The sequence below is a fragment of the Allobosea sp. GW822-FHT05A11 genome, assembly GCF_058800455.1.
This window is the reverse complement of sequence record NZ_JBXAMI010000006.1, coordinates 55,116-111,917: the sequence shown is the minus strand read 5'-3', so window position 1 is coordinate 111,917 and position 56,802 is coordinate 55,116. Positions and strand designations below refer to the sequence as shown.

48 protein-coding genes, 1 tRNA gene and 1 pseudogene (2 of these 50 running past the window's edge) are annotated in these 56,802 nt (G+C 67.7%); 23 read left to right on the top strand and 27 right to left on the bottom strand.

The features are described 5' to 3' along the window. The 3 genes from cpaB to AC1RLU_RS20205 all read right to left on the bottom strand — a co-directional run. Window positions 1–668, bottom strand: partial view of a Flp pilus assembly protein CpaB gene (cpaB, locus tag AC1RLU_RS20215; protein WP_492797806.1) — the 5' portion only. Its footprint begins 106 nt before the window's first position; only the first 668 of its 774 coding nucleotides appear in the window; it begins with the start codon at window positions 666–668; the stop codon falls past the left edge of the window. Between the two features lie 124 nt (window positions 669–792). After that, a complete protein-coding gene (locus AC1RLU_RS20210; RefSeq protein WP_492797805.1) occupies window positions 793–1,305 on the bottom strand; it encodes an A24 family peptidase in 513 nt (170 codons plus the stop codon). 140 nt (window positions 1,306–1,445) lie between these two features. Next, complete coding sequence (locus AC1RLU_RS20205) at window positions 1,446–1,625, bottom strand: Flp family type IVb pilin (RefSeq protein ID WP_061971708.1); 180 nt, start codon at window positions 1,623–1,625, stop codon at window positions 1,446–1,448. Between the two features lie 415 nt (window positions 1,626–2,040). Between AC1RLU_RS20205 and AC1RLU_RS20200 the strand changes: the two genes are divergently transcribed. From AC1RLU_RS20200 to AC1RLU_RS20190, 3 genes are all read left to right on the top strand, one after another. Further along, window positions 2,041–2,544, top strand: a complete 504-nt coding sequence (locus tag AC1RLU_RS20200) for a pilus assembly protein N-terminal domain-containing protein (RefSeq protein WP_492797803.1) — start codon at window positions 2,041–2,043, stop codon at window positions 2,542–2,544. A gap of 218 nt (window positions 2,545–2,762) precedes the next feature. Next, complete coding sequence (locus AC1RLU_RS20195) at window positions 2,763–3,407, top strand: TadE/TadG family type IV pilus assembly protein (RefSeq protein ID WP_492797801.1); 645 nt, start codon at window positions 2,763–2,765, stop codon at window positions 3,405–3,407. A gap of 6 nt (window positions 3,408–3,413) precedes the next feature. Then, window positions 3,414–4,019, top strand: a complete 606-nt coding sequence (locus AC1RLU_RS20190) for a TadE/TadG family type IV pilus assembly protein (RefSeq protein ID WP_492797799.1) — start codon at window positions 3,414–3,416, stop codon at window positions 4,017–4,019. Window positions 4,020–4,141: 122 nt separating this feature from the next. On the opposite strand, the gene AC1RLU_RS20185 is transcribed toward AC1RLU_RS20190, so the two are convergent. The 3 genes from AC1RLU_RS20185 to AC1RLU_RS20175 form a co-directional block, all read right to left on the bottom strand. Beyond that, window positions 4,142–4,669 (bottom strand): retropepsin-like aspartic protease family protein, encoded by a 528-nt coding sequence (locus tag AC1RLU_RS20185; RefSeq protein ID WP_091857263.1) that lies wholly within the window; start codon window positions 4,667–4,669, stop codon window positions 4,142–4,144. Window positions 4,670–4,802: 133 nt separating this feature from the next. Next, window positions 4,803–5,723, bottom strand: a complete 921-nt coding sequence (locus AC1RLU_RS20180) for a ribokinase (RefSeq protein ID WP_492797797.1) — start codon at window positions 5,721–5,723, stop codon at window positions 4,803–4,805. Beyond that, entirely contained in the window at window positions 5,720–6,616 is an 897-nt protein-coding gene (locus AC1RLU_RS20175; RefSeq protein ID WP_492797796.1) for a 2-dehydro-3-deoxygalactonokinase, read from the bottom strand. Before AC1RLU_RS20175 ends, AC1RLU_RS20180 begins: the two co-directional genes overlap by 4 nt. Before the next feature lie 231 nt (window positions 6,617–6,847). Here AC1RLU_RS20175 and AC1RLU_RS20170 point away from each other — a divergent pair, with 231 nt between their 5' ends. After that, entirely contained in the window at window positions 6,848–7,732 is an 885-nt protein-coding gene (locus AC1RLU_RS20170; protein ID WP_492797794.1) for an aldose epimerase family protein, read from the top strand. A gap of 3 nt (window positions 7,733–7,735) precedes the next feature. Here the strand turns inward: AC1RLU_RS20170 and AC1RLU_RS20165 are convergent, their stop codons facing one another. From AC1RLU_RS20165 to trpA, 6 genes are all read right to left on the bottom strand, one after another. Beyond that, the gene (locus AC1RLU_RS20165; protein ID WP_492797792.1) at window positions 7,736–8,431 is read right to left on the bottom strand and encodes a L,D-transpeptidase; all 696 of its coding nucleotides are present in this window, start codon (window positions 8,429–8,431) and stop codon (window positions 7,736–7,738) included. Window positions 8,432–8,564: 133 nt separating this feature from the next. After that, window positions 8,565–9,407, bottom strand: coding sequence for an aldo/keto reductase (locus tag AC1RLU_RS20160; protein WP_492797791.1), 843 nt, complete (start codon window positions 9,405–9,407; stop codon window positions 8,565–8,567). Between the two features lie 14 nt (window positions 9,408–9,421). Further along, complete coding sequence (locus AC1RLU_RS20155) at window positions 9,422–9,844, bottom strand: hypothetical protein (protein ID WP_492797790.1); 423 nt, start codon at window positions 9,842–9,844, stop codon at window positions 9,422–9,424. A 41-nt stretch (window positions 9,845–9,885) separates the two neighbouring features. Further along, window positions 9,886–11,208 (bottom strand): bifunctional folylpolyglutamate synthase/dihydrofolate synthase, encoded by a 1,323-nt coding sequence (locus tag AC1RLU_RS20150; RefSeq protein ID WP_492797789.1) that lies wholly within the window; start codon window positions 11,206–11,208, stop codon window positions 9,886–9,888. A gap of 39 nt (window positions 11,209–11,247) precedes the next feature. Then, entirely contained in the window at window positions 11,248–12,144 is an 897-nt protein-coding gene (gene accD, locus AC1RLU_RS20145) for an acetyl-CoA carboxylase, carboxyltransferase subunit beta (RefSeq protein ID WP_091857255.1), read from the bottom strand. Window positions 12,145–12,247: 103 nt separating this feature from the next. After that, complete coding sequence (trpA, locus tag AC1RLU_RS20140) at window positions 12,248–13,093, bottom strand: tryptophan synthase subunit alpha (RefSeq protein ID WP_492797787.1); 846 nt, start codon at window positions 13,091–13,093, stop codon at window positions 12,248–12,250. A 78-nt stretch (window positions 13,094–13,171) separates the two neighbouring features. Between trpA and hrpB the strand changes: the two genes are divergently transcribed. Continuing rightward, the gene (gene hrpB / locus AC1RLU_RS20135) at window positions 13,172–15,676 is read left to right on the top strand and encodes an ATP-dependent helicase HrpB (RefSeq protein ID WP_492797785.1); all 2,505 of its coding nucleotides are present in this window, start codon (window positions 13,172–13,174) and stop codon (window positions 15,674–15,676) included. A gap of 2 nt (window positions 15,677–15,678) precedes the next feature. On the opposite strand, the gene AC1RLU_RS20130 is transcribed toward hrpB, so the two are convergent. From AC1RLU_RS20130 to aroA, 3 genes are all read right to left on the bottom strand, one after another. Further along, window positions 15,679–16,485: a DUF1194 domain-containing protein gene (locus tag AC1RLU_RS20130; protein WP_492797783.1), complete on the bottom strand. Its 807-nt coding sequence runs from the start codon at window positions 16,483–16,485 to the stop codon at window positions 15,679–15,681. 115 nt (window positions 16,486–16,600) lie between these two features. Further along, entirely contained in the window at window positions 16,601–17,254 is a 654-nt protein-coding gene (cmk, locus tag AC1RLU_RS20125; protein WP_492797781.1) for a (d)CMP kinase, read from the bottom strand. Then, window positions 17,251–18,594 carry a 3-phosphoshikimate 1-carboxyvinyltransferase gene (aroA, locus tag AC1RLU_RS20120; protein WP_492797779.1) on the bottom strand — a complete coding sequence of 448 codons (1,344 nt, stop codon included), beginning with the start codon at window positions 18,592–18,594 and terminating at the stop codon, window positions 17,251–17,253. Before aroA ends, cmk begins: the two co-directional genes overlap by 4 nt. Window positions 18,595–18,810: 216 nt before the next feature. On the opposite strand from aroA, the gene AC1RLU_RS20115 reads away from it, so the two are divergent. From AC1RLU_RS20115 to AC1RLU_RS20100, 4 genes are all read left to right on the top strand, one after another. Next, a complete protein-coding gene (locus tag AC1RLU_RS20115; protein ID WP_061971736.1) occupies window positions 18,811–19,209 on the top strand; it encodes a TIGR02300 family protein in 399 nt (132 codons plus the stop codon). 165 nt (window positions 19,210–19,374) lie between these two features. Then, window positions 19,375–19,450 (top strand) — tRNA-Ala (locus tag AC1RLU_RS20110). Between the two features lie 317 nt (window positions 19,451–19,767). Continuing rightward, window positions 19,768–20,049 (top strand): hypothetical protein, encoded by a 282-nt coding sequence (locus AC1RLU_RS20105; protein ID WP_061971738.1) that lies wholly within the window; start codon window positions 19,768–19,770, stop codon window positions 20,047–20,049. Next, window positions 20,046–21,050, top strand: a complete 1,005-nt coding sequence (locus AC1RLU_RS20100) for a pyridoxal-phosphate dependent enzyme (RefSeq protein WP_492797777.1) — start codon at window positions 20,046–20,048, stop codon at window positions 21,048–21,050. The genes AC1RLU_RS20105 and AC1RLU_RS20100 overlap by 4 nt, the downstream gene beginning before the upstream one ends. 24 nt (window positions 21,051–21,074) lie before the next feature. Here the strand turns inward: AC1RLU_RS20100 and AC1RLU_RS20095 are convergent, their stop codons facing one another. The 9 genes and pseudogenes from AC1RLU_RS20095 to AC1RLU_RS20055 all read right to left on the bottom strand — a co-directional run bounded on the left by AC1RLU_RS20095 (window position 21,075) and on the right by AC1RLU_RS20055 (window position 31,650). Continuing rightward, window positions 21,075–22,220 (bottom strand): Gfo/Idh/MocA family protein, encoded by a 1,146-nt coding sequence (locus AC1RLU_RS20095; protein ID WP_492797775.1) that lies wholly within the window; start codon window positions 22,218–22,220, stop codon window positions 21,075–21,077. Between the two features lie 84 nt (window positions 22,221–22,304). Beyond that, the gene (rocF, locus tag AC1RLU_RS20090; protein ID WP_492797774.1) at window positions 22,305–23,279 is read right to left on the bottom strand and encodes an arginase; all 975 of its coding nucleotides are present in this window, start codon (window positions 23,277–23,279) and stop codon (window positions 22,305–22,307) included. Between the two features lie 107 nt (window positions 23,280–23,386). After that, window positions 23,387–24,211 (bottom strand): iron uptake system protein EfeO, encoded by an 825-nt coding sequence (gene efeO / locus AC1RLU_RS20085; protein ID WP_492797772.1) that lies wholly within the window; start codon window positions 24,209–24,211, stop codon window positions 23,387–23,389. A gap of 1 nt (window position 24,212) precedes the next feature. Then, entirely contained in the window at window positions 24,213–25,532 is a 1,320-nt protein-coding gene (gene efeB / locus AC1RLU_RS20080) for an iron uptake transporter deferrochelatase/peroxidase subunit (RefSeq protein WP_492797771.1), read from the bottom strand. Then, window positions 25,529–26,437, bottom strand: coding sequence for a cupredoxin domain-containing protein (locus tag AC1RLU_RS20075; protein ID WP_492798215.1), 909 nt, complete (start codon window positions 26,435–26,437; stop codon window positions 25,529–25,531). The genes efeB and AC1RLU_RS20075 overlap by 4 nt, the downstream gene beginning before the upstream one ends. 90 nt (window positions 26,438–26,527) lie before the next feature. Next, window positions 26,528–27,343 (bottom strand): annotated as a pseudogene (efeU, locus tag AC1RLU_RS20070) (iron uptake transporter permease EfeU); the annotation flags it as partial. Window positions 27,344–27,645: 302 nt separating this feature from the next. Then, window positions 27,646–29,028 carry an aldehyde dehydrogenase family protein gene (locus AC1RLU_RS20065; protein ID WP_492797770.1) on the bottom strand — a complete coding sequence of 461 codons (1,383 nt, stop codon included), beginning with the start codon at window positions 29,026–29,028 and terminating at the stop codon, window positions 27,646–27,648. Window positions 29,029–29,063: 35 nt separating this feature from the next. Further along, a complete protein-coding gene (locus tag AC1RLU_RS20060; RefSeq protein ID WP_492797768.1) occupies window positions 29,064–30,719 on the bottom strand; it encodes an acetolactate synthase large subunit in 1,656 nt (551 codons plus the stop codon). A 142-nt stretch (window positions 30,720–30,861) separates the two neighbouring features. Continuing rightward, the gene (locus AC1RLU_RS20055; RefSeq protein WP_492797766.1) at window positions 30,862–31,650 is read right to left on the bottom strand and encodes a class II glutamine amidotransferase; all 789 of its coding nucleotides are present in this window, start codon (window positions 31,648–31,650) and stop codon (window positions 30,862–30,864) included. Window positions 31,651–31,911: 261 nt separating this feature from the next. Here AC1RLU_RS20055 and AC1RLU_RS20050 point away from each other — a divergent pair, with 261 nt between their 5' ends. The 3 genes from AC1RLU_RS20050 to AC1RLU_RS20040 all read left to right on the top strand — a co-directional run bounded on the left by AC1RLU_RS20050 (window position 31,912) and on the right by AC1RLU_RS20040 (window position 35,779). After that, window positions 31,912–32,511 carry a TRAP transporter small permease subunit gene (locus AC1RLU_RS20050; protein ID WP_492797765.1) on the top strand — a complete coding sequence of 200 codons (600 nt, stop codon included), beginning with the start codon at window positions 31,912–31,914 and terminating at the stop codon, window positions 32,509–32,511. Window positions 32,512–32,669: 158 nt separating this feature from the next. Then, window positions 32,670–34,343 carry a TRAP transporter large permease gene (locus AC1RLU_RS20045; RefSeq protein ID WP_492798214.1) on the top strand — a complete coding sequence of 558 codons (1,674 nt, stop codon included), beginning with the start codon at window positions 32,670–32,672 and terminating at the stop codon, window positions 34,341–34,343. A 14-nt stretch (window positions 34,344–34,357) separates the two neighbouring features. After that, entirely contained in the window at window positions 34,358–35,779 is a 1,422-nt protein-coding gene (locus tag AC1RLU_RS20040; RefSeq protein ID WP_492798213.1) for a sodium:proton antiporter, read from the top strand. A 145-nt stretch (window positions 35,780–35,924) separates the two neighbouring features. Here AC1RLU_RS20040 and AC1RLU_RS20035 read toward each other — a convergent pair whose 3' ends face one another. From AC1RLU_RS20035 to AC1RLU_RS20025, 3 genes are all read right to left on the bottom strand, one after another. Continuing rightward, entirely contained in the window at window positions 35,925–36,935 is a 1,011-nt protein-coding gene (locus AC1RLU_RS20035; protein WP_113586319.1) for an Lnb N-terminal periplasmic domain-containing protein, read from the bottom strand. A gap of 36 nt (window positions 36,936–36,971) precedes the next feature. Further along, complete coding sequence (locus AC1RLU_RS20030) at window positions 36,972–38,606, bottom strand: phosphoenolpyruvate carboxykinase (protein WP_061971760.1); 1,635 nt, start codon at window positions 38,604–38,606, stop codon at window positions 36,972–36,974. Between the two features lie 232 nt (window positions 38,607–38,838). Next, a complete protein-coding gene (locus tag AC1RLU_RS20025; protein ID WP_492797764.1) occupies window positions 38,839–39,600 on the bottom strand; it encodes a HugZ family pyridoxamine 5'-phosphate oxidase in 762 nt (253 codons plus the stop codon). 142 nt (window positions 39,601–39,742) lie between these two features. Between AC1RLU_RS20025 and AC1RLU_RS20020 the strand changes: the two genes are divergently transcribed. From AC1RLU_RS20020 to addA, 11 genes are all read left to right on the top strand, one after another. Further along, the gene (locus tag AC1RLU_RS20020; protein WP_061971764.1) at window positions 39,743–40,444 is read left to right on the top strand and encodes a response regulator transcription factor; all 702 of its coding nucleotides are present in this window, start codon (window positions 39,743–39,745) and stop codon (window positions 40,442–40,444) included. A gap of 67 nt (window positions 40,445–40,511) precedes the next feature. After that, complete coding sequence (locus AC1RLU_RS20015) at window positions 40,512–42,311, top strand: sensor histidine kinase (protein WP_091857241.1); 1,800 nt, start codon at window positions 40,512–40,514, stop codon at window positions 42,309–42,311. Continuing rightward, window positions 42,301–42,783 (top strand): HPr kinase/phosphorylase, encoded by a 483-nt coding sequence (locus AC1RLU_RS20010; RefSeq protein WP_492797762.1) that lies wholly within the window; start codon window positions 42,301–42,303, stop codon window positions 42,781–42,783. The genes AC1RLU_RS20015 and AC1RLU_RS20010 overlap by 11 nt, the downstream gene beginning before the upstream one ends. Before the next feature lie 109 nt (window positions 42,784–42,892). Next, window positions 42,893–43,294: a PTS sugar transporter subunit IIA gene (locus AC1RLU_RS20005; protein ID WP_061971766.1), complete on the top strand. Its 402-nt coding sequence runs from the start codon at window positions 42,893–42,895 to the stop codon at window positions 43,292–43,294. 18 nt (window positions 43,295–43,312) lie between these two features. After that, window positions 43,313–43,627 (top strand): HPr family phosphocarrier protein, encoded by a 315-nt coding sequence (locus AC1RLU_RS20000; protein ID WP_061971768.1) that lies wholly within the window; start codon window positions 43,313–43,315, stop codon window positions 43,625–43,627. 222 nt (window positions 43,628–43,849) lie between these two features. After that, window positions 43,850–45,256 carry an adenosylhomocysteinase gene (ahcY, locus tag AC1RLU_RS19995; protein ID WP_413813555.1) on the top strand — a complete coding sequence of 469 codons (1,407 nt, stop codon included), beginning with the start codon at window positions 43,850–43,852 and terminating at the stop codon, window positions 45,254–45,256. Between the two features lie 402 nt (window positions 45,257–45,658). Next, a complete protein-coding gene (locus tag AC1RLU_RS19990; protein ID WP_492797760.1) occupies window positions 45,659–48,139 on the top strand; it encodes a sensor histidine kinase in 2,481 nt (826 codons plus the stop codon). Further along, window positions 48,136–49,692: a tRNA (adenosine(37)-N6)-threonylcarbamoyltransferase complex ATPase subunit type 1 TsaE gene (tsaE, locus tag AC1RLU_RS19985; protein ID WP_492797758.1), complete on the top strand. Its 1,557-nt coding sequence runs from the start codon at window positions 48,136–48,138 to the stop codon at window positions 49,690–49,692. Before AC1RLU_RS19990 ends, tsaE begins: the two co-directional genes overlap by 4 nt. Window positions 49,693–49,756: 64 nt before the next feature. Next, window positions 49,757–50,464, top strand: a complete 708-nt coding sequence (locus tag AC1RLU_RS19980; protein ID WP_492798212.1) for a nucleotidyltransferase family protein — start codon at window positions 49,757–49,759, stop codon at window positions 50,462–50,464. After that, on the top strand, window positions 50,457–53,564 hold the full coding sequence (gene addB / locus AC1RLU_RS19975) for a double-strand break repair protein AddB (RefSeq protein WP_492797756.1): 3,108 nt from the start codon (window positions 50,457–50,459) through the stop codon (window positions 53,562–53,564). Before AC1RLU_RS19980 ends, addB begins: the two co-directional genes overlap by 8 nt. Beyond that, window positions 53,561–56,802, top strand: partial view of a double-strand break repair helicase AddA gene (addA, locus tag AC1RLU_RS19970; protein ID WP_492797755.1) — the 5' portion only. It continues 271 nt past the right edge of the window; only the first 3,242 of its 3,513 coding nucleotides appear in the window; the start codon lies at window positions 53,561–53,563; the stop codon falls past the right edge of the window. The genes addB and addA overlap by 4 nt, the downstream gene beginning before the upstream one ends.

Below are 56,802 nucleotides of genomic sequence, written 5' to 3'. Positions count from 1 at the left end.
GCGAGCGAGAGCGTGCCTGTCTTCTGGGCCTGGACCAGGTTCTCGACCTGCCCGGGCTCGACTTGCAGCGTGGCGGTTTCGCCGACCACGACCTTCTCGCCGTTGCGTTCCTGCACGTTCTGGCCGATGGCCAGCACGCGGATGTTCCGCAGGATGACTTCGCTGGCGTAGGATTCCTGGCCGCCCGCTGCTTCGCCGCGCTCGGTGGAGATCACGTCGACGCGGTCGTTGGGGAGGATGAAGCCGCCGGCGGTGTTGGCGCCACGGCTGTCGGTCGAGATCGCGACGGCGCGCATGCCCGCCGGCAGGACGGCCGAGAGAAAGCCGGTTCCGTCCGTCTTGATCAGCTTCTCGCGGCGGATCGGCTCGGCGCCGAGGGTGGCGTAGCGCGACACCTGCCCGATGATCTCCTTTTCGGCTTCGGGCGCTTCGTCCTTGCGGATGACGCCGGCCGGTACGCTAGCCAGCGGCCAGTCGAGCCAGCGCAGGTCATTGGCCGTCACCGTATTGCCGACGGGAATCTCGGCCGCCGCGACCAGGACCGGTACTGTCGGCGCCGGCTGGATCTTTGCGACGGGTGCGGGGGCCTTGGGGCCCTGAACGAGCAGCGCTGCACCCAGCCCTGCCAGGAGTGCGACCACGAGAATGATGATGCGTGCGGGACTCATTTGACGGTCGACCCTCAGCCAAGCGTGATTGGCTCTCGTCCCGGATCGTCGTCTGGAAACGTCAACTTATGGTTAACTGGGCGTATATTTTTGAAATTCGCTTCCGTTACGTCCGCAGCGCGCCTCAGAGGCCGATCGCGGCGTGCCAGATCGTCGTATCCGGCAGCACCAGCAGCGCGGCGAAGGCCAGCGCGATGCCGTAGGGGACGCCCTCGTTGGCGGCGTGCAGCCGGCGCATCCAGCTCCAGTTCTCGGCGAAGGCCGGCAGGGGGCGCGATCGCAGCCGCAGGATGAGAATGGTCAGCAGGCCGCCGAGGAAGGCTGCCATAAGCAGATAGGGCATCAATTGATCGAAGCCGAACCAGAGCGCGGTCGCGGCAACGAGCTTGGCGTCGCCGCCGCCGATCCATCCGGCGGCGAACAGGCCGAAGGCGATCACAAGGACAAGCCCACCCGCTGCGAGATGCCAGCCGATTGCGGCCGGGCTCAGGCCGAACAGGACGCAGCAGACCGCGAAACCCGCGACAAGGAACAGGCAGAGCCGGTTCGAGATCGTCATCGAAACCAGGTCGCTGGCGGCGGCATAGGCCATGGCGAAGGGAAACACGCCGAGCATGACGATGTGGGGCAGGGTCATGACACTTCCTCCGCTACGGAACGATGATGCCGCAAATGCCTCACCAAACCCTTACGGCGACCGCATAAAACGCAGCATGAAAAGAAAAACGCCCCGGGATGACCGGGGCGTTTGCCGACATATCGGTAAGGTACCGACGATCAGGAGACCGTGGTGTTCTGCAGCTTGTCCGCGATACGCTGGAAGATGCTGCTGAGCTCGGTGCCGAGATTGGTGGCGGCGATGATGATGCCGACGGCGATCAGAGCCGCGATCAGGCCGTACTCGATGGCGGTGGCGCCGGACTCGTCCTTAACGAAGCGAGCGAAAAGATTGGTCATGCTGGATCTCCTTTACACCACGGTTTGACGGCTGCCTGTGCTCTGAGGTGGCTTCGGTCAGCGACAGGAACGACATTAGCCCGCTCGCCTTGCTGATCGGTTAAGCGGATCGAAGAATTGGCTTGTTTCTCCCTCGGTTTTTTCTGTGGTTAACACTCGCTTTAGCAGGCTTAAGACCGCAGTGAGCTTATGAATAAAGCCAGGTGTGTGGGTTTTTATCGGTAAACAGGGTGTTTAATTGATTCCGCTCCGTTGATTTATTTTTGAGGCGTTCGGCAATCGACGCTGGCGTGGGTCGCTATTCCGTTGCGACAAGTTGTGCCTCGCGGCGTGAAATCGCTATTCGTCCCGCGCTTAGGATTTGATTCATCATTTTCCGCTTTATTGGCACGGTCGCAGAGCTTGAGGCGCCGCCATGTTGATCATCCGTGCTCCTGAAGGGTGCCGCCGGCTTACGCGCCGGGTGGCCGCGACAAGCCTCGCGATCATCCTATGCGGCGCTGGTGCTGCTCACGCCGCGCCGCGCGCGCCATCCGAGAGCGTGGTCGTCATGGTCGATCACGCCAAGGTCGTGCGGCTCCCGGAGAAGGCTCAAACGGTCGTCGTCGGTAATCCGGCCATCGCCGATGTCTCCATGCAGCGCAACGGCGTCATGATCGTCACCGGCAAGAGTTTCGGCGTGACCAACCTGATCGCGCTGGATGCCAACGGGACGCTGCTGGCTGAATCAATGGTTCGGGTCGGTTCCGCCTCCGACGCGGTTCTGACGGTCCAGCGGGGCATGGAACGCGAAAGCTATGCCTGCAGCCCGGATTGCCAGCCTTCGGTCCAGATGGGCGATGCGAAGGAATACTTTGCCGGCGTCGCCGGGCAGGCCGCCGCGCGCAACGCGCTCGCGATCGGGGGCCCGAAGAAATAGGGCAGCCGCCCGAACGCGGCGCCTGGCTCTCGGGAAAAGTCGAGGTTTCTCGCGCGGAAGCTTAGCAGGTACGCGCGCGAGACCTCCGTGACGCGCCAAACCCATGGTTAGCGAAAGCTTCACGCCGATTTCGGCTGGCCGGCGACGTCCCTAACCGATCTGAAATTCTTTTGCCGTAGAGATTTCCGGCCTGGGCCGAAGCTCGATGGGGCAAACGGATGTTCGACCGACCGAAAAAAACGCCCCTGCCGAAGAACGGATTGCCGCGCCGCGGCGTGCATCGCCTGCTGTTCCGGCGCTTTCGCCGCTCCCAGGACGGGGCGACTGCCGTAGAGTTCGCGTTCGTCGTCGTGCCGTTTCTGATGATCCTCTTCGCCATCTTCGAGACGGCCTTGATGTTCTGGACCAGCCAGGTCCTGGAAGAGTCGCTGTCGCAGGTCTCCCGCTCCCTGGTCACGGGGCAGTCGCGGACCCTCTATACCGGCTCAACCGGCGCGGTGAACGCGAAGAAATTCCGGGACAATATCTGCGAACTCGCGCCGATGGGACTGATCGACTGCTCGAAACTGTACGTCGACGTGCGGGTCTACAACAGTTTTGCCTCTACGGCATCCGCAAGCGATCCGCTTGCGGGCGGGAGCCTCGACACCTCCGGCTTCACCTACGTCCAGCCGCAGGGCAACGACATCGTCGTCGTGCGCGCAGTGCTCGACTACAAGCTCTTCCTGACGAGCTGGGCTTCCTCCGCGCTTGCCAATATCAAGCCCGCCGGATCGGGCCGGCGGGGTATCGTCGTGAGCATGGCTTTCCGGGCCGAGCCCTTCGTCTCGTCGGGCGCGACCCCTCCTCCGGCAGGTTCTTGATCGGGAATGACGGACATGCCGAAAAACACAGGTCTCCGTTTCTGGCGCCGCTTCTGCCGCAATCGGGACGGCGTGGCTGCGGTCGAGTTCGCTCTGCTGCTGCCGGTGATGCTCATCACCTATACGGGGATGGTGGATGTGGTGCAGCTCGTGATGGTCAACCGCAAGGTCACTCAATTGACCTCGGCTCTCAGCGATCTCACGGCGCGCGTCCAGTCGGTTTCGCCCACGGATGTCCAGAACATCTTCAATGCCGCGCGGTCGATCCTGATGCCATATGACAGCGGCAAGGCCACGATGGTGATCGCCAGCGTCGTCATCGATTCGGCGGGCGTTGCGAAGGTCTGCTGGAGCGAGCCTCGCGATGGCACTGCACCGGCCCGGGGGACCTCGATCACCATTCCCGACACCTACCGGGTTCCGGGCACCTCCGTCATCATGGCGCGCGCGAGCTACGAATACACGCCCATCGTTGGTTATGTCCTGACCAAATCCTTCACGCTCGGCGACAGCCCGATCTATGCACGCCCGCGTAACGGCGTGCCTGGCGGCACCAACAATATCGAACAGGTGGTGCGGACCGGCACCAATCCCTGCCCGCTCTACAATTGACGGTCGGGCGATCATGCCGGCAGGGGGCTTCGCGCCTGGGCCGGCGCTCCCCGATGTTACCGGTCTTTGCCTTATCGCCTATTCGCTGACGCGGACCGGTGTCCGGTTCGCTCAGAAATGCTCTAGCCGCGCAGCACCATGCGCCCGGTCTGGACCTCGTAGCCCTGGAGCTTGCTGAGGAAGGAATTCCCGAGCAGGCTCATCGAGAGCGCGCGTTCGGGCAGGACGACGGCATCGACATTCCGCACGACGATATCGCCGAGCCGGATCTCCCGCAGGACGGTGCGGAAGCCCGTGACGGCGCCGTTGGCGGTGCTGAGCACGATCTTGCGTGACGAGGCATCGTTCTTGACACCGAGCGCGCGGGCATCGGCAGCCGTCAATGCCACGATGCTGGCGCCGGTATCGACCATCATCTTGATGCGGTAGTTGTCGACCGAGGGGTGCACGATATAGTGCCCGCGATAATCGGCGGCGACGGCGAGCGTCGAGGGCATGCGGGGGCCCGGCGGTTTCTGTTCCGTCGCGGCCATGGCCGCGGAAGGCGCCTCGTCCGCCATGCGCGGGGCAAGAAACTGCGTATAGGACAGCGCTCCGGCGATCGCGACACCGGCGACGCTCAAAGCCCAGATCAGCGGTGGTGTCGTCACGGCGCTCCCCAACCCTTCCACAGCCCTTCCACGATGCGGAAGCGAGCCCTGACGAAGCGTGAAGAGCTTGCACGCATTTGCGTGCAAGCGGGGCGGGGAAGGCTGCCCGATTGCGGACAGGCTTAATCGAGGCTTACCGGCGCGGTCCGTTTGCAAGCGTGGTGGCCAATGCCGCGATCTCGGCTGCGCGGGGGATGCTCGGCTGGGCGCCCGGCCGCGTGCAGGCAAGCGAGCCGGCGGCCAGCCCGTCGTACAGCGCCGCCGCCATGCTCTTCTCGGCCGCGAGGGCTGCGGCGAAGGCGCCGGTGAAGCTGTCACCGGCCGCGACCGTGTCGACGACCGCAACCTGCGGCGCTGCGAGGCGATGGCGGATGCCGTCGATCCAGGCGACGACTCCGGCTGCCCCCAGCGTCGCGATCGTGGCGATCTGTCGCTCGCTGTCGAGCCGGCGCGCGATGGCGTCGGGATCGCGGTCCGCCCATCCGAGCGCCTGTGCCAGCACGATCGCTTCGTGCTCGTTGACGATCAGCATGTCGAGCTGCTCCAGCAGCGCGGGCGACGGCGCCTCGGCCGGAGCGAGGTTGAGGATCACCCGCCCGCCGGCCTGCTTCATCCTTCGGGCGGCCTGCAGGCAGGCTTCTTCAGGCACTTCGCGTTGCAGGAGCAGGATATCCTCCGCCGCGAGCTCGAGCTGCCGCAAGGCATCCGGGCGGACAGCAGCATTGGCGCCGGCTGCGACGATGATCTGGTTGGCGCCCTCGCGATCCGTCGCGATGAAGGCGGCGCCGGTCGGTTCGTCGACCTGTGCGACGTGATCGAGATCGACGCCGTCGGTGGTGAGCAGCGCCAGCGCCGCGTCGCTGAATCGATCCCGCCCGGTCGCGCCGACGAGCACGACATCCGCGCCGGCGCGGCGGGCTGCGAGAGCCTGGTTCGCGCCCTTGCCGCCCGGATGCAGGGCATAGCCCGGTCCGAGCACCGTTTCGCCTGGCCCCGGCAGGCGCTCGACCGGTGTGACGAGGTCGATATTGATGGAGCCGAAGACAACGATCATGCAGGAAGATCCGCCGCGAGCCGCCTCACGCCGGCGACGAAGGCCGCCTCGGGCGAGACGAGTTGAATGGCATGTCCCCGCGCCTGCAAGCCGGCGCCGTAGCTCTCGGCCAAAGCCCCGTCTGCGACGAGATGGACCGTCTGGCCCTTGCCGAACAAGGCTTCGGCCCCGGAGATTTCCTGCCCGACCAGCAGCGCCGAGAGATAAGGCCCGACCGCACCACCCGCCATCCGCCCGGCGAGAACTTCGGTACGTGCGGCGAAGGCCGTGTTGAGCAGCCCTCCCGGCCGGCCGGCAGCCAGGCGACCGCGCGCGGCGCCATCAACCGTGTCAGCGTCCGAAGGCGCTTCGGCGAGCCGGGCGAGGATCGAGTCGTTGCGCAGCAGCCCGTAGATTTCGCCGGTCATGAAGCTGGCGAAGCGGGTGATGCGACCTCCCTTGATCTCGGCCCATTTCGAATGGGTGCCGGGCAGGCAGGCGATGCCATCGCTCAGGCCGAGGCCGACGATCAGGGTCTCCTCGCCGCGCATCACGTCGAAGGCGCTATCGTCGCAGCTCAGGCCCGGCAGGATGGTCGCCGTCGTCCCGGCATCGAGCGCGACCTGGATCGCGGCGGCCGCGATCTCGGCAGGGGAGGCCGGACAGGCGACGTAGCGCGCCTCGATCCAGCCGTTGCGGCTGCCGACCATGCCGGCGAGCACGATCACGGCATCGGGCGCAGTCTCGCGGAAGTCGCCGGCGAGCTCGGCAAAGGCTTCAGGATAGCCGCCCGCCGGAATCGACTGGATGCCGCGATCGGCGATGCGCCGCTCCAGCACCTCCCCCGTCTCCGAGATCAGGAAGGCGCGCGCGCGGGTCGTGCCCCAGTCGAGCGCGATCAGAGGTTTGGGCATGGCAGGCTCCGGCAGCAGCATCGGACCAAAAAGTGGGAGCCACTTTTCGGTCCGATGCGACAGCAAATGTATGGATCACTGCACGTCCGATAGGGCGCGCGGTGAACCAAGGCTGGCGACTGTCTCCGCCGCATTCCATCGGGTCAAGGGCCGGCGCCGAGGCCTTGTATATGGCTGGCCTTCGCGGCAACCCTGCTGGCCTTGGGTGCGAGAACGAATCGGACAAGCCGGATGCTCGAACTGCAAGTGGGGGGCCTCGACGCCGCCATCTCTCCCGAGGCGGGCGGGATCGTCTTCTCTCTGAGCTGGCGCGGGCCGGACGGGCGCAGCCATGACGTGCTCTATCCGCCGACCGGGCGGCAGCCGGGCACGGCCTCGCCGAACTTCTTCGGGACCTGGGCACTCCTGCCTTTCGCCAACCGCGCCTTCGGCTGCGTCGTCGACGATGGCGAGCAGCGCTTCCTCGTTCCGCAGAACGATCCCGGCGGCACCATTCACGGCTTCGGCTGGCAGGCGGCTTGGGATGTCCTGCGGTATGACCGCAGCCATACCGTCCTCGAACATCGCCGCATGGAGGGGACAGACCCTTATCGCTACCGGGCGCGGCAGGAGATCAGTCTCGACGAGTCCGGTATGACCATCCGATTGGCGATCACCAACGAGGCGCAGGTGGCACTACCGTTCGGCATCGGCCACCACCCCTGGTTTCCCTGTGCTGCCGATACGAGCCTCGTGATGCGCAGCAAGGGCGCGCTGGTCTTCGGCGAAGCCTTCCGCGCCACCGGTCAGCAGGATTTCGCCGATGGCGGCCCCTATGCCGAGACGCATCCCTTCCGCGCCGAGACGGTGACCGCCTGGAGCTTCCTCGGCTGGGACGGCACGGCCCGGATCGAGACGCCCTCGACCGGCCTGGCCATCACGCTCACCGCGAGCGACAATCTCGACTGCCCGGTGGTCTGGGCGCCGGCCGGCGCGGATTTCCTCTGCGTCGAGCCGCAGAGCCATGCGATTGGCGCACCGAGCGAGCCGGCAGCGCGGGCCGCCGCGCCGCTCAAGCGTCTGGCGCCGGGCGAGACGCTGGAAGGCTGGCTCAGGATCGCGCCGGAAGCTCTCTAAAGCTTAGCGCCAGCCGTAGCCGCTCGGGTAATAAGGCTGGTAGCCATAGGCGCCGGCCGGCAGGGCGGGGCGCAGCAGGATTTGGCCGCGCGCCGCTTCCCAATCACCGCCGCGGCGCTGCTGCGCGACGCTCATGGTGTTGCTGCGATGCTTCGCCTTGGCGATCTTGTGCTTGGACGAGCCGGCCTTCGCGACCTTGTGCTTGGAAGAGGTCGTCTTCGCGAGCTTGGCCTTCGACGGCGAGGAGGCCTTGGCGAAGCGCGAGAGATTGTCTGGTGCGGCACCGTGCAGCGCGATCCGGGTCTGGCTGGAGCCATGCTTCTTCACCAGCGCGAAGAGCTTTGCGGCGTTGGCGGGGTGCAGCCGGATGCAGCCATGCGAGGCCGGGCGGCCGAGCGCGCCAACGGCCCCGGTGCCATGGATTGCGTAGCCGCCGCGGAAGAACACGGCATGGGGCATCGCGCCGCCATATTTGCGCGAGTACCAGTTCTTCTCCAGCCGGGTCGGCCGATAGACGCCGTTGGGCGAACGGAAACCCTTGCGGCCGGACGAGATCTTCCAGTCGTAGACCTCGCCATCGGTCGTGGTCACCGTCATGCGCTGGGCAACGATGTCGACATTGACGCTGACGCCGGCATGGGCGGCGCCGGCGAAGGCCGACAGGACGAGGGCGGCCAGGAGGCCGAGAACGCGACGCATCACACTCACTCCGAAAGACGCAAGCTGCTGAATGAGGCGTTGTCGAGCTCTGACGGCCGCCGCCCTTGACTCTAGGAAAGCGCCGACGGCCCCGGCTTGTAAAGCCGGAAGGCGGAACGTGGTTTCCGGCCGTTCAGATCATCGGCAGCGAGGCGGGCTTGCGGCCGCGCGGGAAGGCCGCGTCGATCCGGGCGATCTCGGCATCGGAAAGCGCGAGGTTCAAAGCCCCGGTATTGTCCTCGACATGGGTGACCCGGCCGGCCTTCGGGATTGCGAAGACGCTTTCGCGCCGCGTCAGGAAGGCGAGCGCGACCTGCCGGGGCGTCGCGCCATGGCTCGCGGCGATCTCGGCCAGGACCTTGCCCGGCGCGCTGCCGGCAGCCGGGAAATCGTCATGGCCGAAGGGGCTGTAGGCGGTGACGGCGACGCCATTGCGTTCGCACCACGGGATCACCGCATGCTCGATGGCGCGCTCGCGCAGATGGTAGAGCACCTGATTGCAGGCGATCTTGCCGGGGCCTGCGGTCGCGAGCGCCTCGTCGAGATCGTCCTCGTCGAAATTGCTGACGCCCCAGGACAGGATCTTGCCCTCCTGCTTGAGCGCCTCGAAGGCGGAGAAGGTTTCCGCTAGAGGATGCGGACCGCGCCAGTGCAGCAGGTAGCAGTCGAGCCGGTCGGTCTTGAGATGCTTCAGCGAGCGCTCGCAGGCGGCCTGCACGCCGCGTCGCGAGGCGTTATGCGGCAGGACTTTCGACACGAGGAAGACCTCGTCGCGCCGGCCTTCGATGGCCTCGCCGATCAGCGCTTCCGCGCGGCCGTCGCCATACATCTCGGCCGTGTCGATATGCGAGAGCCCGAGATCGAGCCCGCGCCGGAAGGCGGCGATCGCCTCGCGCCGGTCACCCTGTTCGCTATACCAGCTGCCCTGGCCGATCGGCGGGACAGATGGCCCTGACGCTCCGAAGCTTCGCTGCATGACGTTTTCTCCAGCTAGTCGACGGTAATCTCAAAACGCTCGTAGCGGAGCTCGCCGTCATTGTAGCGGATGCGCACGAGGAAGCTGTCGGCGCCGCGATAGCCGCGCTTCGAGGTATACTCGAACGCGAGAGACGGCCCGACCCTGCCGTTGCAATGCCGGAATGGCCCCGGCCCGTATTCGGCCGCGGCCTTGCGGGTCGCCAGCCTGACCTTGCCATGCCGGGGCGGCTCGGTCAGCACGCCCTTAGGGCGCGGGATCGGCCGGCAGCGCTCGTCCATCGTCATGAAGGTCTTCTGCAGGAAGGTGCGCTTGCCCGATGCGACCCGCTCCGTGCCTTCACTCTGCCCCTGTGCTGTTCCTTCGGTCGTGACGCAGCCGCCGAGCAGGCTGCAGAGCAGGGCGGCGGCGAGGACGGTCAGTCCTGGAACGGGCATGGCTTTCCTCGATGGCAAGACAGGTCGAGACGCGGAAAGACCTAGGTCGGCGGCGTGCCGTTGGCCGAGAGCACTTCGCCGGCGAGATAGAGCGAGCCGCAGATCAGGATGCGTGGCGGCGCCGGCCAGTCCCGTGCTGCGATCGTCCGCAACGCCTGTTCCACCGAGCTGGAGGTTTCGGCGGCGAGCCCGGCGCTGCGGGCGGCCTCGGCGACCTCCTCGGCCGGGCGCGCGGCCAGCGAATTCTGGATCGGCACGGCGTAGAGCGCCTGCGCCAGCCCCTTGAAATGTCCGAGCGTCGCAGCGGCGTCCTTGGTCGAGAGCAGGCCGGCGATCATCACCAGCGGTGCCGGATTGCGGTCGGCGAGGTCGGCCATCGCCTGGGCGAGGACGCGCCCGCCATCGGGATTATGGCCGCCATCGAGCCAGAGCTCGGCACGATCAGGCACGATCTCGGCCAGCGCGCCGCGCGACAGGCGCTGCAACCGCGCCGGCCAGTCGGCGTTGCGCATGCCGTCCTCGAAGGCGCGCGACGGCAGGGCGCCATAGCCGGCGGCCCGCAAGGCCGCGATCGCCGTGCCGGCATTGATGTGCTGGTGCCGGCCGGAGAGGCGCGGCAGCGGCAGGTCGAGCAAACCGTCCTGGTCTTCATAGACCAGCCGCCCGCCGGCCTCGTGGACGTTGAAATCCTGCGCGCCGATCAGGATCTTCGAGGCGCCGGCGCGCTCGGCGGCAGCTTCCAGAACCGCGGTCGGCTCGGGTTCCTGCGGTGCGATCACGGCCGGCGCGCCGCGCTTGAAGATGCCGGCTTTCTCGCCGGCGATCTTGGTGACGGTGTCGCCGAGATATTCGGAATGATCGAGCGAGACCGGCGTCACCACCGTGCAGGCCGGATGGGCGATGACATTGGTCGCGTCGAAGCGCCCGCCGAGCCCGACTTCCAGCAGCAGGACATCGGCCGGATGCTCGGCGAAGAGCAGGAGGCCTGCCGTCGTCGTCATCTCGAAGAAGGTGATGGGATCGCCGGCATTGACGGCCTCGCAGCGCTCCAGCGCCTCGACCAGCTTGTCCTCTGGGACGAAGCGCCCGCCGCCGGGGGCGCCCAGCCGGATGCGCTCATGGAAGCGCACCAGATGGGGCGAGGTGTAGACATGGACCGACAGCCCGGCTGCCTCGAGGATCGCCCGCATGAAGGCGATGGTCGAGCCCTTGCCGTTGGTGCCGGCGACATGGATCACCGGCGGCAGCTTCTTCTGGGGATCGCCGAGCCGTTCGAGCAGGGTCAGGATGCGGCCGAGCGAGAGATCGATCAGCTTGGGATGCAGCGCCATGAAGCGCGCGAGCAAGGCGTCGGAAGACCCCATGACGTGACGGCCCCCAGCCGTGAACTAACTCGAACCGCCTCAGACCGCCTCGGCCACCGGGCGCGCGGGCGCAGCCTCTTCCTTCGCGGCCGGCTGCTTCGTCAGCAGGCGGCCGAGCCGGGCGAGCGTCTCCGGCAGGTCGCGGCGATGCACCACCATGTCGACCATGCCGTGATCCTTGAGGTACTCGGAGCGCTGGAAGCCTTCCGGCAGCTTCTCGCGGATGGTCTGCTCGATCACGCGCGGGCCGGCGAAGCCGATCAGCGCGCCGGGCTCGGCGATGTGGATGTCGCCGAGCATGGCGTAGGAGGCGGTGACGCCGCCGGTCGTCGGGTTGGTCAGCACCACGAAATAGGGCAGGCCCGCCGCCCGCAGGCGCCTGACCGCGACCGTCGTGCGCGGCAACTGCATCAGCGAGAGGATGCCTTCCTGCATGCGGGCGCCGCCCGACGCCGCGAAGACGACATAGGGCGTCTTCTTGTCGAGCGCGGTCTCGGCGCCCTTCACGAAGGCCTCGCCCGCGGCCATGCCGAGCGAGCCGCCCATGAAGTGGAAATCCTGCACGGCCAGCGTCATCGGCAGGCCCTTGACCCGGCCATAGCCGATCTTGAAGGCATCCTGCGCGCCGGTCTTGGCGCGGGCATCCTTCAAGCGGTCGACATAGCGCTTCTCGTCGCGGAACTTCAGCGGGTCGACCGCGACCTCCGGCAGCGCGACGTCGAGCCATTTGCCGTCGTCGAAGGTCAGGCGCAAACGCTCCGGCGCGGTGACGCGCATATGGTGCTCGGAGCCGGGGATGACATAGCCATTGGCCTCGACATCCCTATGGAACACCATCTGCCCGGAATCGGGGCACTTGATCCAGAGGTTCTCGGGGCTCTCGCGCTTGAACAGCGTCTTGATGCGCGGCCGGACGACTTCGGAAATCCAGTTCATCGGATGAATCCCTGATGGGCTTTCAGCACTTGCGCGCCGTCAGGCCTGAAATAGGTCGCGCCGGCCGATGGGCAAGCGGCGCGACCGTCGCATGAAACCGGGCTCAGGCCGCCTTGGCGGCGGAGCGGATGCCCTGGGCGAGTTCGCTGACCAGCGAGGTGACAGCCGAAACCGTCTTTTCCGTGGCTTTACCTTCGCTGTCGAGCGAAAGGCGGACGCGCTCGACCAGCGCCGAGCCGACGACGACGCCGTCCGCCCGCTTGGCGATGGTGGCCGCATCCTCGGCAGTCTTGACGCCGAAGCCGACGGCCACCGGCAGGTCGGTATGGCGCTTGATCCGAGTAACCGCATCGCCGACCGCACCGTAATCGGCGATGGCGCCGCCGGTCACACCGGTGACCGAGACGTAATAGACGAAGCCGGAGGTGTTCTGCAGCACCTTGGGCAGGCGCTTGTCGTCCGTCGTCGGCGTCGCCAGCCGGATGAAGGAGACGCCGGCCTTGAGCGCCGGCAGGCAGAGCTCCTCGTCCTCTTCCGGCGGCAGGTCGACGACGATGAGCCCGTCGATGCCGACGCGGCGGGCATCGGTCAGGAAGGCTTCGACGCCATAGGCGTAGATCGGATTGTAATAGCCCATCAGCACGATCGGCGTGTCATGGCCGGCCTTGCGGAAGCTCTCGACCATGGCGAGCGTCTTGCGCAGCGTCTGGCCGGCCTTGAGCGCGCGCTGGCCGGCGAGCTGGACGGGAACGCCGTCCGCCATCGGATCGGTGAAGGGCACGCCGAGCTCGATCACGTCGGCGCCGGCTCCGGGCAGGGCCGCGAGGATCGCGCTGGAGGTCTCGAAATCCGGGTCGCCGGCGGTGACGAAGGTCACGAGCGCCGCCCGGCCCTCGCGGGCGCAGGCCTGGAAACGATTCTGGATGCGGGTCTGGCCGGTCTCAGTCATGCCGCAGCGGTTAGCATGATGAGCGCCGGCTGGCGAGTGGCTTGCGTGCGGCACGCGCCTGCGCCACATCGGCCTGGTATGCGCGCCTTCGACACGCCCCTCCCGATCGATGCCGTCCTCGGCGATCTCGCCGCTTCCCTGCGCGCGAGGCCGAATGCCGTGCTGGTCGCCCCGCCCGGCGCCGGCAAGACCACGCGCGTGCCGCTCGCCCTGCTCGACGAGCCCTGGACGCAAGGCGGCAAGCTGATCGTGCTCGAACCGCGAAGGCTGGCGGCACGCGGCGCGGCCAACCGGATGGCGCAGACGCTGGGCGAGCGCGTCGGCGACACCGTGGGCTTACGCGTCCGCCTCGGCTCGAAGATCGGTCCGAAGACGCGCATCGAGGTCGTCACCGAGGGCGTCTTCGCCCGGATGATCCTCGACGATCCCGCGCTGGACGGCGTCGCCGCCGTGCTGTTCGACGAATTCCACGAGCGCTCGCTCGATGCCGATTTCGGCCTCGCGCTGGCGCTCGACGCGCAGGGCGGCCTGCGCGAGGACCTGCGCATCCTCGTGATGTCCGCGACCCTCGACGGCGCCCGTGTCGCGAAATTGCTCGGCGATGCCCCGGTGATCGAAAGCGAGGGCCGCGCCTATCCCATCGAGACGCGCTATCGCAGCCGCGACCCGCTGAAGCGCATCGAGGATCAGGTCACGGAGACGGTCCTGCTCGCGCTCAACGAACAGCCCGGCTCGCAGCTCGTCTTCCTGCCCGGCCAGGGCGAGATCCGCCGCGTCGAGGAACGCCTGCGCGAAAGATTGCGCGATCCGGCCGTCGAGATCGCGCCGCTCTATGGCGCGCTCGACCAGCGTGAGCAGGACCGTGCTGTACTGCCGGCGCCCGCCGGCAGGCGCAAGATCGTGCTCGCGACCGCCATCGCCGAGACCTCGCTGACGATCGAGGGCGTGCGCGTCGTGATCGATTCCGGCCTCGCCCGCGTCCCGGTCTACGAGCCCGATATCGGCGTGACCCGATTGGAGACCCGCCGCGTCAGCCGGGCAGCCGCCGATCAGCGCCGGGGCCGCGCCGGCCGCACCGAACCGGGCGTGTGCTACCGGCTCTGGGAGGAGGCCGCAACCGGCGCGCTCGAAGCCTTCGCCCGACCCGAAATCCTCTCCGCCGACCTCAGCCCGCTGCTGCTCGACTGCGCCGCATGGGGTGTGGGCGATCCATTGAGCCTCGCCTTCCTCGACCCGCCGCCCGCGCCTGCGCTCAAGGAGGCGCGCGCCCTGCTCAGCAATATCGGCGCGCTCGATGCCGATGGCCGTATCACGCCTGATGGACGCGCCCTGCAGGCACTACCCCTGCCGCCGCGGCTTGCCCGCATGGTCGTGGCGGCCGCGCGCTTCGGACAGGCGGATGCCGCCGCCGATCTTGCTGCCGTGCTGGTCGAACGCGGCCTCGGCGGTGATGCCATCGATCTCGGCGAGCGGTTGGAGCGCTTCAATCGCGAGCGCGGCGGTCGGGCTGGCGATATGCGCCGCCTCGCCGAAGGCTGGGCACGTACCGCCGCGAGCAGCCTCGGCAAGGCTCGGGCTTCGGGCGGCGAAACCCTCTCACCCGGTCTCCTGCTTGCCTTCGCCTATCCGGATCGCGTCGCCAAGGCGCGCACGCCCGGCTCCGGCCAATATCTCCTCGCCAATGGCCGCGGCGGCGCGCTGGAAGCCTCGCAGCGTCTGGCGCGCGAGCCCTACATCGTCGTGGCCGAGATGACCGGCGCAGCCCAACAGGCCCGCATCATGGCCGCCGCCGCGATCAGCGAAGCGGAGATCGCGACGCTCGTCTCCCATGGCCTCGCGCCCTTCGCCATCGCGGAGCGTGAGGAGGCGAGCTTCGATCGCACGGCGCGCGCCCTGCGTGTCCGGGCTGTGCGCCGCTATGGAGCGCTTTCGCTGTCGGAACGGCCGCTTTCGGTTGCGGATACGCCCGAGAATGCCGAAGCGTTGGCCAAGGGCATCGCCTCGCTCGGCATCAACCTCCTGCCCTGGACCAAGGGGCAGAACCAATTGCGCGAGCGCGCCGCCTTCCTGCGCAAGGCCGAACCGGAGGCCGGCTGGCCCGACCTTTCCGACGAGGGCCTGGCCGAGGAGCCGGAACTCTGGCTGGCGCCGCATCTCGTCGGCCGCGCCTCGCTCGCTTCGATCCAGCCTTCCGATCTCGATTCGGCGCTGGCGGGCCTCCTGCCCTGGGAGTTGAAGCGCCGGCTCGATCAGGAGGCGCCGACGCATTTCACCGCGCCGACCGGCTCCTCGTTCGCGGTCGACTATGCCGCCGAGGCCGGCCCGACAATCTCGGTGCGCGTGCAGGAACTCTACGGCGTCGCGATCCATCCGGCTTTGGCCGGCGGGCGCGTGCCGCTGGTGCTGGAATTGCTCTCACCGGCACACCGCCCGATCCAGGTCACCCGCGATTTGCCCGGCTTCTGGCGCGGCTCCTGGGCTGCGGTGAAATCGGAGATGAAGGGCCGCTATCCCCGCCATCTCTGGCCGGACGACCCCGCCGCCGCGCTACCGACGACGCGGGCGAAGCCGAGGGGGACGTAAATCTAGTTCCCCATCCGGTCGCGCCATTGCCGCTCGCCGGCAAGGCAGGTCGCGATATTGCCGGACTGCGCCTTCTGGACCGTCGCATCGGCCGGCGCCTCGGCGATCTCGCGCAGCAGCTTTGTCTTCGTCGCCTCGACGAATTGGCTCTTCTCGCGGATTGGAATGACGAAGGCGCCGATCCCCGTGATGACGCAGTCGGTGTAGTAGGTGTCGAGATTGTCGATGTCGAAATAGCCTGCCTGTTTCAGCATCACCGGCAGGCCGTTGATGGCGATGCCCTTGGCACCGGCCTCGTCGCGCGCCGTGGTGACCGGGCGCCCGTCATTGTTGGCGCCGTCGCCGGAGATGTCGATCACGCGCCGCATCGCTGTCACGTTCGACTGCTCCAGCAATTGCACGCCGAGATCGATCGCGCCCGAGATTGATGTGCGCCGGCCGCGTCGTGTCGGCGCCTCGCCGAGCTCTTCGGCGAAGGCCATCGCCGCGGCCGGGCCGTCGATCACCTTCCACGGCCGGACGACGTACTGGAAACCGCCGCCGGCCCATTCGAAATAGGTCACGGCGATCTTGCCGATCGCGCCCTTGTCGATCGCGTCGTGAAGCTGCTTGGAGCGGAAGGCCTCGATATAGCCGTTGCGCTGCAAAGCGAGCTCGTCCAGATCCATCGAATAGGAAACGTCGACCGCCAGCACGAGCGCGACGTCGACCTCCTCGGGCGGTGGCGCCGCCATCTGCGCTCGTGGCAGGGCGGGCTGCCAGAGCGCCGCCGCTGCCAGACATGAGAGACCGTACAGCCAGCGCCGCATCGCCACCTCCGTCGCCTATTCGCGAAGGGAAGTGTGCGCTTGGCCGGGACGCTCGCCAAGCCGGAAAATCCGGCTGACGGCGCCTGTTTCGATAGCAAATTCGCGAGCGGCGCTCTCAGGCGGCGCGGCGGCCTTCGACGATGCCGATCGCAGCGGAGGCCGCCTCCTCGACGGTCAGCGCCGAGGTATCGAGCACGATCGCATCCTCGGCCGCCTTCAGCGGGGCATCGCTGCGGCCGGAATCGCGGGCATCGCGCCTGCGGATATCGACGAGGATGCCGTCGAGGGTGACGGCCTCGCCGCGCCCGACCAGTTCCTTGTGCCGGCGCGCGGCGCGCACCTCCGGCGTCGCGGTGACGAAGAGCTTGGCCGGCGCCTCAGGGCAGATCACCGTGCCGATGTCGCGCCCGTCCAGCACGGCCCCTCCGGGTTGCGCCGCGAAGCGCCGTTGCCGGGTGAGCAGGCCGGCGCGTACGGCCGGCATCGCCGCGACCACGGAGGCCGCCTCGCCGATCTCGCGGCCGCGCAGCCGCTCCTCGGGGAAGGCGGTCTCGTCGAAGCTATTGACGACCTGCTCGGCTGCGACGGCGTCGTGGATGTCGTGGCCGGCATCGAGCATGGCGCGCGCGACCATCCGGTAGAGCAGGCCGGTATCGAGATAGGGCAGCCCGTAATGCGCTGCCAGCCGGCGGGCGAGCGTGCCCTTGCCGGACGCGGCCGGGCCGTCGACGGCAATGACGAGGCGGCCGGGCCGCGCCGCCGCGCTCATCCGATCTGGCCTCCGAGGCCGTTCATCAGCGGGATGAAGCTCGGGAAGCTCGTGGCGATCATGGCGCCGTCGTCGACCACGACCGGCTGCTCTGTCGCCAGCCCGAGGATGAGGAAGCTCATCGCGATGCGGTGGTCGAGATGGGTCGCGATCGGCCCGCCACCACGCACCGGTCCGCCACCCGAGCCTTCGACGACCAGGTCGTCGCCCTCGATCCGGCAGGTCACTCCGGCGGCCTTCAGTCCGGCTTCGACCGCGGCGAGGCGGTCGGATTCCTTGACGCGCAGTTCCTGCAGGCCGCGCATCCGCGTCGTGCCCGTGGCGAAAGAGGCGGCCACCGCCAGCACCGGATATTCGTCGATCATCGCCGGTGCGCGCTCGGGGGGCACCGTCACGCCCTTCAGGCCGGAGGCGCGCACGCGCAGGTCGCAGACCGTCTCGCCGCCCTCGTTGGCCTCGCGCTCGACGGTGATGTCGGCGCCCATCTCGCGCAGCGTGGTCAGCAGGCCGGAGCGCAGCGGATTGGTCATCACGCTCTCGATCAGGATGTCCGAGCCCGGCACGATCAGCCCCGCCACCAGCGGGAAGGCGGCCGAGGACGGGTCCGCCGGCACGACGATCGGCGCCGCCTTCAGCTCAGGCTGGCCCTTCAGCACGATGCGCCTTCCATGTTCGCCCTCAGGCGTCACCGTGATCTCGGCGCCGAAATGCGCCAGCATCTTCTCGGTGTGGTCGCGGGTGGCTTCCGCCTCGATCACCGTGGTCTCGCCGGGCGCTGCCAGCGCGGCCAAAAGTACGGCCGACTTGATCTGCGCCGAGGCGACCGGCGGGCGATAGGTGATCGGGATCGCCTCCTTCGGACCGCGCAGGGTCAGCGGCACGCGCCCGCCTTCCTGCTGCGAGACGACGACGGTGCCCATCTGTTCGAGCGGATCGAGAATGCGCCGCATCGGCCGCTTGCGCAGCGAGGCGTCGCCATCGAAGGTCGTGGTGATCGGATGCGAGCCGCAGACGCCCATCATCAGGCGCGATCCGGTGCCGGCATTGCCGAAATCGAGCATGCCGGCCGGTTCGCGCAAGCCGCCGACGCCGACGCCCTGCACGCGCCAGGCGCCCGGACCGTCATGATGGACGATGGCGCCGAGCGCGCGGGCCGCGGCGGCGGTGCGCATCACGTCCTCGCCTTCGAGCAGGCCGGTGACCTTGGTCTCGCCGATCGCCAGCAGGCCGAAGATCATCGCCCGGTGCGAGATCGACTTGTCGCCGGGCACGCGGACGCGGCCCTTGAGGGGGCCGCCTGCGCGGGCGGTGACGGGGACGGGTTCATGGTCGTGGGACACGGGGCGCGGTCTCTGCAAGCGGGCCGAAAAGGAATGCGCGCAAGGCCGTAGCATGGTCGCGCGCGGCGCGCCAAGACGCGCGCGGCGCGGTGCGCGAAACCGTCGCTTCGAGCTCCGGGTTTGACGCTCCCTGCAAATCAGTATTTGACAGCATCGCTCGCCCCGACTAACGGACGCGCCTGCTTTTCAGAACATGATAGTTGAAGGTCCGACGCAGTGGCGAAACCGGAACTCGGAACGAAGCGCGTTTGCCCGGTCACGGGGCGCAAATTCTACGACCTGAACAAGGACCCGATCGTCTCGCCCTATACAGGGCAGGCTTATCCGCGGGCGATCTTCGAGCCGCAGGCCAAGGCCGCGCCGGCGCCGAAGCCGGAGCCCGACGAGGAGGACGAGACCGAGTCCGCCGACAGCGCCGTCGAGATCGTTTCGCTCGACGAGGCCGATGCCGAGGCGTCGGAGAAGGAAGCCGTCGTCACCAGCGAGGACGATATCGAGGTCGAGGACGTCGGCGACGACGAGGACGACAACACCTTCCTCGAGGAAGATGAGGAAGGCGACGACGACGTCGCCGACCTGATCGATGGCGACATCGAGGGCGACGAGGACAACTGATCCTCAGCCTCTGAAAAAGATGACGACAAAGCGACATTAGGCGCTTGTGTCTTCCGCCCGAGCCGCCTATAGAGCGCTTCGTCGCCGCCGGGCGGCTCGGACGGAACCGCCGAGGCGGTACCAAAATCCGGTTGGTGATCGGTCCCCAAGCCGATCATCGCGAGTGGGGCCATAGCTCAGTTGGGAGAGCGCTTGAATGGCATTCAAGAGGTCGGCGGTTCGATTCCGCCTGGCTCCACCAAATCTCTTTCCTCCGCGAACGGCTACCTTGGTTCGTTGCGGATCGACGCTTCGGCGCTCCCCAAATTGCGAACAGTCCGGGGCCGGCTGAAAGCGTGATGGAAGATCATCGCCGCGCCTGGCCTGATTCGTCCAAGCTCTGCCGCATATCGCGGATCGGCCGAGCCCGAGCGGCGGAATCGGCCAAGCGCTCCCTCCCTCTCGCCTCATCGACACGCTGGCGCGTGCCTTTGCTCCGCTGGAAGCCGCGAATCATCCCGGCGGCTTGCCGTGCGAGCGTCAGCGTGAGAGTTGCACGCTCCGGACAAGGAAGCAGGAATGGCCAAGCGCACGAAATCCAAAGCCCTCGATACCGAGTTCACCATGTTCGATGTCGTCTACGAGGACGGCTCGAGGACCTCGAACCGGCGCGTTCCGACCGCGTTGCTCGGCGGCCTGGACGGCGATGAGCCGGCCCGCACGGCCATCATGGAGCAGGATCAGGTCATTTCGGAAAAGTCGGGCAAGCCGCCCTTGGCGATCAAGACGCTCGCGCGGGCGTCCAAGTCGGCGGCCGAGCCGGATCCGCGCAAGGACGATCGCAAGAAGCGGTCGGCGTGACGTCAGGTTTGCAGAGCATTCTGCGCGAGCCGCGCTACGACCTCGTCAAGGCGCCGACGCCCTTGCAGCGGCTCTCCGGCTTCGAGCGAAAGCTCGGTCGTCCGCGCCTCTACATGAAACGCGATGACCTGATGGAGATCGGGCTCGGCGGCAACAAGCTGCGCAGCCTCGAATTCTGGCTCGGCGCCGCGCTGCGCGAGCACGCCGACATCGTCCTCGTCGCGGGCGGGGCGACCTCGAATCTCTGCCGCCTCACCGCGGCGGCGGCCGCGATGGCCGGGCTCGATTGCCTGATCATCCACAATGCCGAGGACAGCCCTGCGAATCGCGAGCGCTCCTTCCTGAACCGGCTGTTCGGCGCCGAAACCCGCTTCATCGGCTCGGTCGGCGAGGAAGAGCGCGGGGCTGCGATGAAGGCGGCGGCCGCGGAGCTGAGGCGGCAAGGGCGCGCGCCCTATATCGTCGGCGATGTCGTTCTGGGCGCGCTCGGCTATATCCTCGCCGCTTTCGAACTGCATGAGCAGTCGCGGCGCGAATCGGCACCGCTCCGCCATGTCTTCCTGGCGGGCTCGATGGGGCCGACCGAGGCCGGCTTCATCTTCGGCAATGCCATGCTCGGCCACCCTTTCCAGGTCCATCTCGTCAGCGTCGAATACGGGCAGGCGGAGCTGGAGGAGCGGATCCGCCGGATCTACGAGGGCATCGCTGAGCGAACCGGGGTTCCGGTCGGTGGGTTCGACCGGGCGCCGCTGCACTGTCACATGGCTCATCTTGGCGGCGGCTGGGGCGTGCCGACCCTCGAATCGGAAGCGGCGATCCTCGCCTTCGCCCGCACCGAGGGCATCCTGGTCGAGCATGTCTACACGGCGAAGACCTGTGCCGGTTTCCTCGACCTCGTCGCCAATGGCGCGATCCCGCCGGGCGAGCCGGCCTGCATCATCCATACCGGTGGGACGGCCTCGCTGTTCTCGCAGCGTGAGCAGTTCAGGACTGTGAGCTGAGAGGCCCAGCCCTATCCGCGGCTCTCAGAAGCGCGAGCGTGGCCGATAGGGCTGGGCCAGGTCGCGGGCATTGTTGAGGGCGAGCGCGAGCTCGGTGATGTGCAGCGCGAGCGCTCCCGAGAAACGCGGCGCCTCGCCGCGCCCGATCGCCTCGGCCTGATCCGCCACGCCGCGCATGAAATCGATCTGAGAGGGGTAGCCAGGCAGGGCCTTGCTCATCGGCTGGGCCGGGTAGGTCAGCTTGCGCCCCGGCGTCGGCTTCCACGGCAGCGCACGCCCGAGCTTGGCTTCGGCCCGCGTCAGAATGCGCTCGAGCAGCGGTCGTGGCGCACCGGTCTCCTCGACATGGACGACCGAGCGGTTGTCCCAGAGGTCGCGCACCGTCAGCGAGCCCTTTTCGGCGAAGACCTGCAGCGAGCGGTCGCGGGGCGCGGCAAGCCCGTTGGTCAGCCTTGCGACGACGCCCGAGCGGAAGACCAGGCACCCCACGGAGAAATCCGGCGCCATCGTGATCTGTTCGGTGCCCGGTCCCTTGTCGGGGAAGGTCACGGCGGAGAAGGCGGTCAGGCTCTCGACCGGGCCGAACAGCGTCACCAGCCAGGACAGCGCGTAGCCGGCATGTTCCAGTGTGCAGCCGATCTCGAACTCGTGCAGCCCCGGCCAGGGCGCGCCCGAGCGCGAGCGCCAACTTGCCCATTTGTCGCGGAAGACCGGGCCGTCCTCCATCGCCGCATAGACCAGCCGGGCTGAGCCGATCCGGCCGGAGCGCAAGGCGTCCTCGACGAGGCGATGGGCATCGCTGAGCCCGTTGGCGGGCGCGGTGGCGAGCGTCAGCCCGAAGCCTTGCGCCTGCGCGACCAGCGCCTCGGCCTGCGCCAGCTCCATCGCCAGCGGCTTTTCGCAATAGACATGCTTGCCGGCCGCCAGCGCGCGGCTCGTAATCTCGTAATGGCTTTCCGGCGTCGTCAGGTTGACGACGATCTGCACTGCGGCGTCAGCCAGCAGGGCATCGAGATCCGGATAGGCCGGAACATTGTGGAAGGCGCGGAAGGCTTCGAGCCGCGCGGCGTCGCGATCCCAGACGCCGGCGAGCGTGAGCGTCGGGTGGTTCGCCAGCGTGGTCATGTAGTAGTCGGCGACGAACCCCGTCCCGACGAGCGCGATCTTCATGCCCGATTCCGTTCCATCGGCTGGAAGCCGATGGAACCGCCTCTATCAGGCAAGGATGAAGATCGGCTTTCGCGAAAACGCGACTTACGCCGCGCCGATCGCGTTCGACGGCGTCTGCCGGTCGGTGATCTGCTGGCCGAACAGACTGCCGGCGAGCTCCACCGCGAGGCGGGCCGTTTGGCCGCGATCGTCGAGGAAGGGGTTCAGCTCGACGATATCCATCGAGCGGACCAGCCCGGAATCGTGCAAGAGCTCCATCACCAGATGCGCTTCGCGATAGGTCGCGCCGCCCGGTACGGTGGTGCCGACGCCGGGCGCCAGCGGCGGATCGAGGAAATCGACGTCGAACGAGACATGCAGGACGCCGTTGGCGGCGCGCACCTTCTCGATCACCTTGCGGATCAGCACGCCCACGCCATGCTCGTCGATGGCGCGCATGTCGGCGATGTCGACGCCGCGCGCCTTCACGGCGGCCTTCTCGAGCGGGTCGATCGAGCGGATGCCGAACAGGCTGAGCTGCTCATGCGAAATCGAGGCGCGCGGCTCGGAGCCCAGCAGGTCGTCGAGCCCGGCCTCGCCGCAGAGGAAGGCCGAGGACATGCCGTGCATGTTCCCGGAAGGAGAGATCGCCGGCATGTTGAAATCGGCATGGGCGTCGAGCCAGAGCACGAAGAGCTTGCGGCCCTGCTCCTGCCAGTGGCGGGCGACGCCGTTGACCGAGCCCATCGACAGGCTGTGGTCGCCGCCGAGGAAGATCGGCGTGTCGCCGGAGCGGGCGAGCTCGTAGGCGCGGGCGCTGAGTGCGCGCATCCAGGCGGCGATCTCGTTGTAGAAGCGGGCATTGGCCGGGGCCGGGCCGTCGACCGTGGTCAGGTCGCGCGGCAGGATGTCGCCATGGTCGCTGACCGTGTAGCCGAGGCTTTCCAGCACGCCGACGAGGCCGGCGGTGCGCAGACCGGCCGGGCCCATCAGGGCGCCGCGGCGCGAGGCGCCGACCTCGATGGGCGCACCGAGCAGGGCGATGCGGCCCTGGGAAGCGGGAGCGGAGGAAGCGGTCATGCTGGCGGTCCGTTGACAGGATTGCGAGGGGCGTCACGCGCCGATGCGCCGTCCATGGCGCATCGGCTCCCCCCTGTCGAGTGGCGCGCTTGCGTAACCGGTTGATGTCAGCCGAGGCCGAGCACGCCGCGCAGCCTGGAGAGATCCTCCGCCAGCGTCGTGATCATCGCGGCCAGCGCCTTGCGGTCGGCCTCGCTCAGCTTGTCATAGGTCTCGAAGCCGCCGTCCTTGAGCTTGTACTTGGCCAGCGTCTTGTCGACCGTCGCGAAATTGGCGTCGATCTTGCCGGCCAGCGCCTTGTCTTCCTTGACGACGAGCGGCCGCAGCAGGTCGACGATCTTCTTGGCGCCGTCGACATTGGCCTGGAAGTCCCAGAGATCGGTATGGCTGTAGCGGTCTTCCTCGCCGGAGATCTTGGTCGCCGCGACCTCCTCGATCAGCGCCGCCGCGCCACCGACCATCTTGTCTGGCGGAACCGTCAGGCCCTTGATGCGGCTCTGCAATTCGGTGACGTCGGCGATGAGCTTGTCGGCGAAGGAGGCAAGCCCTTCCGTGCTGTTCTTGGCGAAGAGCCCGTATTCGAGGCGGTGGAAGCCGGTGAATTCCGGGTCCTCTTCCTTCTTCTCATGGTCGTCGGCGCGCGCGTCGATCTTGCCGTCGAGATCGCTGAACAGCTCGGCGACCGGCTCGATCATCTCGTAGGAGACGCGCGTCGGCGCATAGAGCGCCTTGGCCTTGGCGAGGTCGCCGGCCTTGACCGCGTCGGTGAAGGTTTTGGTGTCCTTCACCAGCTGGTCGACTCCCTTGGAGACATAGAGCTTGTATTCGGCGACCGGCGCCACGAGGTCGAGAGGCGAGGCGGCCTGCGCCGCTCCGGCGGTCACGGCGGCGATCAGGCTGGCTCCGGCCAGCCCTGCGAGACGCAAGTGCATATCAATCTCCTGTCTTGCGGGGGGAAGAGGTCGTCGAGGCGGGCGTGATGCCGCGCGCGGCCCGGATCAGGCCTGCGCCGAGATAGCTCCCGCCATCCGGCACGCCCGGCAGGGCGAAGAAATAGCCGCCACCCACGGGCTTGATGTATTCCTCCAGCGGCTCGCCATCGAGCCGCTTCTGCACGGCGATGAAGCTGCGCTCGAGGTCCTGCTGGAAGCAGATGAAGAGCAGCCCCATGTCGAGCTGGCCGGCGCGCGTGACGCCGTTGGAATAGTTGAAAGGCCGGCGCAGCATGCGGCTGCCTTCGGTCTCCGGCCGGCGCGGATTGGCGAGCCGGATATGGGCATCGAGCCTGGTGCGCTTGCCCTCGGGATCGTCGGCATAGACCGGTTCGTCATATTCGCGTCTGCCGCCGAAGGGCGCGCCGCTCGCCTTCTCGCGGCCCATGATCGCTTCCTGCTCGCCCAGCGGCGTGCGGTCCCAGCGCTCGACGAAATTCCGGATGATCCGGACGACCTGATAGCTGCCATTTGCGGCCCAGTCCGGCTCACTGGGGCCGGATTGCACCCAGACGAGATGATCCATCAGCCCGACATCGGCGGCGTCGGGATTGGCGGTGCCGTCGCGGAAGCCGAGCAGGTTGCGTGCGCTCTCGGCCGGTTCGCCCTGCTTCGGCTTGAGCACCGGCACCGTGCCCTCCTGCTTCCAGCGCAGCAGGAGCAGGTCCGGTGCGTTCTTCAGGATGTCGCGCAGCGCGTGGATACTGGTATCGGCGGTGTTGGCGCAGAATTGCAGCAAGAGGTCACCATGGCAGAGCGCGCCGTCGAGCGCATCGTTGCGGAAGCGCTTCATCCGCTGCAGATGCTTCGGCTTGAGCGGCCCGAGTCCGAAGCGCTCGTCGAAGAGCGAAGCGCCGAGCGCGATGGTGACGGTGAGATTGTCGGGCGCGATGACCGGCCCGAGGATGCCGCTGTCGGGCGGCGGAAAGCCCGGATCGGCGGTCGGGGCTTCTCCGCCCTGCATCAGGAAGGCGATGCGCTCGCTGAGCAGCCGGAACAGCCGTTCGAGCTCGTCGAGCGAGGTCGCGGTGACGTCAAAGGCGGCGACGAGCCCGGTCGCCGGGCGCGGCGTGACGATGCCGGATTGATGGATGCCATGGAAGGGCTGGCGCTGGGCGGTCGTGCCGCTTTCCGGCGCTGCCGCCGGGTTCTGGGCTGGTTCGGTCGCTGCCTGCGCCAATGAGGCGTTACCGAGGGCGACTGCGCCGCCGGTCAGGAGCGCGCGTCGCGAGGGGGTGAAGGGATTGGTCGGCTTGGTCATGACTTGCGCTCCGCTTCGGGCAAAGCGAGCGCCTTGCGCATGGCCGCGAGATCCTCGGCCAGCGCCCGCAGCGCCCCGCCCGGCTTGGCGTCGTTGGGCAAGGCCACGAGGTCGGCCCGGACGCGCCCTGCCAGCTCGGGGTCGACGCGTGCCGTCAGCGGCAGCAGCAGCTTTGCGATATCGCGCGCGGCGGCGACATCCTCGGGCGAGCCGGTCTCGCTGTCCTGGGGCGACAGGAGGTTGATCGCGCCGGCCAGCATCGTATCGGGCAGGACGGTGCGCTGGGCGAGCGCGGCGCGGAAGGCCTCGGCATCCGCTGCCGTTGCATCGCCCGTCAGGGCCGCTTGCAGCTTGCCGAAGAGGGTTTCGAGCTCGGCATCGCCCGCCGCCGCGGGCCGGAGGGCGGGCAACAGTGCCGCGGCGTCGCGACGGGCTTTGTCCGCAGCCTGCGTATCGCCTGCGTCCCGTGCCTTTTCGAGGGCGTCGAGCGCGGTGCCGAGCGCGACCGAACGTTCGCTCAGGAAGGCGCGATATTCGGCGGCCGGCCCGACCACGTCCATCAAGGTCAGGGCCGGATGCGGCTGCGTCGTCGAAGCCTGCACGACCAAGCGGCCGCGCGGTGCGCTCAGTAATCCGCAGGTGATGGCGTATTCGCCCGGATCGAGCCGTGTCGTCAGCCGCCGCGACTGGCCGGGCGCGATATTCTCGCGTTCCTCCACGACCATGACGCCCTCGAGGATCTCCCACTCCAGCACGCGCTCGCCGCGATTGGTCACGACGAAGCTGGCCTTGCCGGCGGGAACGGTCAGCGTCGCCGGCTGGCAGGTCCGGTCGGTGATCGCGATGGCGATATCGGCCGTGCCGGCCTGGGCCGCTCGCCGTGCGCCGGTGCCGGCCGCATAGATGAAGGCGCCGGCGCCGCCACAGACCAGCAGCAGCGTGCCGATGCCCGCCAGTTTCAGGCGGGGCGAGCGCCGCGTTTCGAAGCGGGGCGCTGCGGCTGCCTGTTCCGGCCGGCCGCCGGCCAGGAACAGGGCGAGCATCGGGATCAGGAAGGCGAGATAGGCGATGACTTCGCCGAGCGCCGCCCGCTCCTGATAGCCGAAGAAGCCGGAAAGGATTGTGCCGAGCGCACTGTCGGCCGGCAGCATCGTGCCGAGATCGTAGACGCTCTGCTGGAGATGGTTCCAGAGCCCGGCTTCATGCAGGGAACGCACCGCATTCGCGACGAGTCCGGCCGCAACGAACAGGATCAGGATGGCGGTCCAGCGGAAGAAGCTGCGCAGGTTGAGCTTCACCCCGAGCGCATAGATCGCATAGCCGATGATGGCCGCCAATCCCATGCCGAGTCCGGCTCCAATCGCAGGAGCCCAGCCGCTGTTCTGCTGGAAGGTGGCGAGCAGGAAGAAGACGGATTCGAGTCCCTCGCGCACGACGGCGAGGAAGGCGAGCCCGACCAGCGCGAGCCCCTGATGCGGGCCTGCCAGCGCCATATCGACGCCGGCCTGCAATTCGCCCTTGATCGAGCGCGCCGCCCTGCGCATCCAGAACACCATCGAGGTCAGCATCGCCGCGGCGATCAGGCCGATCACGGCCTCGAACAATTCCTGTCCGCGCTGGGGCAATTCACCGACGATGATGTCGAGCGCCGCGCCGGCCGCGAGGCTCACCGCGCAGGCGAGGCCGACGCCGATCCAGAGCGCCGGCAGCCACTCGCGCCGCCCGCTCCTGACCAGATAGCTCGCGACGATGCCGACGATCAGCGCGGCCTCGATGCCTTCGCGGAGCATGATGAGAAACGGTACGATCACGGCGAACCCGGCCCGGTTGCACGTCGCGATCAGGCTATTCGCGGCGCAGATCCTCCGTGCCTAGGCACGCACAGCGCAGGGGTCAACCAAATCCTGATAGTTTAGAATGATCGCAAACTATTGAGAATGCTCCGGATACTTGCGAGAGCATGGCCGAGCTGTACGCGTCTCGGCGTTGTCGTCTTGCAGCTACCGTCATGCTCGCCCCGGTGGCGAGCATCGACGTCTTGAACACCGCATCGGACAAGGGAAGACGTGGATGGCCGGGACAAGCCCGGCCATGACGGAGAGGCTGCGCCTCCTCAACGCCGCTTCAGCAGGATCATCTTCTCCTGCGTCATGTCATGCATCGTGTAGGGGATGCCGCCGGTGCCGTAGCCCGAGACGCGCCGGCCGGCGAAGGGCATCCAGTCGACGCGGAAGCTGGTCGGGTCGTTGACCATGACGGCGGAGGCGTCGAGCCGGTTTGCCGCCCGCATCGCGACATCGATATCCTGCGCGAAGATGCTGGCCTGGAAGGCGACAGGCAGCGAATTCGCCCGCGCGATGGCGTCGTCGAGCTTGCTGTAGCGATAGATCGCCACGACCGGGCCGAAGACCTCCTCGCTGGAGATGCGCGCTGCCGGATCGGGATCGATCAGCACCGTCGGCTCCAGCGTCGTCTCGGACAGGCGCTTGCCGCCAGTCGCGAGCCGGGTGCCGCCCTTCACGGCCTCGTCGATCCAGGAGGCGACGCGGTCCGCCTCCTTCGGGATGATCAGCGGCCCGACCTCGGTGTCCTTCAGGGTAGGATCACCGGTGCGCAGCTTCTTCACCCGCGCCACGAGCCGCTCGGTGAAGTCGTTGATGATCGCGTCATGGACATAGATGCGCTGCGTCGACACGCAGACCTGGCCCGCATGGTAGTAGCCGCCCTTCACGATCGGCTCGATGATCCCGTCGAGATCGGCGCTCCGATCGACGATCGCGGGCGCGACGCCGCCATGCTCCAGCGCCGAGCGGGCGCCATGGGCGAGCTTGGAATGCAGGTACCAGCCGACCTTGGCCGAGCCGATGAAGCTCAGGAAGGCGATGCGCGGATCGGTCGCGAACTTCTCTGCCAGCGCGGTCTCTGCGGGCACGAATGTCTGGCACCAGGCTTCCGGAAGCCCGGCCTCGTGCACCAGCTTGACGAAATCGATGCAGGAGAGTGGCGTCGTGCCGGCCGGCTTGACGATGACCGGGCAGCCGACCGCGATCGCCGGCGCGACCTGATGCACGATCAGGTTGAGCGGGTGGTTAAAGGCCGAGATCGCCGCGACGATGCCGATCGGCTCCTTGGTGGTGAAGGCCCAGCGATCGGCGGCCGCCGCCGAGAGCCCCATCGGGATCTCGCGCCCGGCGAAGTTCCGGAGCTCCTCGGCGGCATTGTAGACGCCGTCGACGGCCCGGTTCGCCTCGACGATGGCGTCCGGCAGTGGCTTGCCGCCTTCGCGCGCGATCTGCATGGCGAAATGGTCGCGCCTGGCTTCGAGGAGGCCGGCGAGCTTGCGCAGGATCGCGATGCGCTGATGCGGCTTCAGCCAGTTGTCGCGATCCTTGAAGACGGCCTCAGCCGCCTGGAGTTTGCGTTCGAGCGCGGCCTCGTCATCGGTCTCGATCTCGGTGATCGGAGCGCGGTCATAGGCTTGCACAACCTGGAGCATGGTCGTCTCCTTGAATTCACTGGGAGTGCCGAGGATCAGGCGAGATCGACGTCCGGCACCTTGTTTCTGAGTTCCTCGACGAGAACGCGGGTGTTCTCTGAGTAATCGATCGGGCAATCGACGAGATGGACGCCGCCGCCCTTGAAGGCGGCTTCCAGAGTGGGCACCAGTGCCTCGGCCGAGGCCACGCGCGAGCCCTTGGCGCCATAGGCCTTGGCATAGGCGACGAAATCCGGATTGCCGAAGGTCATGCCGTAATCCGGGAATTTATCAACGGCCTGCTTCCAGCGGATCATGCCATAGGCGCCGTCATTGAGGACGAGCACGACGAGGTTGAGCCCGAGTCGGACCGCCGTCTCCATCTCCTGCGAGTTCATCATGAAGCCGCCATCGCCGCAGACGGCCATGACGCGCCGTTCCGGATGCAGCATCGCCGCCATCATCGCCGAGGGCAGGCCTGCGCCCATCGTCGCCAGCGCATTGTCGAGCAACAGCGTATTGGCGACATGGGTGCGGTAGTTCCGCGCAAACCAGATCTTGTACATGCCGTTATCGAGGCAGACGATGCCGTCCTCCGGCATCACCGCCCGCACGTCGTGGACGAGCCGCTGCGGCGTCACCGGGAAACGGTCCTCTTCCGAGCGGGCATTGATCTTCGCCAGGATCTTCTGGCGCAGTTCCAGCGTCTGCTCCTGCTCGGGCAGCTTGCCTTCGAGCCGGTCGGCGAGCCCGGTCATCGTGACGCCGATATCGCCGATCACCTCGGCATCGGGGTGGTAGACCTGCTCGACATTGGCCGACTGGAAGCCGAGATGGACCACCTTCGGCCCGCCGGCATTGCGCATCAGGAAGGGCGGCTTCTCGATCGTGTCGTGGCCGACGGCGATGATCAGGTCGGCTGCGGCCACGGCCTCATGGACATAGTCGCCTTCGGAGAGCGCCGCCGTGCCGAGATAGAGGTTCGAGCCGCCGGTGACGGCGCCCTTGCCCATCTGGGTGTTGAAGAAGGGCAGGCCGATGCGGCGTACCGCAGCCGAGAGCGGCTCGACCAGGCGCGGCCGGTTGCCGGCGGCGCCGATCATCACCAGCGGCCGCTTGGCGGCAAGGATCATCTGTGCAGCCCGATCGATCGCTCCGGCCGGCGCGATCGGCCGGTCCAGCGGATGGACCGGGATCGCCGGAATGTCCTCGACCTCCTCGGCCGCCACGTCCTCGGGCAGTTCGAGATGGACGGGGCCCGGCCGCTCCTCCATCGCGACGCGGAAGGCGTCGCGCACCACCGAGGGAATGCTGGCGGGGCTGACGATCTGGCGGGTCATCTTGGTCAGCGGGCGCATCGAGGCGACGACATCGACGATCTGGAAGCGCGCCTGCTTGGCGGTCATGATCGCCTTCTGCCCGGTGATGAGGATCATCGGCATCGCGCCGAGATGGGCATAGGCCGCGCCTGTCGAGAAATTGAGCGCGCCCGGCCCGAGGGTCGCGATGCAGACGCCGGGGCGGCCGGTCAGGCGCCCATGCGTCGCGGCCATGAAGGCGGCGGCCTGCTCGTGCCGCGTCAGCACCAGCTCGATCTTCGATTTGCGCAGGGATTCGACGACGTCGAGATTTTCCTCGCCGGGAACGCCGAAGACGCGATCGACGCCCTCGTTCTCAAGCGCCTCGACCAGAAGATCGGAACCCTTCTTCATCGCCCGTGCCTTTCGCGGAGAGAGCCTCGCCGGACAGCAAGGCTAGGCTCTCGACGTAGGAACGCAACCGGGGGCGTGTCAGGGCGAGCGGCGCATGGCTGTTCTGCCCGGCAGCGGCTTGCGATGATGGGCTGATACCGGCTCAGGCCGCCTGTTTCAGCGCAATCTCGAGGGGCGAGAACGTCACCGCGCCGCCCCGCACCGTGACCAGCGTGTTGCAGGGCAGGGCCTGCCAGCATTCGCGCGCGGCATCGACGGGCTCCGAGGCGACGACGACGCTGTCGGGCCGTTCGCAGACATAGAGGCTAGGCGGCTTGGTGTCCGAGGACCAGCGGATGGCATGGATGCTGTCGCCATCGGCGAGCGCCGCAGCGCAGCGCAGCGGCTCGCGGATGCCGGCCTGTTCCATCAGCGCGAGCGCATCGACAATCGCTGCGGCCAGCGCCTGGCCGGGCGCCATGCCCTCGGCCAGATGGGAAAGGGTGAGCAGGAACAGCGCTTCGGAATCGGTCGAGCCGGCGCGGGCGTCGTAGAGCGAATCCGGAATCAGGGCCTCCAGCCGCCGGCGGATCGTGCCATAGCCGCCGATCTGGCCGTTATGCATGAAGAGATAGCGGCCATGGACGAAGGGGTGGCAGTTCGCCCGCGTCGTCGCTGTGCCGGTCGCGGCGCGGACATGGGCGAAGAACAGATGCGAGCGCACCTGCCGCGCGATCGAGAGCAGATTCTCGTCGGACCAGGCGGGCCTGACCTCGCGGTACTGGCCGGGCTCGGGCCGCTCGCCATACCAGCCGACGCCGAAGCCGTCGCCATTGGTGCCGGTCTTGGCTTCCTCGGCATGGAGCGACTGGTGGATCAGCGAATGGCAGGGCGAGGCGACGAAGTCCTCGAGGAAGACGGGAACGCCGGAATAGGCGAGGAAGCGGCACATCTGCGCCTCGAATCGATGGGGTGGAAGCAGCCGGGAGAATAATGTTCTCCGAAGATGAATGCGAACATAACGATTATTCGCTTCGCTGCCGACGACACTCTCCCGCCATCTGCTGACGCGAAAACAGGCAGGCGCGCCCTCCGCCTTTCGTCCAATGGATAAGACCCGTACCGTCTTGCGTGGCGCGCATCCCTCCTATACCGATCCTGCCGACAAAGGGGCGGAAACGGCGCAAAATTGCGCCCTCACGGGAGCGGGAATGTGAAGGGTCTCCTTGCCATCAGCCGGGTCATCGACGCGGTCAACAGCCAGATCGGCAAGAAGATCGCCTGGCTGATCCTCGTCGCGGTCCTCGTGGCGGCGGTCAACGCCATCATCCGCAAGGTCTTCAACGTCTCGTCGAATGCCTGGCTCGAACTGCAATGGATGCTGTTCGGCGCCGTCTTCCTGATGTGCGCGTCCTGGACGATGCAGGTGAAGGAGCACATCCGCATCGACATCGTGAACAGCATGCTGCCGCAGCGCGTGCGGCAATGGATCGAGCTCATCGGCCATGTGCTCTTCCTGATGCCGTTCTGCCTGCTGATCGTCTATCATTCCTGGCCGTTCTTCATGCGCTCCTACGCGATCAACGAGCAGTCGCTCTCGGCTGGCGGCCTGCCCCAATGGCCGGCCAAGGGGCTCGTCGTCATCGGCTTCGTGATGCTGACCTTCCAGGGTGTTTCCGAGATCATCAAGCAGATCGCGATCATGCGTGGCGATCTGGAGGATCACGAGGCGGCGCTCGGCCATGCGGCCGCCGCCGAGGCGGAAGCCCAGCGCCTGCTCGACCAAGCCAAGGAACAGGGCCTCGCCTCGTGAGCGGCCCGCAAGAAGTCCGGAACCGTCCCATGCACGCTCATCGCCTTCCGCGCGTCGCCGGCCTGCTGCTCGCGCTCACGATCCTCGCCTTCTTCGGCCTCCATACCGGCGACGCCCTTGCGGCGGGCGGCGGTGTCGGCGATTTCCTGCGCATCAACATGGCGCCGGTGATGTTCGCCGCCCTCGTCGTCTTCCTGCTGCTCGGCTATCCCGTCGCCTTCGCGCTCGCCGCCAACGGCCTGCTCTTCGCGCTGCTCGGCATCGAGCTCGGCCTGTTCCAGGAGAACTTCCTGCAGGCGCTGCCGGAGCGCATCTACGGCACGATGAACAACGACGTGCTGCTGGCGGTGCCGTTCTTCACCTTCATGGGGCTGATCCTCGAACGCTCCGGCATGGCGGAGGACCTGCTCGACACCATCGGCCAGCTCTTCGGGCCGATCCGCGGCGGCCTTGCCTATGCTGTGATTTTCGTCGGCGCGCTGCTCGCTGCCACCACCGGCGTCGTCGCGGCCTCGGTGATCTCGATGGGCCTGATCTCACTGCCGATCATGCTGCGCTACGGCTATGACCGGCGCCTTGCGTCGGGTGTCATCGCGGCCTCCGGCACGCTTGCTCAGATCATCCCGCCCTCGCTCGTCCTGATCGTGCTCGCCGACCAGCTCGGCCGTTCGGTCGGCGACATGTACGAGGGCGCCTTCATCCCCGGCCTCGTGCTGGCCTCGATGTATGCGGGCTATGTCTTCCTGATAACGATCGTCTATCCCAATCGCGCGCCCGGCCTGCCGCCGGAGGCTCAGACCCTGCGGGACGCCGATGGTAAGACCCGCCGTCTGTCGCTGCTTGTCGTCGCGGTCATCTCGCTCGTCCTCGCCTATGCCTACATGAAGCTCTTCACCAAGCTGCAGGCGGGCGCCGATTTCGTCGTGCTGACGATGTCACTGATGGTGGCGATCTCCTTCGTCATCGCGCTGGTCAACAAGCTGTTCGGCCTCGGGCTGCTCTCGCGCATGGCCGAGCAGGTCGTCTTCGTGATGGTGCCGCCGCTGGCGCTGATCTTCCTGGTGCTCGGCACCATCTTCATCGGTGTCGCCACGCCGACGGAGGGCGGCGCGATGGGTGCTGCCGGTGCGATCCTGCTCGCCTACGGCAAGAAGCGCATGACCTTCGATCTGCTGAAACAGGCGACGGAATCGACCGCTAAGCTCTCGGCCTTCGTGCTCTTCATCCTGGTCGGTGCGCGCGTGTTCTCGCTGACCTTCTACGGCGTCAACGGCCATCTCTGGGTCGAGCATCTGCTGGTCGGCCTGCCGGGCGGCGCGACGGGCTTCTTGATCGTCGTCAACGTGATGGTCTTCCTGCTCGCCTTCTTCCTCGACTTCTTCGAGCTGGCCTTCATCATCGTGCCGCTGCTCGGACCCGCGGCGGAAAAGCTCGGCATCGACCTGATCTGGTTCGGTGTCATCCTCGGCGTGAACATGCAGACCTCCTTCATGCATCCGCCCTTCGGGTTCGCCCTGTTCTTCCTGCGCTCGGTCGCGCCGAAGAACGCCTACAAGGATCGCGTCACCGGCCGGATGATGGAGCCCGTCACCACCGGCCAGATCTACTGGGGTGCGGTGCCCTTCGTGGTGATCCAGTGCATCATGGTCGCGCTCGTCGTGTTCTTCCCGAGCATGGTGATGCACTACAAGGCCTCCGCGATTCAGCTCGACCAGAAGGCGATCGACAAGCAGTTCGACTCGATCCAGATCCCCGGCCTCGGTGCTTCGGGTCTGCCTGGTGGGTTCGACCTCAATGCGCCGCCGGTCATCGGCGCACCGCCGAAGCCGTAAGGGCGCGGGCCGTGATGGGGTTCGCCGGCCGGCTGATCGCAACGACGTCGCTTGCGCTCGTGGCGATGCCCGGTGCCGCCTGGGCGGCAGGCGATATCGGTGGCGCGAGCATGGGTGTCGGCTGGGCCCTGCCCTTCGCCGGCATGCTGCTCTCGATCGCGCTCGGCCCGGTGCTGTTCCCGCATCTCTGGGAGCATCACTATGGCAAGTTCGCCGCGTTCTGGGTCTTGCTGACGCTGGTGCCGCTGTTTCTGCTGCGTGGCGTCGATCCGGCTTTGGGGGCTCTGCTCCACACCGCGCTGCTCGACTACATCCCCTTCATCATCCTGCTCTTCGCGCTCTTCACCATCGCGGGCGGCATTCTGATCTCGGGCAACCTGCACGGCACGCCGGCGACCAATACGGTGCTGCTGGCGATCGGCACGGTGCTGGCGAGCTTCGTCGGCACGACCGGCGCCTCGATCATCATGATCCGGCCGGTGCTGCGGGCGAACGATGACCGGCGTTTCAACGTCCATGTCGTCGTGTTCTTCATCTTCCTGGTCTCGAATATCGGCGGTTCGCTGACCCCGCTCGGCGACCCGCCGCTGTTCCTCGGCTTCCTGCGCGGCGTCGATTTCTTCTGGACCACGAAACATCTGCTGCCCGAGACGGCCTTCGCCGTCGTCGTGCTGCTTGCCCTGTTCTACGCGCTCGACAGTTTTCTCTTCCGCAAGGAAGAGGGCTTTCCGAAGCTCAAGGACCCGACGCCGGACCGCGCCATCAAGCTCTGGGGCAAGGTCAACATCCTGTTGCTGGCCGGCGTCATCGTCGCGATCCTGATGTCGGCGAACTGGAAGCCGGGCGTCGCCTTCACCGTGCATGGCGTCCCCGTCGAGGGCCAGAACCTGCTGCGCGACGTCGTTCTGCTCGTGCTTGCCGGCCTCTCTCTCAAGCTCACGCCCGGCCCTATCCGCGCCGGAAACGAGTTCTCCTGGGGTCCGATCAAGGAGGTCGCCAAGCTCTTCGCCGGCATCTTCATCTGCATCATCCCGGTTCTGGCGATGCTGCAGGCGGGGAAGGCGGGCGCCTTCGCGCCGCTGGTCGGGCTCGTCACCAATGCCGATGGCAGCGCCAACACGGTGGCCTATTTCTGGCTGACCGGCGCGCTCTCCTCCTTCCTCGACAACGCCCCGACCTATCTCGTCTTCTTCGAGCTGGCCGGCGGCGATCCGAAGGCGCTGATGACGACGGGGGCGCTGACGCTGGCGGCGATCTCGGCCGGCGCGGTCTTCATGGGCGCCAACAGCTATATCGGCAACGCCCCGAACTTCATGGTCTACGCCATCGCCAAGGACCGGAAGGTGAAGATGCCCTCCTTCTTCGGCTACATGCTCTGGTCGGGGGCGATCCTGATCCCGCTCTTCGTGGTGCAGACGCTGCTGTTCTTCCGGTAAACAAGAGTGTCTTCCCGTGCGCGCTGCGGCGCGCAGTGCCGCTGCGCAGACACGGGACCGTGCGGCGGAAGAGGCGCCTTTTTCTGCGCACGATCCCGCATCTGCGCTGCAGCATTCACATGCTGCAGCGCGTGCGGGATGACACTTACGGCCGCCCGGCCGGAACGCCCTCGCGGATCTTCGCCGAGAACTGCGGATCGTCGAGCGAGAGCGTGCGGGCATGGTCGCCGATGCGGGCGCGCCGGACCAGCTCCTCCAGCGGGATATCCTGCCGGATCGCGCCGATCTGCTGGAGATAGCCCGGCAGGTAGCCGGAGAGCAGCACGCGCGGATCGAGCGGTAGCGAGAATGTCCAGCCCGGCGCGACGCTGCCGACGAGATGGTAGACCACCGTCGTGCAATTGGTCGTCAGCGTGTTGTACCAGCGCGGCTTGGCGGCGAGGTCGTTGATATCCGCGATATAGGCGACGAGCAGGTCGCGGGCCTGCGTTCCCGAGGCGCTGAGCCGGAAGAGCCTTGCATCCTCGCGCCGCGCATGGGTGCGCAAGCCCACGATGTCGCGCTCGTCGGCCGCGACATAGGCCATCTCATAGCTGCGGAAGAAGCCGGCCAGCGCCGACCAGTCCTCGCCCTTCTCGCGCCGGACCTCGATCGAGATGGTGAGCGGCACCGAATCGGAAAAAGTGAAGCTGATCATCAGATGCGCGATCGCCTCGCCCGACCAGTAGGTCAGGAAGACATCGGCGCCGGTGACGGCTGCGAGGTTATAGCGCCGCGTCTCCCAGCGCTGGTCGTAATCCTCCTCCGTGCGCCAGCGGAAATCGCGCAGGTTGGAGACGGTGATGGCCTCGCCCTCGCGCGTGACGGTGGGCAGCCGCGCGAGCTCGGGAATCCAGTCGCGGTCATGCGAGGGCTGGAGGCTGCTCCACCACCCGAGCAGACCGACGAAAACCATGGCGAAGCCGAGCGACAGGCGCGCGTCGCTGGTCCAGATGCCGACGAGTCCGGCCAAGGCCGCGATGCCGAAGCCGATCGCGGCGATTGTCGCGGTCGTGCCCGAGAGGCGGAACAGCAGGAGCCCCGCGCCCCAGGTCGCGGCGCCGAGAATGACGAGGGTGAGGAGAAGCTTCAGCACAATGAAAAAGAGGCGGCCCATGGCCGCCTCTCGTAGCACAGCCCGGAGGGCTTGGCGTCAGGCCGCGAGGTAATTCGTCGGCGCCGCCGCCTTCACGGCGTCGTCGACATGGTCCTCGAACTTGGCGAAGTTCTTGGCGAACATGCCGACGAGGTTCTTCGCGGTCTCGGCGAAGGCGGCCTTATCGGCCCAGGTCTTCACGGGGTAGAGGATATGCGGCTCGACGCCGGGCACCGAGCTCGGCACCGCGAAGCCGAAATAGGGGTCGCGGCGGAAATCGGCGCGGTTGAGCGAGCCGTCGAGCGCCGAGGAGAGCAGGCGGCGTGTGACGCGGATCGGCATGCGCCGGCCGGTGCCGTACTGGCCGCCGGTCCAGCCGGTGTTGACCAGCCAGCAATCGACATGGTGCTTGTCGATGAAGTCGCGCAGCAGGTTGGCGTATTCCGACGGGTGCCGCGGCAGGAAGGGCGAGCCGAAGCAGGTCGAGAATTCCGGCTCGACGCCGGTCAGCCCACGCTCCGTGCCGGCGACCTTGGCGGTGTAGCCGGAGAGGAAGTGATACATCGCCTCGGCCGGGGTCAGCTTGGCGATCGGCGGCATCACGCCGAAGGCGTCGGCCGTCAGCATCACGATGTTCTTCGGGATGCCGGCGCGGCCGGTGCGCGAGGCGTTCGGGATGAAGTCGAGCGGATAGGCCGAGCGGGTGTTCTCGGTCTTGCTCTGGTCGTCGAAATCGACCTCGCGCGTCAGCGGGTCCATGACGGTGTTCTCGAGCACCGTGCCGAAGCGCAGCGAGGCCGCATGGATCATCGGCTCGGCCTCGGCCGAGAGGCGGATCGTCTTGGCGTAGCAGCCGCCCTCGAAATTGAAGATGCCCTCCTTCGACCAGCCATGCTCGTCATCGCCGATCAGCGTGCGCTCCGGATCGGCCGAGAGCGTGGTCTTGCCGGTACCGGAGAGGCCGAAGAAGATCGCGGAATCGTCCTTCGGGCCGACATTGGCCGAGCAGTGCATCGGCACCACGCCCTTGGTCGGCAGGACGTAGTTCAGATAGGTGAAGACCGATTTCTTCATCTCGCCGGCATAGGCCGAGCCGCCGATCAGCACGATCTTGCGGGTGAAGTCGATTGCGACGACGGTCTCGCTGCGGCAGCCATGGCGCTTCGGGTCGGCCTTGAAGCTCGGCAGGTCGACGATCGTCATCTCCGGCACATAGGCGTTGATCTCGTCGCGCGGCGGCCGGATCAGCAGGTTGCGGATGAACAGCGAATGCCAGGCCATCTCGGTGAAGACGCGGGCCTTGACGCGATGGACGGGGTCGGCGCCACCATAGAGGTCCTGTGCGAACAGCTCCTTGCCTTCGGCATGGGCGAGGAAGTCGCCGAGCAGCGTCTCGAAATGCTCTGGGCTCATCGCCTGGTTGTTGTCCCACCAGACCGTGTTCTCGGTCAGCGCGTCGCGCACCGTGAACTTGTCCTTGGGCGAGCGGCCGGTATGGCTGCCGGTATCGGCGCAGAGCGCGCCGCCGCGGGCGAGCTGGGATTCGCCCCGGTGCAGCGATTCCTCGTAGAGCTGCGGCGCTTCCAGGTTCCAGTGCACGGCCTTGAGCTTGCGGAAGCCGAAGCCTTCGGCACCATGGGCGGCATTGAACTGACCGATAATGTCCACTGAATTCCTCCGGAGGCCGGCCATGCTGAGGGCGGCCCGTTGTCTTCACGAATGCGCCGGGGCCGGTGGCGAGGCCCAGGGCGTCGAAGGCGAGGCCTTGCGGCCACGATGCTCTTTAAGGCGATGCGTCGCCTCGCTCAAGTCATTGAAAAGGCCCGCCGTCGCGGCGAGGTTTTCTAAATCGATTGAATTTCAACCTGTGGTAAATGGCCGCGTGTCTTCGCCGGAGCCGGGCATGCCGGCGGCTTGCGGGATGTCACGTCGCCTGGGAACGCGCCTTGCCTGCCAGCTCGGCGAGGATGCGCCGCAGGTTGCCGGGCCCGTCCACAGAGGTCGGGAAAGGCAGGCGCAGTGCCGCGCTGCCGAGCGCCATGTCGAGCCCGTCCGGATCGAGCCCGATAGCCCGCCAATCGCCGGCCTTCGCCCCGAGCAATCGCGTGGCATAGAGGCCGATCGCCTCGGCATGGTCCTCGTTCATATGGGCGACGGCGCCGGCTTCGACTTCAGCGAGCGCGGCGGCATGGGCCGGATCGCTCATGAGATCGGCCGGGGACGGCGCAAAGGCGCGGGCGAAGCCGCCGTTCAGGCTCGCGCCCTCGATCTCCAGTGCAAAGAAGCTGAAATCCGGGAAATCAGCATAGAGCGCCGATTTCGGCAGGCGCGCGAGATAGCGGCGGCGGATGCGCGCGCCTTCCTCGCTCTCGCGGTCGATCTTGCGGGCACGGACCTTCAGCGTGATCCGCGCATGGGCGAGCGGGTCGCCCTTGCCGCCGGGCGAGATCAGCAGCGAGGCGCGCGGATCATTGGCGAGATTGCTTGTATGCGCGGCGAGCCCGGAGATCAGGATGATCGGCGTGCCCTGGATGTCGGTGGCGAGCCCGACCAGGCTCGCGGAGGGATGGCCATCGGGACCGAGCGTGGCGAGCGCGGCGGAGCGGGCCTCGCGCAGCAGGCCCCTGGCCTCCTGTCGGACGGCTTCGTCCATCGGCTGAATCACGTCCTTGACATCCCTGGCCATGGAACCTCCTTGCGATTTCCGGCTTGTGATACGGGGACATAGGCAAATCGCCCCGCTCCGGCTAGATTGCCGCCATGCTTTGGCCTCTCTCCCGCGAGAGGGGAGCCCGTATATTGCAACGAGAAAAAGAGACGAAGGCCTTATGCCAACGATTGCGCTGGTCGACGACGACCGCAACATCCTGACGTCGGTTTCGATCGCCCTCGAGGCTGAGGGCTATCGCATCCTGACCTATACCGACGGTGCCTCGGCCCTCGACGGGCTGAAGCAGAACCCGCCGGATCTCGCGATCTTCGACATCAAGATGCCGCGCATGGACGGCATGGAGCTGCTGCGCCGCCTGCGCCAGAAATCGGACTTGCCCGTGATCTTCCTCACTTCCAAGGACGAGGAGATCGACGAGCTCTTCGGCCTGAAGATGGGCGCCGACGATTTCATCCGGAAGCCGTTCTCGCAGCGCCTGCTGGTCGAGCGCGTCAAGGCGATCCTGCGCCGCGCCGGCGCCAAGGATGCGACCGCCGCCCCGCGCACCGAGGATGCCAAGGCTCTGGAGCGCGGCCTGCTGCGCATGGACCCCGAGCGCCATACCTGCACCTGGAAGGGCGAGCCGGTGACCCTCACCGTCACCGAGTTCCTGATCCTGCAATCGCTGGCGCAGCGCCCCGGCGTGGTGAAGAGCCGCAATGCCCTGATGGACGCGGCCTATGACGACGAGGTCTATGTCGACGACCGCACCATCGACAGCCACATCAAGCGCCTGCGCAAGAAGTTCAATCAGGTCGATGCCGATTTCGACATGATCGAGACGCTCTACGGCGTGGGCTATCGCTTCAAGGAAACCTGAGGCAAGGAAGGCCGACGCGCGGCGGGTTCGCCGCAGCCACCCTCCCGAGCGGAAGCAAGCCGCAGCCATGGCAACCGTCGACAACGAGGCTAGAGCGTCAGCACCGCCTGCCGGCTGGCGTGCCGTGCTGCGTCGCCGCACCGGCATCGCGTGGCGGCGCCTGACGCGCGCGATTTCGCTGCGCGCCGCCTCCAGCCTGACGCGGCGCATCCTCGTCCTCAATCTCGGCGGGCTCGTCGCGCTGCTGATAGGCTTCCTCTATCTCAACCAGTTCCGCGAGGGCTTGATCGAGGCGCGCGTCCAGAGCCTGCTGACCCAGGGCGAGATCATCGCCGGCGCGATCGCAGCCTCCGCCACGGTCGAGATCGACACGATCACCATTGATCCCGACAAGCTGCTGCAGCTCCAGGCCGGCGAGAGCGCCGGCATTGCCGAGGACCCGCTCGATTTCTCGATCAATCCCGAGAAGGTCGCGCCGCTGCTGCGCCGGCTGGTGACGCCGACCAAGACCCGGGCCCGGGTCTACGACAAGGACGGCATGCTCACCATCGACTCGCGCAGCCTGTATTCGCGCGGTGACGTGCTGCGCCTCGATCTGCCGCGCGTCGGCGAGCCCGACGAGCCGCCGCTGCTGGAGCGCACCTGGAACATGCTGCGCAACCGGCTCGGCAAGGCTGATGTCCCGACCTATGACGATTTCGAGAATGCCAATGGCAAGTCCTATCCGGAGGTCGCCCGCGCCCTGAACGGCGCGCCGGCGAGCGTCGTGCGCGTCAATACCCGCGGCCAGACCATCGTTTCGGTGGCGGTGCCGGTGCAGCGCTTCCGCACGGTGAAGGGGGCGCTGCTGCTCTCCACGCAAGGCGGCGACATCGATGCGGTGATCGCTGCCGAGCGTTTCGCGATCTTCCAGGTCTTCGCGGTCGCCGCCGGCGTGATGATCGTGCTCTCGATCCTGCTGGCGGGCACCATTGCCGAGCCGATCCGCAAGCTCGCGGATGCCGCCCAGCGCGTGCGGCGCGGCGTCAAGTCGCGCGAGCAGATTCCGGATTTCAGCAGCCGTCACGACGAGATCGGCCATTTGTCCGGCACGCTGCGCGACATGACCAAGGCGCTCTACAGCCGCATCGAGGCGATCGAGAGCTTCGCGGCTGACGTCGCTCATGAGTTGAAGAACCCGCTGACCTCGCTGCGCAGCGCCGTCGAGACCCTGCCCCGCGCCCGCAACGAGGATGCGCGCGGGCGCCTGATGGCCGTGATCCAGCACGATGTCCGCCGGCTCGACCGGCTGATCTCGGATATCTCCGATGCCTCGCGGCTCGATGCCGAGCTCGCCCGCAACGATTCCGCCCCGGTCGATGTCAGCCAGGTTCTGGAGGCCGTGGTGACGATCCAGAACGAGACCCGCCGCGAAGGCCGGGCCCTGATCGAGCTGGGCAGCGATCGCCGCAACCAGCGCCTGGGCGACGATGCCTTCCTCGTGCTCGGCCATGATTCCCGCATCGGCCAGGTCCTGGTCAACCTGATCGACAATGCCCGCTCCTTCTCGCCGCCCGACAAGCCGGTGAAGGTCATGCTCTCGCGCGTCGCCAACGACGTGCTCATCACCGTCGAGGACGAGGGGCCGGGTATCGAGCCCCATGCGCTGGAGCGCATCTTCGAGCGCTTCTATACCGATCGTCCGAACGAGGGGTTCGGCCAGAATTCCGGCCTCGGCCTGTCGATCTCGCGCCAGATCATCGAAGCGCATCGCGGCTCGATCCGGGCCGAGAACCGGCTCGGGCCGGTCGGCCCGGATGGCGAGGCGCAGCGCCTCGGGGCCCGCTTCATCGTCTGTCTGCCGGCGGCTTATGCCCATGCAGCCTGACGGCGGGATGGCTGCCGGGGCGCGTCAGCGAACGCGTATCCATGCGACCGTCGTGGCCGTCGGCGAGGCCGGCATCCTGATCCGCGGCGCTTCGGGAACCGGCAAGTCGACGCTCGCGCTGGCCCTGATCGCGCTCGCCGGACAGACCGGGCGCTTCGCCCGGCTGGTCGCCGATGACCGGGCGGAACTCGTCGCGACCGGCGATCGGCTGGTGGCGCGACCGGTTGCGCCGCTGGAGGGCGTCGTCGAGCGGCGCGGCCTCGGCCTGACGCCCGAACCCCACACCGGAGCGGTCGTGATCAGGCTCGTCGTCGATCTGGCGGCCGAGGAGCCGGCGCGGATGCCCGAACCCGAGGATCTCGTCGACAGCCTCGCAGGCATCGATCTCCCTCGCTTGCGCATGACGGGTCGCGCCGGCGACGAGAGGCTTGCGTTGAACGCGCTCGACTTATTCACAGACGCCGGCCGCTAACCACGATTTCGACAAGTTTGACGGCCGATGGCTTGCGCATATCTCGCGTCTGCCGCATAACCCGCGACCTTGTCCGGGCGCCCGACGGCGCTCGCCGGTGCTGGATTGAATGATCGGACTGGTCCTCGTGACGCATGGGCATTTGGCGACGGAGTTCCGCGCTGCGCTCGAACACGTCGTCGGCCCCCAAAAGAACCTCGCGACCATCGCCATCGCTCCCGATGACGACATGGAAAGCCGACGCCGCGACATCATCGCCGCCGTCGAGCAGGTCGAGACCGACCGTGGCGTCATCATCCTGACCGACATGTTCGGCGGCACCCCCTCGAACCTGGCGATCTCGGTGATGGAGCCCGGCCGCATCGACGTCGTCGCGGGCGTCAACCTGCCGATGCTGATCAAGCTCGCCAGCGTGCGCGAGGAGAAGACCCTCGACGAAGCCGTCACCAGCGCGCAGGATGCGGGCCGGAAATACATCACCGTCGCCAGCCGCGTGTTGGCCGGCAAGTAACGGCGCCGAGAGGGGCGGATGGACGAAGACTGCGATTGCCCCGAAGTCGAAATTCCCGCCGGGGCCCTCTACGGTGAATTCCAGATCGTCAACAAGAAGGGGCTGCACGCCCGCGCCACGGCGAAATTCGTGCAATGCGCTGCCCGCTACGAGGCTGACATCACGGTCAGCCGCTGCGGCGAGACGGTCGGCGCGACCTCGATCATGGGCGTTCTGACGCTGGGCGCCGGCATCGGCTCGACGATCACCATCGTCGCGAAGGGCGCGGAGGCGAAACCGGCGCTCGACGCGCTCGCGGCCCTGATCGCCGACAGGTTCGGCGAGGGGGAGTAGGGGTGTAGCTCGCGCGTCATTCCCGAGCGCAGCGCCGATCCGGGAATCTCGTTCCAGATGGGCTGCGGGTCAATGGCGTCATCGTCATGAGATACTGGGGGCAAGCCCGAGCATGACGGCGGCTGTGCAGGCTTCGGCAATCATATAAAGACATCTTTATATCTTTGATTGCCATTCGCTCCGCGCGCTGCTAGAGAGCGCGCCATCATTCAGGCTGAGCGATTGGAGCCACCCGTGTCGGATTACATCGTCAAGGACATCTCGCTTGCGGATTACGGCCGCAAGGAAATCAACATGGCCCAGGACGAGATGCCAGGCCTGATGGCGATCCGCGCCGAGCACAAGGGCAAGTTCCCGCTCAAGGGCGCCCGCATCGCCGGCTGCCTGCACATGACGATCCAGACCGCCGTGCTGATCGAGACGCTGAAGGATCTCGGCGCCGATGTGCGCTGGTCGTCCTGCAACATCTTCTCGACCCAGGACCATGCAGCCGCCGCGATCGCCGCGACCGGCACCCCTGTCTTCGCCATCAAGGGCGAGACGCTGGAAGAGTACTGGGAGTACGTGCTGAAGACCGCGACCTGGGGTGACGGCGGCACGCCGAACATGATCCTCGACGATGGCGGCGATCTGACCATGCTCATCATCCTCGGCGCCGAGGCCGAGGCCGGCAAGGCCGAGTTCCTGGACAAGCCGGGCAATGAGGAAGAGACGATCTTCTTCAAGCTGATCAAGCGCGAGCTCAAGGCCAATCCGGGCTGGTTCACCAAGACCCGCGCCGCGATCAAGGGCGTCTCGGAAGAGACCACCACCGGCGTGCACCGCCTGTACGAGCTGGCCAAGGCCGGCCGCATGCCCTTCCCGGCGATCAACGTCAACGACAGCGTCACCAAGTCGAAGTTCGACAACCTCTACGGCTGCCGCGAGTCGCTGGTCGACGCCATCCGCCGCGGCACCGACGTCATGATGTCGGGCAAGGTCGCGGCCGTCGCCGGCTATGGCGACGTCGGCAAGGGCTCGGCCGCCTCGCTGCGCCAGGCCGGCTGCCGCGTGCTGGTCACCGAGATCGACCCGATCTGCGCCCTGCAGGCGGCGATGGAGGGCTATGAGGTCGTCACCATGGAGGACGCCGCTCCGCGCGCCGACATCTTCGTGACCGCCACCGGCAACCTCGACGTCATCACCGTCGAGCACATGCGCGCGATGAAGCACCGCGCCATCGTCTGCAATATCGGCCATTTCGACTCGGAGATTCAGGTCGCCGGCCTGAAGAACTTCAAGTGGGACAACGTCAAGCCGCAGGTCGACGAGATCGAGTTCCCCGACGGCAAGCGCATCATCCTGCTCTCGGAAGGCCGCCTCGTGAACCTCGGCAACGCGACCGGCCATCCGTCCTTCGTGATGTCCTGCTCGTTCTCGAACCAGACGCTGGCCCAGGTCGAACTCTGGAACCATCACGCCAAGTACGAGAACAAGGTCTACACGCTGCCGAAGCATCTCGACGAGAAGGTCGCGGCGCTGCATCTGGCCAAGGTCGGCGCCAAGCTGACCGTGCTCAACGATGCGCAGGCGAAGTATCTCGGCCTGCCGGTGACCGGACCGTTCAAGCCGGAGCTCTACCGCTACTGACAAGGCGCCACGGCGCTCTCGATCGTGAGGCCCGGCGTCAGCCGGGCCTTTTTTCATGTCTGTGCCTTCCGGGAATCAGGCTTCGGGACACTACAAATTGTGCCTCGTCGGCTAACGGCATCTACTGCTTGACGATCTCCGGCAATGTGCCGGCTCGGCCGGCAAATCGAACGATTTACCTGCCATTAAGCACTTCCTGACGGACTCCACCGATGATTAGAGTGGGGCTGATTCGGCCGCCGCGATGCGCGGGCCGGATCGAAAGCTCTGACGTGATTGGCGTGGTGGCGAGCGTGGATCGGCCCCTCCGGAGATGGCAGCCCTGCCAGCTCCCCCGGCCGATTCCGACGGGCCCGATGGACAGGGCGGCTCAAGGCCGCCGGAGAGACGACGGACGCAGGGATGACACGGGCGAGGCGACAGGAGCGAGATGGCGGCTGGCGACCGCGCGCATTGCTGCCCGCGCTGGCGGCAGCGTCGGTCATCGTTCCGACCATGGCGCGCAGCGAGTGGCTGGCACCCGTACCCTTCGATACCATGGGCTCGGGCGGGCTTTCGCTGGTCCTGGCGGGCCTGACCGTCTTCGCCACGACGACATCGCTGATCTATGTGCGCGAGCGGACGCGCTGGCAGAAGCGCGAGGCCAAGCTCGCGGCCGATCTCGAAGCGGCGCGCAGCCACCAGGAGCGGCTCTCGATCCTGCTCGCGGCCGATCCGCAGGTGGTGGTGAGCTGGAAGGGCCGTGATGCCGAGCCCATCTTCGAGGGCGACAGCGGCTTCCTCGGAGCTCCCGGTGCGACGCTCGCTTTGGCTTATGGCAGCTGGGCGCCGCCGGTCGACGCCAAGCGTCTGGAACTCGCGACCGATGCGCTGAAGCAGCGCGGCGAGGCCTTCAATTTCACGCTCCGCAGCAAGGCGGGGCCTTTCATCGACGTCGAGGGCCGGCCCGTCGCCGGGCGCGCGGTGATCCGCTTCCGCGAGGTCACGGGCGAGCGGGCCGAGGTCATGACCCTGCGCGGCGAGCTCGAACGCGTGACCGTGGGCCATGCGGCGCTTTCGAGCCTGCTCGCCGGGCTGCCGCATCCCGCCTGGATGCGCAATGCCGATGGCCGCCTCACCTGGGTCAACGCCGCCTATGCCCGTGCGGTCGAAGCTGCCGATCCGTCCGTGGTCGCGAAGAACGGCCTCGAACTGCTCGACCGCACCGAGCGCGATGCCGCCTCGCGGGCGCGCCGGGAAGGCGCGACCTTCGCCCTGCGGGCGCCAGCCGTCGTCTCAGGACAGCGGCGCACGCTCGACATCATGGAACTGCCGACCGCGACCGGATATGCCGGCTTCGCCACCGACATGAGCGAACTCGAGGCGGTCCGGGCCGATCTCCAGCGCCAGATGGACGCCCATGTCCGCACGCTCGATCGGCTCAAGACGGCGGTCGCCGTCTTCGACGGCACCCAGCGCCTCGTCTACCGCAATTCCGGCTTCGATGCGCTCTGGTCGCTGGAAGCGGGCTTCCTCGACGGTCAGCCGACCGATGGCGAGATTCTCGACAAGCTGCGCGCCGAGCGGCGCCTGCCCGAGCTCGGCGATTACCGCAGCTGGAAGGCGGCGGCGCAGGCCGCCTATACCGCGACGCGCGCCAGCGAGGACTGGTGGTATCTGCCGGACGGGCGCACCGTCCATGTCGTCGCCAGCCCGAATCCGCAGGGCGGCGTCACTTATCTCTATGACGACGTCACCGAGCGCTTCACGCTGGAATCGCGCTTCAACGCCCTGTCCCGCACCCAGCGCGAGACGCTCGACTCGCTGCGCGAAGGCGTCGCGGTGTTCGGCTCGGACGGGCGGCTCAAGCTCTCCAACCCGGCCTTCGCCCAATCCTGGCGCATCCAGGGTGGCGACCTCGCGGCCAGCGCGCCGCATATCGATGAGGTCATCCGGCTCTGCCGGCCGCTCTTCCCGCAGGACGAGGTCTGGAGCGAATTGCACAGCGTCGTCACCGGCGTCCGTGATGCGCGCGAGGATTACAGCAGCCGCATCGAGCGGCGCGACGGCACGGTGCTCGACATGGCCGCAGCGCCCCTGCCGGATGGCGCGACACTGATCTCCTTCGCCGACGTCACGGCCAGCGTGAATGTCGAGAGGGCGCTGACCGAGAAGAACGAGGCGCTGGAGACGATCTCGCGGCTGCGCGAGGATTTCGTCCACCATGTCTCCTACGAACTGCGCTCGCCGTTGACCAACATCATCGGCTTCGCGCAGTTGCTCGGCACCGAGACGGTCGGCGCGCTCAATGACAAGCAGCGCGACTACACCTCCCACATCGTCCGCTCCTCCGGCGCACTGCTCGCCATCATCAACGACATCCTCGACCTCGCCACCATCGACAACGGCGCGCTGACGCTCGAAATCCAGGATGTCGACGTCGCCGACACCATCGCCCAGGCGGCGGCCGGGCTGCACGACCGGCTGACCGACACCAAGCTCGACCTCAAGGTCGAGATCGATCCGCGCACCGGCCCGCTGCGGGCCGACGGCAAGCGCCTGCGCCAGGTGTTGTTCAACCTGCTCTCCAACGCCATCGGCTTCTCCTCCGCCGGCCAGACCGTGACGGTGAACGCGACGCGCACAGGCGGGGACATCCGCATCACGGTTGTCGATCAGGGCCGTGGCATCCCGGCCGAGGTGGTGGAAAAGGTGTTCGAGCGCTTCGAGAGCCATTCGCTCGGCTCCAGCCATCGCGGCGTCGGACTGGGATTGTCCATCGTCCGCTCGATCGTCGAATTGCATGGCGGCCATGTCGAGCTCGATTCCGTGCCCGGCCGCGGCACGCGGGTGACGGCCGTCTTCCCGGCACAGGGCGTGCCGCTCTCGGATGCCGCCGAATGACCGAAGAAGCCCGCAAGGCGGGGACGCACCGGCTTCTGCTTGCGGACGAGGCGGCGACGCTGCGCCTCGCTGCCGATATCGCCGCCATCCTCAAGCCTGGCGACATCGTCGCGCTCTCCGGCCATCTCGGTTCCGGCAAATCGTTCCTGGCGCGCGCCATCCTGCGCGAGCTCGCCGACGATCCGGCGCTGGAGGCGCCGAGCCCGACCTTCACCCTGGTCCAGAGCTACGAGACGGGCCATGGCACGGTGTTGCATGCCGATCTCTACCGCGTGCGCTCGCCCGACGAACTCGACGATATCGGGCTGGTCGAGGATATCGATCGCCTGATCATGCTGGTCGAGTGGCCTGACCGGGCCGGTACGCGCCTGCCGGCGGCCCGCCGCATCGACATCGTGCTCGATGTCGACCCCGATAATCCGGAAACCGGCCGCATCGCCGATCTTTCGGGCGGTGTCCTCTGGAAGCAGCGCGTGGCCATTGCGGTGGCATCGCGCCGCCTCCTCGACGATGCCGGCTGGGGCGAGGCCCGCCGCGACTTCATGCTCGGTGACGCCTCGACGCGCGCCTATGAGCGCCTGACCCGGCCGAGCGGCGAGACCGCGGTGCTGATGATCTCGCCGCCGCGGCCCGACGGTCCCCCGGTCCGGCTCGGCAAGCCCTATAGCGCGCTCGCCCATCTCGCCGAGACGATCGAGGCCTTCGTCGCGATGGATCGCGGCCTGCGTTCGCTCGGCTATTCGGCGCCGCAGATCTTGGCGCAGGATCTGACGACCGGCCTGCTGGTGATCGAGGATCTGGGGGCTGAGGGCGTGATCGATGCCGAGCGCCGCCCGATCGCCGAGCGCTACGAGGCTACGGCGCAGCTCCTCGCCGATCTGCATCGCCACACCCTGCCGACGATCCTGCCGGTGGCGGAGGGGCGCGACCACACGCTGCCGCCATACGACCGCCAGGCGCTCGCCATCGAGACCGAGCTGATCCTCGAATGGTATGCGCCGCATATCGCCGGCGTGACGCTTCCCGCCGTTACCCAGGCCGAGTTCGCGCGCATCTGGAGCAAGCTCTTCGACGAGATCCTCGCGGCGCCCCAGACCTGGACGATGCGCGACGTGCACTCGCCCAACCTGATTTGGCTGGAGCAGCGCCAGGGCCATGCCCGCCTCGGCCTGATCGACTTCCAGGATGCGGTGCTCGGCCATCCCGCCTATGATCTGGTCTCGCTCGGCCAGGATGCCCGCATCGACGTCCCCGCCTCGCTGGAACTGCGCTTGCTCGCGGCCTATGGCGCGGCGCGGCGCGGCGATGCCCCCGATTTCGATCTCGCCGGTTTCGCCCGCGCCTATGCGATCCTCGGCGCCCAGCGCAGCACCAAGATCGCCGGCATCTTCGCTCGGCTCGACAAGCGCGACGGCAAGCCCGACTATCTGAAGCATCTGCCGCGCGTCGAAGGCTATCTGCGCCGCAACCTCGAGCATCCTGCCTTGGAAGAGCTCAAGGCCTGGTACCAGGCGCATATGCCGAAGCTGTTCGAGACCGGCGCGACGGACTAGTCTTAAGCCGATCACTACGGAGATTCGCGTGACCACAACCGCTTCGCCGCCGATCCGCCGGGCGATGGTGCTGGCGGCCGGGCTCGGGCAGCGCATGCGCCCGATCACCGACACGCTGCCGAAGCCGCTGGTCAGGATCGGCGGCAAGGCGATGCTCGACCATATGCTCGACCGGCTGGCCGAGGCCGGCGTTGAGGAAGCGGTCGTCAACGTCCACCATCTCGCCGGACAGGTCGAAACGCATCTCGTGGATCGCACCCGCCCCCGCATCACCATCTCGGACGAACGCGCGGAGCTGCTGGAGACCGGCGGCGGCGTCCGGAAGGCGCTGCCGTTGCTGGGTGCCGCGCCCTTCTTCCACGTCAATTCCGATGCGCTCTGGCGCGAGACCGGCCAGCCCGCGATGAAGGCGATGGCCACGGCCTGGGACCCCGCGCGGATGGACATGTTGCTCCTGCTCGCCGATCGCGAAACCAGCCTCGGCTTCGATGGCGCCGGCGATTTTGTCCTCGCCGATGACGACCGCCTGTCCCGCCGGGGCAGCGCCGCGAGCGCACCTTACGTCTATGCCGGCGTCGCGATCCTGAAGCCGGAGCTCTTTGCCGATACGCCGGAAGGGCCGTTCTCGCTCAACCTGCTCTTCGACCGTGCCATCGCGCGCGGCCGCCTGTTCGGCGAGCGGCTGGAAGGCCGCTGGCTGCATGTCGGCACGCCCGAGGCGATCGCGCCGGCCGAGGCCGTGTTCGCCGCCGCCCAGCCGGTCGATGCCTGAGCTCAACCTGTTCAGCATCCCGGCCGGCGCCCCCTTCTTGGAGGTGCTGGCGCAGGCGATGCTCGACGGGCGGCTGGGCCCGGTCCACGACCCCGCCGATCCCGCGGCGATGGCGCGCGCGACACTCTACCTGCCGACGCGCCGCGCCGCCCGCGCCTTCGCCACGATCCTCGCCGGAAAGCTCGGCGGTCGGCCGCTGCTACTGCCGCGCATCGTCCCGCTCGGCGATGTCGACGAAGCCGAAACGGCGTTGATCGGGGCCGGTGCCTGGGCAGAAGAACGCGTCTCTCCGATCGCCCCGCTCGAACGCCGCATGCTGCTGACGCGGCTGGTCGATGCCTGGGGCCGCACGGCCAATCGCAACCATCTCAAGCTCGATCCGGCCGAGCCCGCGCTGGTGCCGGCGACGCTGGCCGAGGCCTATGGGCTCGCCGGCGATCTCGCGGCCCTGCTCGACCAGATGCAGACCGAAGGCGTTTCGGTCGAACGACTCGCCTCGCTCGATGCCGCCCGTTTCGATCGCGTCTGGCAGCTCAATGCCGGCTTCCTCGCCATTCTCGGCGAGGCCTGGCCCGAAATCCTCGTCGAGCGCGGCGCCTGCGATCCGGCCGCCTTCCGCAACCGCATGCTTGCGGCCGAGCGCGACAGGCTCATCGGCGGCGGGGCGAGCGGGCCGATCATCGCCGCCGGCTCGACCGGTACGGTTCCGGCCACGGCACGGCTGCTTGCGGCCATCGCCCGGCTCCCGAACGGAGCGGTGGTCCTGCCCGGCATCGATCTCGGGCTGGAGCAGCGGGCCTGGGATGCGATCGCGAAGGAGCCGGCCCATTCGCATCCGCAGGCTGCCCTGCATCACCTGATGGAGACCCTCGAAGCGGATCGCGACGATGTTCGCGAGCTGGCGCAGCCCGCCGCCGCACGCGAAGCCCGCGCCGCGCTGCTGCGCGAGGCGATGCTGCCCGCTTCGGTCACAGAACTCTGGTCTGATGTCGGCGCGCGCATCCCGGAAGCGATGGCGGCGGAAGGCTTCGAGGGCCTGCGCGTCGTCGAAGCCGCAGATGAGCGCGAGGAGGCGCTGATAGTCGCCATTGCCTTGCGCGAGACATTGGAACGGCCCGGCGCTCATGCGGCTTTGGTGACGCCGGATCGCGGCCTTGCCGAGCGCGTCGCCGTCGAGCTCAAGCGCTGGGGTGTCGAGGTCGACGATTCCGCCGGCCTGCCGCTGGGGCGTTGGCCGGCCGGTTCGCTGCTGCGCCTGATCCTCGAAGCGGTACTGGCCGAGATGGCGCCGGTCGCGCTTGTACCGTTGCTCGCCCACCCGCTCTGCCGGCTCAGCCTCGGGAAGGCGGCGCTGACACACGGCGCTGCCGCGCTCGATATCGGGACATGGCGCGGGCAGGCGGTGGGCCAGGGGATGCCGGGACTGGAAGTCGCGCTCGCAAACTGGGAGGCGATCCGCAAAAGCGGGCACGTTCCGCGTCCGCGCGCCCGGCTGGCGGCGGAGGACCAGGCGGCCGCCGCTGCCGTATTGCGTGGACTCGGGGCAGCAAGCGCATCCTTGCGCGAGGCATTCGCCGCCGCGACGCCGTCATTGGCCACCGTCGTCGCAGCAGCGCGCGAAGCTGTCACCGCCTTCAGCCAGAGCGAGGCGGGCACGCCGCTCGCCTTCGTCGGGCCGGATGGCGAGGCCCTGTCAGGGCTCTTCGACGAACTCGCCGCCGCCGAGGCCGTCATGCCGCCGGATGGCACGGCGCGGGATTTCGTCGCCATCCTCGACGGGCTGCTGGCCGAGACCGTGGTCAAGCGTGCAACGCCCGGCTATCCGCGCGTCGCGATCTGGGGGCTGCTCGAAGCGCGCCTGCTGGAGGCCGACCATGTCGTGCTCGGCGGGCTCAACGAGACCGTCTGGCCGCCGCAGACCACGACCGATTCCTTCATAAACCGGCCGATGCGGGCCGAGCTCGGCCTGTCGCCGCCGGAGCGGCGCGTCGGCCAGACTGCGCATGACTTCGTCATGGCCGCTCTGGCGCCGCAGGTGACGCTGACGCGCCCCCGCAAGGCCGGCGAGGCCGAGACCATCGCTTCGCGCTTCTGGCAGCGCCTGCAGGCGGTGACGCCGCAGCCGGTCTGGGCGAAGGCCGTGGACGAGGGGGCGAAGCTGCGGGCTTTGGCCGGTGTCCTGAGCGCTCCCGCCGATGCCAGGCCGATCGCCCGTCCGGCGCCGCGCCCGCCACGCAATCTCCAGCCGCTCTCGCTCAGCGTTACCGAGGTCGAGACGCTGTATCGCGACCCCTACCAGATCCATGCCCGCAAGATCCTGAAGCTCGACGCGCTCGATGATCTCGTGGCGGACCCGACCGCGCAGGATCGCGGCAAGCTCTTGCACGGCATCGTCGAGGAATTCACCACGACCTATCCCGAAGGGCTGCCGGCGGATGCGCTCGGCCAATTGGTCGAGATCGGCGCCCGGCTCTTCCGTGCCTATGACGACGTGCCGGAGGTCAAGGCCTTCTGGTGGCCGCGCTTCCTGCTGACGGCTGGCCATTTCATCCGCTGGGAGGAGCGCCGACGCGGCGATATCGGCCGCATCGGCGTCGAGCTCTTCACGGCCGCGAGCTTCCCGCTCGCCGATGGCAGCGAATTCCGCTTGAGCGGCAAGGCCGACCGGATCGAGCTGACGCGGACACCTTCGCTGCGCATCGTCGATTTCAAGACGGGTGTGCCGCCCTCCAAGAAGCAGGTCGAGAAGGGCTTTGCACCGCAATTGACGCTGGAAGCCGATCTGGCTGCGCGCGCCGGCTTCAAGGGGCTGGCCGGGCCGCTGCCGGTCGACGACGTGCTCTATATCAAGCTCCACCACGATCCCAAGAGCTGGGGAACGAGCGCGCCGCTCAAGTTCGGTGACGAGTCTTTGGCCGATGTCGCCGCGCTTCATCTCGAGCGCCTGCTCGAATATCTCGGCGCCCTTCGCTCGGGCCGCGAGCCCTTCGTCTCGCGCCGCGCGCCCGACTATATCCGCTATGCCAGCCCCTATGACCATCTCGCTCGCGTGAAGGAATGGTCGGCGGCGCCCGGTGGCGACGAGGGGGGCGAGGCATGAGGCCCGGCTGGATCGTCCCGTCGCTGACCAACCAGCGCCAGGCGCAGGCCGCCGATCCCGGCCTTTCCGCCTGGGTCTCGGCCAATGCCGGCTCGGGCAAGACCCATGTGCTGGTCAACCGCGTGCTCAGGCTGCTGCTCGACGATGTCCCGCCCGGCCGGATGCTCTGCATCACCTATACCAAGGCGGCGGCCGCCAATATGGAGAACCGCATCTTCAGGGCGCTGGGGGGATGGGCGACACTCCCCGACGAGGCGTTGGGGCGCGAGCTGGCAAATCTCACGGGTCAGGTGCCGACGATGGCCGAGCGGGCCAAGGCCCGCCGCCTCTTCGCGCAGGCGCTGGAGACGCCGGGCGGCTTGCGCATCGAGACCATCCACGCCTTCTGCACGCGGGTGCTGCAGGCTGCCCCGTTCGAGGCGAATGTGCCGCCCCGTTTCGAGGTCGCCGATGATCTGGCGCAGGCCGAGATGCTGCGCGCCGCACGCCGCGAGTTGCTTGCCCTCGTCGCGGCCGAGCCGAGCGGGCCGGAGGCGCACGCGCTCGACCTGCTCGCAAGACTCGCAGCGCAGGACAGCTTCGAGACCATGTTCCAGGAGGCTTTGCGCCAACGCGCCCTATTCAGCGACGAGAACGGCCGCGCTCGTGACGCTGGGGCAGTGAAGGCCAGCATCGCGGTCTTCCTCGGCGTCACGCCGGACCTGTCGGCCGATGCGATCAAGACACGCTTCCGCGCCGACCTCGCAGCACTGCCGGGGCTGCATCCTCTTATCGAAGCTCTCCAGACTGGCAGCGACACACGCCAGACCTTTGCCGGCAATCTACGGACCTTGCTGGCCGGCGGTGACGATGGCGACCCGATTGCATATTGCGGTGAGGGCCTGCTCACGAAGCCCGATAAAAAGAAGCCAGAGAGAACGATAAAGAACCACATTCGCGGCACGGGTAAGTCCACATACGAAGGTGTGCTTCTATCTACGCTAGAAGCACTAGCTGCATGTGTTCTGAGTGCCGCCGAGCAATTGAACGCCGTCGCCATCCGCGACCGCAGCGCGGCGCTCGCTTTGCTGGTGACGCGCATGCTCGCCTCCTACCAGCGCCAGAAGAGCCTGCGCTCGCTGCTCGACTATGACGATCTGATCGCACGCACGCGCTCGCTGCTGGAGCGGGTCGAGGCGGCCTGGGTGCTGTACAAGCTCGATGCCGGCATCGACCACATCCTGCTCGACGAGGCGCAGGACACCGGCGAGGCGCAATGGGCGATCCTGCGCAAGCTTGCCGAGGAGTTCACCAGCGGCGGCGATCTCCGGGCGAAGCCGCGCACCATCTTCGTCGTCGGCGACGAGAAGCAGTCGATCTACGGCTTCCAGGGCGCCGCTCCCGCAGCCTTCGGCGAGGAGCGCCGGGCGCTCGAGACGCGGGTTACGGCCGCGAAACAGGATTTCGAGGCGATCAGCCTCAACACCTCCTTCCGCTCGGCGCCGGACATCATGCAGGCAGTCGATGCCGTCTTCGCCCTGCCCGAGCACGCGCGCGGCCTCGTCTTCGACGGCGCGGCGCGGCCGGAAATCCACGATACGGTCCGTCGCAACGCACCCGGAACCGTCGATATCTGGCCGCTCGCCGCGAACGATACCGGCGAGCCGCCCGATGCCTGGACGACGCCGGTCGACGCACCCGAGCGGCGCAGCGGCACGGTGAAGCTCGCCGAGCGCATCGCCCGCACCTTGCGGCGCTGGCACGACGCCGGCCGCGACGATCTCGGCCATCCCTTCGCGGCGGGCGACGTCATGATCCTGCTGCGCCAGCGCGGTGCGCTGTTCGAGGCGATCGTCAAGGCGTTGAAGGATGCCGGCGTCCCAGTCGCCGGCCGCGATCGTTTGACGCTGGCCGAGCATCCGGCGGTGGAGGATCTCGTGGTGCTCGGCCGCGCCCTGCTGCTGCCCGACGATGACCTGACGCTCGCCACCGCGCTCAAGACGCCCTTGATCGATCTCGACGACGACGATCTTCTGCGCCTTGCGCCGAACCGCAAGAGCTCGCTGCGTGCCGCCCTGCAGGCGGCGGCGGCCGAGGAACCGCGCTACGCCGCTGCCGAGGCGAAACTCATCCACTGGACGCGGGAGGCGGGGCGCTGCGGGCCGTTCCGCTTCTTCGCCGACCTGCTTGGCCCCGGCGGCGGGCGCAATCTCGCCCTGGCCCGGCTCGGTGCCGAGTCCGGCGACGCGCTCGATGCCTTCCTCAACGCCGCGCTCGATCACGAGCGCCGCTACGGCCCCTCGCTCGCCGGTTTCCTCCAGCATGTCGCCGGCAGCGCCGCCGATGTGAAACGCGATCTCTCGGCCAGCGCCGGTGAGGTCCGCGTCATGACCGTGCATGGTTCGAAGGGGCTGGAGGCGAAGATCGTCATCCTCGCCGATCTCGGGCCTGAGCCCGGTGCGAGGCGCCTGCCGAAGATCCTGGCCGTGCCGTCGCCCCATGGTGAGCTCGTGCCGCTCTGGCCACCCGCCGCCGCGGAGGACGTATCGGCCACCGCTGCGGCCAAGGCCGTGGTGGTCGCGCAGATGGTCGAGGAGCATCATCGCCTGCTCTATGTCGCGATGACCCGCGCCGAGGACCGGTTGATCGTCTGCGGCGTGCAAGCCAAGGGCGAGGCGCCGCCTGGAAGCTGGTACGCGATGATCGAGCAGGGGCTGATGCGGTCGGAAGCTGGTCTGAAGCCGATCGGCGACGGCGACGAGGCGACGCTGCGCTTCATGATCTCCGCGCCGTCGTCGGCAGAAGAGGAGACCGGCCGGATACACGGAGAGGCCGTGCCTTCCGCCGTGCCGTCCTGGCTGTCCGAGCGGGTCGCGCGCGAAGCCGAACCCTTGCCGCCGCTGAAGCCGTCGAGCGCGCTTGCCGCGGCTGATGGCGAGGAGCGGCCGGGCGACGGTCCTTTCCTCGCCGAAGCGGCGGCGGCCGGCCGGCTGGCGCATTTGCTCCTGCAGGTCCTGCCGGGCGTTCCCGAGGCGCGTCGCCCGGCGACGGCGGCGGCCCTGGCGCAGGCGCGCGGCGGAGCCCTGCCGCCCGAAAGGCGGGCAACCATCGTCACGGACGCCCTGCACCTGCTGGCCGCCCCGGCGCTGGCCGGGCTCTTCGCCCCGGATGCCCTGGCGGAAGTCCCCGTCGCGGGTTCGATCCGCCTGGCGGATGGCGCGGCGCGGGCCGTATCCGGGCGGATCGACCGGTTGGCGGT

Bases quoted from the DNA above. Each gene is read 5' to 3' on its own strand.
- AC1RLU_RS20210 (WP_492797805.1), bottom strand. From the start codon at position 1,305: ATGACCCTGCCCCACATCGTCATGCTCGGCGTGTTTCCCTTCGCCATG.
- AC1RLU_RS20205 (WP_061971708.1), bottom strand. From the start codon at position 1,625: ATGACCAATCTTTTCGCTCGCTTCGTTAAGGACGAGTCCGGCGCCACC.
- AC1RLU_RS20200 (WP_492797803.1), top strand. From the start codon at position 2,041: ATGTTGATCATCCGTGCTCCTGAAGGGTGCCGCCGGCTTACGCGCCGG.
- AC1RLU_RS20195 (WP_492797801.1), top strand. From the start codon at position 2,763: ATGTTCGACCGACCGAAAAAAACGCCCCTGCCGAAGAACGGATTGCCG.
- AC1RLU_RS20190 (WP_492797799.1), top strand. From the start codon at position 3,414: ATGACGGACATGCCGAAAAACACAGGTCTCCGTTTCTGGCGCCGCTTC.
- AC1RLU_RS20180 (WP_492797797.1), bottom strand. From the start codon at position 5,723: ATGATCGTTGTCTTCGGCTCCATCAATATCGACCTCGTCACACCGGTC.
- AC1RLU_RS20175 (WP_492797796.1), bottom strand. From the start codon at position 6,616: ATGCCCAAACCTCTGATCGCGCTCGACTGGGGCACGACCCGCGCGCGC.
- AC1RLU_RS20170 (WP_492797794.1), top strand. From the start codon at position 6,848: ATGCTCGAACTGCAAGTGGGGGGCCTCGACGCCGCCATCTCTCCCGAG.
- AC1RLU_RS20165 (WP_492797792.1), bottom strand. From the start codon at position 8,431: ATGCGTCGCGTTCTCGGCCTCCTGGCCGCCCTCGTCCTGTCGGCCTTC.
- AC1RLU_RS20160 (WP_492797791.1), bottom strand. From the start codon at position 9,407: ATGCAGCGAAGCTTCGGAGCGTCAGGGCCATCTGTCCCGCCGATCGGC.
- AC1RLU_RS20155 (WP_492797790.1), bottom strand. From the start codon at position 9,844: ATGCCCGTTCCAGGACTGACCGTCCTCGCCGCCGCCCTGCTCTGCAGC.
- AC1RLU_RS20150 (WP_492797789.1), bottom strand. From the start codon at position 11,208: ATGGGGTCTTCCGACGCCTTGCTCGCGCGCTTCATGGCGCTGCATCCC.
- accD (WP_091857255.1), bottom strand. From the start codon at position 12,144: ATGAACTGGATTTCCGAAGTCGTCCGGCCGCGCATCAAGACGCTGTTC.
- trpA (WP_492797787.1), bottom strand. From the start codon at position 13,093: ATGACTGAGACCGGCCAGACCCGCATCCAGAATCGTTTCCAGGCCTGC.
- hrpB (WP_492797785.1), top strand. From the start codon at position 13,172: ATGCGCGCCTTCGACACGCCCCTCCCGATCGATGCCGTCCTCGGCGAT.
- AC1RLU_RS20130 (WP_492797783.1), bottom strand. From the start codon at position 16,485: ATGCGGCGCTGGCTGTACGGTCTCTCATGTCTGGCAGCGGCGGCGCTC.
- cmk (WP_492797781.1), bottom strand. From the start codon at position 17,254: ATGAGCGCGGCGGCGCGGCCCGGCCGCCTCGTCATTGCCGTCGACGGC.
- AC1RLU_RS20105 (WP_061971738.1), top strand. From the start codon at position 19,768: ATGGCCAAGCGCACGAAATCCAAAGCCCTCGATACCGAGTTCACCATG.
- AC1RLU_RS20095 (WP_492797775.1), bottom strand. From the start codon at position 22,220: ATGAAGATCGCGCTCGTCGGGACGGGGTTCGTCGCCGACTACTACATG.
- rocF (WP_492797774.1), bottom strand. From the start codon at position 23,279: ATGACCGCTTCCTCCGCTCCCGCTTCCCAGGGCCGCATCGCCCTGCTC.
- efeO (WP_492797772.1), bottom strand. From the start codon at position 24,211: ATGCACTTGCGTCTCGCAGGGCTGGCCGGAGCCAGCCTGATCGCCGCC.
- efeB (WP_492797771.1), bottom strand. From the start codon at position 25,532: ATGACCAAGCCGACCAATCCCTTCACCCCCTCGCGACGCGCGCTCCTG.
- AC1RLU_RS20065 (WP_492797770.1), bottom strand. From the start codon at position 29,028: ATGCTCCAGGTTGTGCAAGCCTATGACCGCGCTCCGATCACCGAGATC.
- AC1RLU_RS20060 (WP_492797768.1), bottom strand. From the start codon at position 30,719: ATGAAGAAGGGTTCCGATCTTCTGGTCGAGGCGCTTGAGAACGAGGGC.
- AC1RLU_RS20055 (WP_492797766.1), bottom strand. From the start codon at position 31,650: ATGTGCCGCTTCCTCGCCTATTCCGGCGTTCCCGTCTTCCTCGAGGAC.
- AC1RLU_RS20045 (WP_492798214.1), top strand. From the start codon at position 32,670: ATGGCGCCGGTGATGTTCGCCGCCCTCGTCGTCTTCCTGCTGCTCGGC.
- AC1RLU_RS20040 (WP_492798213.1), top strand. From the start codon at position 34,358: ATGGGGTTCGCCGGCCGGCTGATCGCAACGACGTCGCTTGCGCTCGTG.
- AC1RLU_RS20035 (WP_113586319.1), bottom strand. From the start codon at position 36,935: ATGGGCCGCCTCTTTTTCATTGTGCTGAAGCTTCTCCTCACCCTCGTC.
- AC1RLU_RS20030 (WP_061971760.1), bottom strand. From the start codon at position 38,606: ATGGCCGGCCTCCGGAGGAATTCAGTGGACATTATCGGTCAGTTCAAT.
- AC1RLU_RS20025 (WP_492797764.1), bottom strand. From the start codon at position 39,600: ATGGCCAGGGATGTCAAGGACGTGATTCAGCCGATGGACGAAGCCGTC.
- AC1RLU_RS20020 (WP_061971764.1), top strand. From the start codon at position 39,743: ATGCCAACGATTGCGCTGGTCGACGACGACCGCAACATCCTGACGTCG.
- AC1RLU_RS20015 (WP_091857241.1), top strand. From the start codon at position 40,512: ATGGCAACCGTCGACAACGAGGCTAGAGCGTCAGCACCGCCTGCCGGC.
- AC1RLU_RS20010 (WP_492797762.1), top strand. From the start codon at position 42,301: ATGCAGCCTGACGGCGGGATGGCTGCCGGGGCGCGTCAGCGAACGCGT.
- AC1RLU_RS20005 (WP_061971766.1), top strand. From the start codon at position 42,893: ATGATCGGACTGGTCCTCGTGACGCATGGGCATTTGGCGACGGAGTTC.
- AC1RLU_RS20000 (WP_061971768.1), top strand. From the start codon at position 43,313: ATGGACGAAGACTGCGATTGCCCCGAAGTCGAAATTCCCGCCGGGGCC.
- AC1RLU_RS19990 (WP_492797760.1), top strand. From the start codon at position 45,659: ATGACACGGGCGAGGCGACAGGAGCGAGATGGCGGCTGGCGACCGCGC.
- tsaE (WP_492797758.1), top strand. From the start codon at position 48,136: ATGACCGAAGAAGCCCGCAAGGCGGGGACGCACCGGCTTCTGCTTGCG.
- AC1RLU_RS19980 (WP_492798212.1), top strand. From the start codon at position 49,757: ATGGTGCTGGCGGCCGGGCTCGGGCAGCGCATGCGCCCGATCACCGAC.
- addB (WP_492797756.1), top strand. From the start codon at position 50,457: ATGCCTGAGCTCAACCTGTTCAGCATCCCGGCCGGCGCCCCCTTCTTG.